We start from the raw sequence: 57,671 nt of genomic DNA, 5'->3' as shown, positions 1-57,671 counted from the left end.
ACTGTTTTAGGTTTGCCTAAATCAAGGATTGATGAAGTATTGCATATTGTGGAGCTAGAGAATACAAATAAGAAAAAAGCGAAGGATTTTTCTATGGGGATGAAGCAACGACTGGGGATTGCGATTGCATTGCTGAACCATCCGAAATTTTTAATATTAGATGAGCCAATGAATGGACTGGATCCTTTTGGAATTCAGGAATTAAGAAAACTCATTCTATCCTTTCCTGGAAAAGGAATTACGGTCATTTTATCGAGTCATATTTTAAGCGAAGTAAGTCAAATTGCAGATCATGTTGGGATTATATCAGGTGGTGTATTGGGGTATCAGGGGAAATTGAATAAGAATGATGACTTGGAAGATTTATTTGTACAAGTGGCTGGAAAGTATAGAAGGGAGGCATAAGAAATGAATCTATATATTGCATCTGAAAAAATTAAAATTAGACATACTTTTTTGAATAAACTTATATGGCTAGTTCCATTTGCTACAATACTAATTGCCTTTTTATTATCGGCGGATTATTTTCAATTATCTAGTTACAACTGGTGGTACATTACGATGCTTCCGGGAATGGTTTCTTTAAGTTGTGTACTTCTTGCGGAGAAAGATAAAAAAATGAATAATCGTTCCATTTTATCGTTACCAGTTTCATTAAAACGAGTGTGGATTTCTAAAGTATTACTAATTTTAGGAATTTTGAGTTTTTCATGCATACTGTTTTTCTGTGGAATCGAGTTATCTAGTTTACTAGTAAATAAAGAGAATTTCCGCATCATTCCTACGGTAAATGCACTATTAGGAATCGTTCTTTTAATCGTTACTTTTATGTGGCAAATTCCAATCTGCTTGTTTTTAGGTAACAAAATAGGTCTATTTCCGACGCTTCTGTTGAATGTAGGGGCAAATGGAATTTTTGGAGTTGTATTGGCAACAAAAAATATTTGGATGATTAGTCCATACACATATCCAAGTAGACTGATGATCCCTATTTTGAAAATACTACCAAATGGTTTGTATGCAGAAACCGGAAGTGTAACGTTTAAACCAGAACTACTTTCCTACGATGTGATTTTGCCAGGCATAGTAATTTCTGTTGTGTTGTTCCTGTTATTCACTTATGTGACGGCAAAGTGGTTTGAAAAGCAGGAGGCAAAATAATATGGCGGTTTTGTCGAGGATATTAAGAGCTGATTTTATAAAAATGAAACACACGATTTTTTTCTGGATACATGTAGCGATGCCAATCATCGGTATTGCTCTTTTTTTTAGTTATTATTCCTTTTCAAAATTTGATTCTATAAATAAAGTTTCAGGCTATATACAAGTATTATCGATATCTTTTCCGTTGCTAATTAGCATAGTGTGTTCTTCTGTCGTGGAACAGGAAGCTTTGGCAGGAAATTTTAAAGAACTTTTATCAACGGAATACGGAAGACGTAAAGCGTTAATTAGTAAAGTATGTTTACTTTTAATATGTGGGTTTTGTTCCACTATGTTGGCAGTCGTTGGGTTTGCGACAGGTTTTCATTTTCTGTTAGGACAAAATGAAATTCCATTTGCTTTGTATGTTGAAATTTCATTCATTCTTTTTAGTTGTCAAATCTTTATGTATATATGGCATCTGTTCTTAAATTTTCGCTTTAGTAAAGGTGTTTCCATTGGGATTGGAATTATAGAAAGCTTGTTGGCAGCTTTAATGCTTACAGGGATGGGGGATATAATTTGGAAATACATACCATGTGCATGGGGCGCGAGATTATGCAATTATTTTTTGGGATACAAATTAAGTTCTAGTTCTATTCGTGTCTTAGCAGTAGAGGCAGCAACTGGAGCAGTGATTTGTGTTTGTTTCACGATCATTGCATTTGTTATTTCTCTTATGTGGTTTTCCTTTTATGAAGGACGCAAAGAAATGTAAGTGTAATTGTATTATAATGGAAGAGTGGGGAGGGATTCTATATGGCAAGAATATTAGCAATTGATGATGAAGACGGCATCCTTTACATTATAAAAAGTGCTCTAGAGAAAGAAGGTCATGAGGTAACAGCCGTTAGTAATCCTCTTACTATACCAAAGGAAAAATTTTGTCATTTTGATTTAATTCTGTTAGATGTCATGATGCCAGAAATAGATGGTTTTACACTTTGTAAGGAAATACGAGATTTGGTTGATAGTCCAATTATATTTCTAACAGCCAAAACAATGGAGAAGGATCTAATCACAGGGCTTAGTCTCGGTGGAGATGACTATATTACAAAACCTTTTGGAATTGGAGAACTGCGTGCGAGGGTATCCGCGCATGTAAGGCGTGAGCATAGAGAAAAGCAAAATGCATTTTTCCTGTCAGGTCTTACATTTCATCTGTCATGTAAAGAAATATGGTATGACGATACATCTATCGCATTTACGAAAAGTGAGTATGGAATTTGCGAATATCTAGCTTTGAATCATGGACAAGTATTTTCAAGAGAAAAGATTTACGAAAATGTTTTTGGTTATGAGGGAGAAAGTGATAACCAAGTAATTGTGGAACATATTAAAAATATCCGTCATAAATTATCTAAGTATGGCATGAATCCAATAGAAACAGTATGGGGAATTGGTTATAAATGGAGAAAATGAAAAAGCAAGTCAACCTTAGTAAGATTTTAATACAGTATATTTTTGCATTTTCAATAGGGACGATTGCTTTAGTGACTTTTTTTATGATTCTATTCCAAGTTGGAGTTAACGCAGAAATAATCTTACCAGCAAATTATTATGAAAAACAGATTGAGTCGCAAAGAGATGCTATAGTTAAAGCGGAACAGGAAGATGATCAAATTTTAAAACAATATAAATATGCTCTGTATGATTTTTCAGGAAACGTTATACAAGGGAGTATTAATAAAGATTATGCAGGACAAATATGGAATAACATACATAATGATGAAAAAGGTGACAGTACGTACTACTATGCAATTATAGAACGCGATAAAGATATTTGTGTCATTCTATATACGTTACACGCTACTTTTAAAAATCCTATTTTGCAGAAGTATTTACCGAGTCCGGAAGTTTGTGAAATTGTTCTTTTTATTCTACTATTTGTTGCCGAAGTGATATTTCTATCTCGCTCTTTTGGTAAATCATTGTCAAAGGAAATGATGATTTTGAGAAAGGTAACAGATAAAATTCAAAAGGAAGATTTAGATTTTCAAGTGGAACAATCTAAAATAAAAGAAGTGAATGAAGTATTAACTTCTTTAGTAAAAATGAAAGATGAATTAAATCATTCGTTACGTACACAGTGGAATATGGAAACAAATAGAAGAGAGCAGATTGCTGCTTTGGCACATGACATTAAAACGCCGTTAACGATATTGAGAGGGAATGCAGAGCTATTAAATGAATCAATGCTAGATTCAAATCAGAAGAAATGTAATGAGCATCTTTTGAAAAGTATTGATGAGATGGAAATATATATGAAATCTTTACTCGATATTACGAAATGTGAGGAAGGCGCTCCACTTCAATTCAAGCAAACAGATCTCCGAGACTTTATTCATAATATTATAGAAGAAAGTGCAATTTGTGTTTTAGGCAAACAGTTAAATCTAATTGAAAATGTTCAGGACATACCAAATTTTATTCCTATTGACGAGACCGCTTTGAAAAGAGCAATTATGAATATAATGATGAATGCAATTGAATATTCTCCGACAAAGGGTGACTTGATGTTCTCAGTGGAAATGATTAGTGAAAAACTGCAATTTATTGTAGAGGACTCGGGAAGAGGGTTTACAGAAGAGGAAATGCATTCAGCTACAGAGCAGTTTTATAGGGGAGATAAAAGTAGAAACTCCAAAGATCATCATGGAATGGGGTTATACATTGCTAAAAGCTTTGCAAAGCAACACGGTGGAAATCTTTACTTAAGTAATTCGAAAAAGCTGCACGGTGCAAAAGTTGTTTTGGAAATATCAGCGAAGTAGAGGGAGGGGGGCAGATTATAACAATTCGCTCCTTTTTAATATACTTCTTTTACAACTATATGTTAAAAATTCATTTATAAACTAGAGATAACCTCAACCTATTTGTAATTTATATGTACGTTCTTAATTTGTTTGTAAGGAAAGAGGTTTTTAATTTACAGACTTATCGGAATTATGTAAAGTGTAGATAAAACCATAAAATGGGGTGTTCTTTATGTGTACTAGTTTGACATTAGAGACAAAAAACGGTCAGCATCTTTTTGCAAGAACGATGGACTTCACATTAGATATGAATCAAGAAGTAATAATCATTCCTCGACATTACCAGTGGAATAATATAACTGGTGAAATCATTAATACGAAACATGCTACGGTCGGAATGGGAATTAATCATCAAGGAAGGATCATTATGGCGGACGGAGTAAATGAAGCAGGTATGACATGTGCAACACTCTATTTTCCAGGATTCGCTACGTATAGTCAAAGCATAGATGACAATAAAACGAATTTAGCTCCATTTGATTTTGTGACTTGGAGTCTTACACAATTCAATTCTGTCAAAGAGTTAAAGAAATCTGTAGATAGCCTTACCTTTTTGGATATACCGTTACCGGATTTAGGACTTACGCCACCACTACATTGGATTTTGGCAGATAAATGGGGAGATTGTATTGTACTGGAGCCGACAAATGAAGGATTAAAAATGTATGACAACCCACTAGGAGTGATGACGAATAGTCCGGAGTTTAATTGGCATTTGCAAAATTTAAGACAATACATAGGTCTTAAATCGCAGCCATTCGCGCCAACAGAGTGGAGTAACTTACCATTAAGTGCTTTTGGTCAGGGATCGGGCTCAATGGGACTTCCAGGGGATTTCACTCCACCCTCAAGATTTGTGCGGGCAGCATATGGCAAACAAAACATTCAAGGTATAGATAGCGAAGAAGAGGGAGTATCAGCCCTTTTTCATATCTTATCAAATTGTGAGGTTCCTAAAGGTGGAGTAATAACAGAAGAAGGTGCATTAGATAATACCATATATACAAGCGTAATGTGTATGGAATCCGGAACATATTATTATCATACTTACGATTGTAGACAAATTATAGCTGTTCATTTATTTCATGAAAATTTAGATACAGATGAGATTAAAGCCTATCCGTTCCAACGGAAACAAAAAATATTTTATGAAAATTAAGTAGCTTTGAAGCAACATTTGGTAAATTTTTGAATATATATAATAGGGCAATAATGACCTATATCATTCTTGGCTACTTCTTTAACTTTGGGATTTATCATAAATCTACTCCTTTCTTCAATGACTCCAACGAGTAGAAATTTGCTGCTAGGAGCATTAGCTAAGGAGCAGTGAAGGTGGAATTTATTTATAAATAGTAAAGAACCAAAAAGGTGTGGAAAATATCCATACCTTTTTGGTTCTTCTATTATCTATGTATAAAAAAGCGCTGTATATCAGCACTTTTTAAAAGTACATGAGTTGTATAAGAAAAACTTATATATTACCTATAACTATACAAGGTCTAATATAGATTCTTATTTGATTAATTGTTATAAGAGCCTATACGCTTATTTATTTTTATTATTATTAATTTTTTCCGTATATAGCACCTGCTCTTTATAATGCTTCTTAATTGGGAAAGTATGTGTACCAGAGCCGTTTTTGAAATTTTTATTGATAGGGTTTTTTAGCGGGATTGTTGTAGTTTCGGTAAATTCATATGGGTAGTTTATTTTAGATTTATCTTCAAACATGAAAATGCCTCCTTTTAGGATTTCCTGAATTCTTTACTATAACATGATATGCATATAGATTTTTTTTGGACTAGTTATTTATAGAGGTTAATGGAATTTAATTACGAAACTACTGAAATATTTTAAAGGAAAATAATTTGTGAAATATATGATATTGATTTTTGTTATTTGTTTGGGGAGGTGTTTTTGCATATATATTCGTTATAAATTGTTTTTATAATATGATTCATATAGGTTTTTCCTGATAATATAATGCGGAATATTATAGTGTTATTATGTTATTAGGAACATTTAATGCTGTTTCATAACTGAAAGGGAATTGAAAAAAAACTGAAACTTTTCTCATAAAAATTCAATCTAACTTGAAAAATGAAAGGAAAATGAAATTTTCCAAAAGATATTCTTTGTTAAGATAAAAAGCATACATAAATAAAGTGTTGACATATCTTAAAAATGTATTTTCAAGATATAGTGGGGGAAAAGATGAGAATAGAAAAACAATTAATAAAAAAGATGTATTATGAAACATTCCTAATGGAGAATGTAACAAAACCACCTCTTGACGTACTTGGAGAAGCTTATGTAAACGAAGAAAAAAATGAGATTTCTGATGGATCTTATATTCGTTTTGCGCAAGGTGAATTTTATTATCAGCATCAAGATTTTGAAGCAGCTATTTTTAAATGGGAGAAGGTTAGTAATGAATTAGCACCATGGGCACAAAAAAATATTGCGGATGCTTATTTCGAACTGAATCAATTAGCAGTTGCTGAAAATGTTTATACTTCCATTGCTACTGATAATATAATATTGATGACAGAAATTAGATTACAATTACTTTCTCTTTACATAGAGCAAAATAATTTTGAAGCAGCTTTCGCTGTTATTAAAGAAGCGGTTTCTTTAAATCCGGATTATCCGAATGTCACAAAAATTGCCCGTTCCTTTTATGAGGAACAACAAGATTTTGATAGTGCAGTAGAGCTTGCTGTGAATGAGTTAATTCGAATAGAATCTTATCCTTGGTTTGAGGTGTTAAAAGGATATATCGATAAAGGATTTACTAAACATATTTCACCAGATTATTTTTATGATGCATTAGTTACATTAAATAATGTAGATCAAGTACAATTTACGCAAATGGTTTCATCACTTTGGAACAGTTATAAAAATGAACAAAATTACTTATTGTGGCTTAACACAATAAATGAATTTTTCTTACATATTGAAATAGAGTCGTCCGATATATGGGACAAAATTTCTTCTCTTTACGAAGAAACATACTTTGCATTAATTCAAGGGCAATATATGCTTAAACAATTACACGATATCATTCCAAGTCTTTTAACAAATTGGTTAAAAGTAGTCAATCCGTCTTATGCTGTATTGCCATCAGCAGCTGTATTGGCATGGGATGAAATTTTTCCTACCCAAATAGATTCATCAAATATAAAACATGCGGAAAACCTACTGTCATATTCTATGAATCATGTGAATGCTTTAGAGTACAGTCTACATCTTTTTGAATCTATTACACAGTGGGCACAAAAGCACAATATAGAAATAGGTCAACGATTTAGATGGTTAGTTGACGAACTTGCAGATTTAAGAACAAATCGTATTTTAGTAACAGGAACTTCAGGGAACGGAAAAACTACATTTATCAACTCTATATTAGGAGAAAATATATTAGAAAAATCAATTTCAAATGTAGTAGTTTTAAAAAATGATGCTCATACAGAAATTAACGTCATAACAGATGCTGCAATTACAACAACGGAAGATATCTCTGATTATCATAATATGGTGTCTCAGCACCAGCAAACGTATAGAGATAGAGCATGTGTTGAATTTAAATTACCATGTAGATTTTTAAATGAAAATAAACTTACATTTGTAGTTACACCTGGATTTAATAGGAATAATGACACTAGGGATGAAACATTTGAATATCTAAATTCTGTGGATGAATTATTGTTTGTATTGAATGCGGATTCACCGTTTACTGATAAAGAGCGTGATATTCTATTAAGCATTCAAGAACATACACCAAATTTACAAATTCATTTCTTATTAAATAAAATCGATAACATTTACAGTGAAGCAGAAGTGAAAAGAGTATTACAAGATACGGCAGCGAGAATAAACACATATTTCCCGCAAGCGAGAATTTTTCCTTATTCTTCGTTATATACAAGTAGTCAACAATTAAATGAGTTAACTGAGTTTATTCATTATAACTTTAATCATAAAAATATTGGTGCAGAACGTACTGAAAAGCTATTGTTCTTCATCCGAAAAACAATTACATATCTTTTAAATAAACGCGTTGAGAAAGAAAACAATCTCGTGGATGCTATTAAGTGGAATGAAGATATGATAGTGAAACTAAACGGTAGCATGAATAATCTTACTGCATTTGAGAGGGAGAAAATTCATTTCATTACACAGTCATATCGTACAATGAAAACGGAAATTATAAATGATCTTACTGAAAATATACCGAAGATATTACAGAGCTGTTCTGATTTAATGAGTGAAGAAAGTGATTTCGGTCACATGGATACGCAACTAAATAAAGCAATGAATGAAAGAGTGCATAAATATTTAGAACAAACGGTATTACCTTATCTTGCTCTTTCTATGCAAAATTGGATTGCAACTTCTCATAATGAGCTCCTTCAAAGTCAGTCTTACTTAGAAGAACTTAGTGAAGGACTTAATTCTTTATTTGGAGAAAATCGAATTCAGTTAGAATGTGACTTTAAAGTGCTTGACGATTGGCGCAGAGATACTGACAGAATGACGACTAGCATACAAATGGATGAAGTAAATATTTTACGTCGATTTACGCCAGCGCAATTTTTACTGAAAAGTGCCGGTAAATTATTTGGAGTTCTTCCTAAAAATAAAACTATGTTATATAACAAATACAAACAGTATGTAGAAAATGAAGATTATACCGAGGTAACGGATTCTATTATGAAGAAATTTTTCTTGCAATTTGAGCTATTTGAAAACACACAAGAGCGAGATATTCATATATTCTTTAGGAATCCATTTAACTGTTTGAAACAAACTGTAGAAAATATGCAACTAGAAATACAAGAAAAACAAGAGATGTTACATAAAATGAAATCAAATCCTGAAGTCTATCATGATTCTATCATGCTCTTTGAATTGAGATTACGTCAATGTGAAGTGATTTTACATATAAGTGATGATCATACTTATACAGATGTAAGTTTAGAGACAAGCGTAGAATAAAAGTGAAATATATGAAACTGCATCATGTATTAGAAGAGAATAAAAGGGAGCAACTGTAATGAGTTGCTCCCTTTTCATATTTACATTATTTTTCAGTTTCTTTAATTTTAGTTTGTACTTCACCAGTTTTAATTTGATTACTTTCTGAGAAACGTAATAAATCGCCTTCAATAATTTTGTCAGACATTCGTAATTCATTTTGTGCACGGTTAATGAGTGCTTGAGCTTCTTTTTTTGGTAAATCTACAATTTCACCTGTTATGCGGTCATAGAAAGTGTTGTTTTTGTATGCGTATTTGTCTGTAATGAAGCTACCATCACGTAAAACGACAAAACCGGTATATTCATCTGAAAACATATCATGACCAAAACGAATATCGTTCGTAGTATCAATCCCTAATAAATTGAGAATAGTAGGTTTCATATCGATTTGTCCCGTAGGCTTTGAAATCGTTTCACCTTCTGTTTGTCCAGGAACATGAATATATAAAGGTGTACGTTGTAAATTTAAAGTATCAAATTCTGTTATTTGATCTTTTTCTAAAAATTGTGCCATTGCACGATTATGTTTTTCAGAAATACCATAATGATCACCGTATAATACAATAATAGAATCATCATACATTCCCTCAGCTTTTAAACGCTCAATAAATTTTTTAATGGATTCGTCTAAGTAACGTGCTGTTACGATATAACGATCAAATACGCCATTACCAGAGTTATATGGTTCAATGAATTTTGTATCTTCATCATACGTAAATGGATAATGATTCGTTAAAGTAAGGAAACGAGCATAAAATGGTTGATCAACAGTTTTTAATATATCTACTGATTGATCGAAGTATTCGATATCTTTTAATCCCCAATTTAAATTTGTTTCGGGCGTAATTTTGTAATCAAGTTCATTATAGTAACGGTCATAACCGAGAGCAGAATACATAATGTTACGATTCCAAAATGTTGCATTATTCGCATGGAATACAGAAGTGAAATAACCTTGCTGACGTAAAATTTCTGGCGTCGCAGTATAATCATTGTTACCGTGTGTGAAAAATACAGCTCCTCGATTTAATGGATATAACGACGTATCGATTAGAAATTCAGAATCGGATGTTTTTCCTTGCCCAGTTTGGTGGAAAAAGTTATCAAAGTAATAGCTTTCATTTATGAATTCATTCAAAAATGGTGTAACTTCTTGTCCGTTAACTGTTGCGCCGATTAAAAAGGTTTGCAGGGATTCAAGAGTGACAACAATTACGTTTTTTCCTTTCGCTACACCAAACATGTGAGGATTTGGCTCACTTTCGTTTGCCTTCACGTAGTTTTCTGTTTCTTGTAATTTGCTACTATCAGCAAGTGCCTTTTGTGATCCTGCTTTTACTTGCAGTGTTAAATCATAAACTTGATGCGTGTATAGTCCTAAATTTTTAACAAGCATGACCCGGTCAAACGATCTCGTTAATAGTTCAGGTCGTTCTTTTTCTGCAAGATGTAGATTTGCAAAAAATACACCAACCGTTAAGAGAAAATATACGAAGCGTGCCGGATGCGTTACACGTCCTGTTTGAAAGACTAGTGCCTTCTTCTTTAATAAAATAAAGAAGAAAATAATGTCTACGAATGCGAGAATAATTTTGTAGTTCAATATTTCTATAATACTGCCGCCTAATTGGCCGAAGTTTGATGTTTGTCCAAGTACTGGTAACGTAACAAAATCGCTATAAAAATCATAGAACATTACATTTCCAACGAGTACGATTGTTAATAAGAAGTTAATACATAGTGCGATATAATTTCGCTTTTCACCGGTTGCAAATAATGCGAATCCGACAAAAGCTAATGATGCAGCGAGTGGGCTAATAAATAAAATCAGCTCTTGTGTAGAAGACTCAATTTTTAAATCAAAACTGAACCTTGTAATAAGATATGTTTTTAACCATACTGCTAAAGCAATTATTAAAACAAAGCTTATATTTTGCATTTGTAAATTGATTTTATTTTTCATTTTGACTCCTTCTTTATACAATTTATTTAACTTGTGTTATATATTATATTTTTATAACTATTAGAGTGTAATGAATCAATTAGCTAAAGGTTTCTAAAGGTAATAATATAAAGTATTCACATACGTACAATGAGGAATTTTAAAGCGTAAATCTATTTTTTAGAACAGAGCAGAAAAAGTCATAGTTGTAGTAAAAAATACTTATAGACATCCTAACATATTAAACACTATGATGATGTTACAAAATATCGAACAAATGAAAGTAGAAATGAATAGAGGCTTGTAAAACGATTGACATTCAATTCTAATAAATTGAATGTCAATCGTTTTATATACACGTTTATATTACATATGTATCTCATGAAATCTCGATTCCTTGTGGGATAATCGTTAGCGGAAGGAGGATAGTGATTTATGCTATTACTACATAAATAAAGCGTTGTGAAACTTAAAATATTTGATTGGTATCTTAATTATGCAATTAGATGTCAGATAAATATTTTCCAACATACAATCCACTTGCAGCAGCTTGAGATAATGAATGAGTGACGCCTGAACAATCCCCAACTAAAAATAGTCCATGTATACTTGTTTCAAAATGATTATTGAGTTTTATCGTAGGAGCATAAAACTTTCCGTCAATTCCATATAATAAAGTATCTTTATCGATCGGTTCTTGGATAAATTGTTCTAAGCGTAATAAAAATTCTTTAAGTCCTTCAATATATAATGGAGGAATTTCTGTATGCAAATCTCCATAATCTCCTTGTAGTGTAGGTTGTATACGGTTATGTTTCATATCGTTCGCTATTGTAGGTTCTTTTTTTAATAAGTCCTCTAAGCGCTGTATAACAATCCGATCTCGTCCTTGGTTAATGCCTTTAATAATTGAGCTTGCATACAGATTTGCTTCTTTGAGAGTTGGAAAATAAAGCGGGATAAATAAAGTGAAGTTTAAGTTAGGTGTACCAGTTCCTTTCTCCCGAAAATTTTGACCGTCAGGCATAACTAGACCTTCTTCGTACTTTCTAATAATGCGTCCTTTTGGATTCATACAGTACGTAGTTGCTGTGAAACCTTTATGCTCATACGAAAGTTTTGTCTCAAATGTATCTTTTAATATAGAACGTAATTGGTGTTCTTTCATCTCTACCCTGATACCTAAATCTACACGAGTTTGTTCCTGAAAAATATGTAGAGAAGTGCACATCTCCTTTAACCAATCCGCTCCGGAACGCCCAGTTGCAAATACTAGTTGTCTAGATTGAAATGTTCCTTCATTTGTATCTATAGTAAAATGATCTTTCTGTTTCATAATATGTTGTACATCTATATGAAATTGTATATTTATTTTCGTAAGTAAAAATTCATAGAGTTGCTGAAAAATGTCACTTGAAAGGGTAGTACCAAGATGCCGTACTTCTGTTGTTAGCATTTGTAAACCACACGATTCAGCTCTCTTATTGAGATTTGGATTTTCTGTAGAATATTTTGAAACTGAATTTCCTCCGAACTGACATAGAATTTCATCTACTTCAGCCATAAGTTGTATAAAACCCTCTTTCCCAACTTTTTGCTCAAGTTCTCCACCAAATCCGTTTGTATAATTAAATTTCCCTTCAGATTTTCCTAAACCAGCAAATCCGAAATATTTATCACATGTAGTACAATTACACGCTTTTCCTTCCTCAAAAGGACAATGGCGATTTTCTAGCGCTTTACCTTTATCAAGAATTAAAACCTTTTTGTTACTTTTAGCTAGTGAATAAGCCATAAAAATGCTACTTACTCCAGCGCCGATAATTGTAACATCATACATATTCTTCCACCTGCTAACGAATAGTTTGTTTTTTATTTTTCTAGTGTATAACAATTTTATGAAGTTAAGAAATAGCTTTTATTAATAAAGAGAGTTTTTGAACTTGATTCTTTTTTAATTTTTCAGAGTGGTGGAGTAAATACAAATTTTTCATTTGAAATAAGAGATAGTTTTAAAAGATCACTATGTCATATGATTAATAAAATCTTACATATAAAAAAACAGACCTTTTAAGTGAAGAGGTCTGTTAATGATTTTAAATGTTATTTAGCGAAGACGTGGTTACCGATTACTGCTACTGTTTGACGTGTCGTAATCCACTTGTCTGTTGATGTTTTCGGGTTATAGAAATAAAGCCAATCAGAATGTATTCCATTTGTGGAGATAGCCTCTTCTACTGCCATTTTTGCTTCTGCGCTTGCAGGTTGATTAATTCTTCCATCTGTAACAGGAGTAAATGCATATCCGTATGTAATAGGTTCATAAATAACGCCTGTTATTGTATTTGGAAACCCGTTTGCATTTACACGGTTTAGGATAACTTTTGCTACAGCCACTTTTCCTTTATATGATTCTCCACCTGCTTCAGCGGTAACTAAGCGTGCCATTAAGTCTTTTTCTTTTTCTGAAATGCTTGAGTTGATTTTCAAATGTTGTCCTGCATAGAGCTTGTTTCCCACTGTATTGTTAATTTGTTTTATAGATTGAACGGTAACATTGTAACGCTTTGCTATCGTTTCTAATGAATCTCCTGGTTGTACTTGATAAATAATTTGCTCAGAAATGTTCGCAGGTTTGGCGTTTTGGTGAACAGTGATTTCATTTGAGTTGACGGAACCTGGAATATGTAACTGTTCGCCAATGAAAGTTTGATCGTTTCCTTTATGGTTAGCCTGTTTAATGGATTGTATTGAAACGTCGTATTGTTTACTAATGCCCCAAAGTGTATCATTCTTTTTTACTGTATGAATGGTAGAAGCCTCAGCTGTACTTTGACTACATACGAATGTAATTGCAGCCGCAGATAAAGGGATTATATGTTTTATTTTTAATAATTTCATTGTAAATCCTCCTAAGAAAAAATTAAGGTGAAGCTGTTCAGTAATCTAGTTTCGGATATTTATACACTTAATATATTAATGTAAGTATATTAGCACATATAAAATAAATAATCATTATAAGTTTCTTATTCATGTATTGTAGAGTTCTAATATGAAATATTGCATATGAAAATACATTGAAGTTCATATTGCTGATTACTATAATCTATTTAGTAGAAAGGGAATATGTTATATAAATAAAATCACTATAAATTAATATAATGATTAATTGTTGTTAATAGGAGGATTGAAGTAATGAAAATATTTCAAAAAATGTGTGCGTCAACTGTAATCATTACAACACTTTTAGGAACAGGAGGCACTATCAATAGTGTACATGCTGATTCTATAGAACAGCAGAGTAAATTAGGAATAGAACAAGAAACAGATAAGCAAATCATAGTAAAATTTAAAGCGGATTTGAAATTTCCATATGAAGATGGTATTGAAAAACAAATACAATCTCAAACGAACGACAAAGTACTAGAAGATCTTTTGGTAGAATATCCAGATGTAACATTCACGCGTTTATTCACATCTGTAAGTCCAGAGGAAATAGAAGACCTTGAAGTGAAAGCACCCAATAATGTATCTACAAATTTATTAAACTACTATATTCTTCAAACTCAAAATGGTGAGCAGAAAGAAGAACTAGTAGATAGGTTAAAGAAATCTTCTTTAATAGAAGATGTGTATATGAAGAAGCAAGAAAAAATAACGCCACCAGAAGTGCGACCATCAAGTGTATCTCTTAATCCTAATAACAATCCTAGATTTAAAAAACAAGGTTATCTTGAAGCAGCACCATACGGTATTAATGCGCCCTTCGCCTGGGAAGTTCAAGGCGGTAAAGGAAATGTTATAACTTTTGTTGATATGGAATATGGATGGTTATTAAATCATGAGGATTTAGTACATCAAAATATTGAATTAATGTCTGGAATAAATATAGATCAACATGTCGGTCATGGGACGTCTGTACTAGGAATTGTATCCTCTGAGGACAATGAAGTTGGGAATATTGGGATTGCGCCAAAAGCGAAAGCAAAGGTGATTTCTCAAATAAGAGATAACGGACAGTATAATACAGCTGATGCAATATTAAGTGCTGTAAATCAGTTAGAAGCTGGGGATGTTTTATTGTTAGAGGCACAAGCATCTTTCGATGGATATGGTGATAAATATTTACCTGTTGAAGTACAACCAGATATCTTTGATGCGATCCGTGCTGGTACAGATAAAGGTGTTGTCATTATAGAAGCTGGAGCAAATGGTTGGAATGATTTAGATCAATTTAAAGATAGAAATGGTAAACAAATTTTAAATCGTAATAGTAAAGATTTTAAAGATTCAGGTGCAATTATGGTAGGAGCGGGCTCTTCATCTCTCCCTCATGAGCGTATGTGGTTTTCGAATTATGGAAGCCGTATTGATGTCTATGGTTGGGGAGAAAACGTAGATACAACTACAGCTGAGCAAAGTCGAAGTGCTATAAATCTTTATACACCTAGCTTTAGTGGAACGTCGAGTGCGTCACCTATTATTGCCGGAGCAGCGACTTTAGTACAAAGCATTGCGAAAGAAAATTTAGGACAACCATATAGACCGAGTGAACTAAGAGCAATATTAAGCAACAAGAACACAGGAACAAAATCTAAAGATCCATATGTAGATAAAATAGGTGTTTTACCAGATTTGAAGTCTATACTAGTTAACTTAGGTTATGAACAAAGAAAACCAAACGGTGGGAATGAGTTACAAGTAATAGAAAATGAACCAAATAATGAGCCTAGACAGGCAAATAAAGTTAACTTTCATACACCGGTGAAAGGAACGCTACATAATAGTGATAGAGTAGATGTATTTACTTTCCAAATTGACTCACCGGAAAATATTAACATATCCCTACTAAATGAACAAAATATCGGAATGACATGGGTACTTCATCATGAATCAGATTTAAATAACTATGTAGCATATGGTGAAAATGAAGGAAATGTAGTGAAAGGAACTTATAATGCAAAGCCAGGTAAATATTATTTATACGTCTATAAGTATGAGAATAAAGATGGTTCATATGTATTGAATATAAAGTAAACGAAAGGAGCTTCAGATGAAGTTCCTTTAAATTTTTCTAATTCAGGATATATGAATGTTTTTTAACTTTATTTCTATGCAATATTTCATACTTATGAAATGATATTTATTTTTTACTCACTAGATTATATTATATTCAATAAGTTTGATATAAAACAAAAAAGGAGGAATAATAATGAGCAGTAAGAAATTTATTTTGAAATTATTCATATGTAGTACGATATTTATCACATTTGTATTTGCTTTACATGAGAAGAGAGTCGTTGCGGCTAGCTCTGTTAATGAGCTTGAAAATTGGTCAAAATGGATGCAACCTATACCTGATAATATCCCGTTAGCACGAATTTCAATTCCAGGAACACATGATAGTGGAACGTTTAAGTTGCAAAATCCGATTAAGCAAGTATGGGGAATGACGCAAGAATATGATTTTCGTTACCAAATGGATCATGGAGCTAGAATTTTTGATATAAGAGGACGTTTAACAGCTGATAATACGATAGTTCTTCATCATGGGCCATTATATCTTTATGTAACCCTACACGAATTCATAAACGAAGCGAAACAATTTTTAAAAGATAACCCGAGTGAAACAATTATTATGTCTTTAAAAAAAGAGTATGAGGATATGAAAGGAGCAGAAGGTTCCTTTAGTAATACGTTTGAAAAAAATTATTTTGTTGATCCTATCTTTTTAAAAACAGAAGGAAATATAAAACTTGGAGATGCTCGTGGGAAAATTGTACTACTAAAAAGATATGGCGGTAGTAATGAATCTGGAGGATATAATAATTTTTATTGGCCAGATAATGAGACGTTTACGACAACTGTAAATCACAACGTAAATGTAACGGTACAAGATAAATATAAAGTGGGTTATGATGAGAAAGTAAAATCTATTAAAGATACAATCAACGAAACGATGAATAATAGTGAGTATTTACATCATCTATATATTAATTTTGCAAGCTTGTCTTCTGGTGGTACAGCATGGAATAGTCCATATTACTATGCCTCTTATATAAATCCTGAAATTGCAAACTATATAAAACAAAAGAGTCCTACAAGAGTAGGTTGGATCATTCAAGACTACATAAATGAAAAGTGGTCACCATTGCTGTATCAAGAAGTTATAAGAGCGAATAAGTCATTAATAAGAGATTAAAGATGAGGAGAGTAAGAAGCGATAAAATACGTCGCTTCTTATTAAAAATACAGTGTATCTTGTAAATGGAACAATTTTCGAGTTATCTCAATCGATGTTTCATTATGAAAAGACTAAACTTTTAAATCAAATTAATTTCAAATGAAAATTAGCATAAATAATCCTGCAAAAAAGCAACTGATCATAAGTGTTCAGTTGCTTTTTATTTTTAAAGTGGATGAGCAAAAAAACATAAAAGTGGTTGGTCCGTTTTTGGCAAACATCCATTATGATAAGAGAAGAAAGGTAGTATGTTATTAACATTTTAAAGAGGAAATTCTTTATTAAAATAGATTGTCTTTAGAGAGGTGAAAATACAATGATTTTTGCAATTTCACTAGTCGTTATTATTGTAATTGGATCACTGTTTGGAACCGTGCTAGTTGCACGGAATGTGGAGGAGAATTACGGCAAGTCTACAAAGAGAAATGTGAAAAACTTATCAACTATTTATATTATCCTTCTTTTCGTACTACTTGTTGGGGTAACGTGGTATGCGGTAATAATTTGATAGTTTGTAACAGAACTGCAACGAGAGTATGAAGCTGGAATTTCAGAAGCTATCGAGTAATCAGAAACGGAGCTATTTTAATATATCCATTTTAGGATGAGAAAATGTGACTAATTAATACTATTTTTACGGTAAATACTGTTAGTAATAAATTGAGGATAGTTAGCTTTGAAAGGAGGCAACTATATGGAATGGAAACCAAATCGTGCAGATAAGACGCCTGTATATAAACAAATCGCAGATTATATTGAAAGGGGTATTTCTTCGGGTGAGTTTCCTTCTGATAGCAAGTTACCTTCTGAGCGTATGTTAGCAAAAGAATTACAAGTGAACCGGAGTACGATAGTTGCTGCATATGAAGAATTAAAATCACTTGGAGTAGTAGAACGGCAAAAAGGAAGCGGAACACGGGTGAATACAGACATATGGGGTGTGTCACATAAACGAATACCGAACTGGGGTAGGTACGTTGAGGATGGATCGTTCTTACCTAACGTACCACTCGTTCAACAAATTCGAACGGAAACGCAAAAAGACGACTTAATTAATTTAGCGAGTGGTGAATTATCACCAGAATTAATTCCAAGTGATAGATTCCGAACGATCTTGTCGGAGAAAACATTTATGGAAAACCTCGGTTATGACCATCCACTTGGAAATGAAATGTTGAGAAAAACAATTGCAGCACATGTTCAGCAATATAAACAAATTGAAGCAGATTCGAATTCTATTCTTATTACATCTGGAGCACAACAAGCACTTAATCTTATCGTTCAGTGCTTATTAAAACCTGGTGATGCGATTGCAATTGAGGACCCTTCGTATTGTTTCTCATTGCCGATGTTTAAATCTGCTGGTTTAAAAATATTTCATTTACCTATTGATCAGCATGGAATGAATCCAGATGACTTAATTGATTTGCATAAAAAGCATCGTATTCGCATGGTATTTTTAAATCCAGATTATCAAAATCCAACGGGAACTGTGCTGTCATTAGCAAGACGTAAAAAGATTTTAGAACTGTCTTCTGAATTTGGTATACCGATTGTAGAAGATGATCCGTATAGTTTAACGTCCTTTAATGGAGAAGTGAATCCAACATTAAAATCAATGGATCAAAACGGGAATGTTCTTTATGTAAGTTCATTATCAAAAATTGTTGCATCGGGATTACGTATTGGCTGGGTAATTGGTCCTACGCGTGTAATAGAACGTTTAGCGGATGCGAAGCAGCAAGTTGATTTTGGGCACAGTGTATTTACCCAGTGGGTAGCAAATCAATTTTTAGAATCAGACGATTTTCATGCGCATATTACAATGCTTCGTAGACAATTGAAAGAAAGAAGAGATGTATTAATTAGAAAGCTTGAAGAAATATTAGGAGACCAGGTTGAATTTTTTGTTCCAGAGGGTGGAATACATTTATGGTGCAAAGTGCAAGGAACGTTTGATGAGTATCATTTATTAGGTGAATCTATACGAAATGGTGTAGCGTTTGTCCCTGGTAGTGTTTTAGGTACTAAAAGTGAATATATTCGTTTTACTTTTGGGAGAGTAAATGCCGAACAAATTCAGCTGGGAATGACGAGGTTTGCTGAAACGTTAAATGAGATTTCATAATAGAGAGGCGTAATATTGGAATGAGGGAAAGAAATGAAGTACGTGACGCTTTTACTTCAAGTAGGCGTGCTGTATGTATTTAGTTTAGTTGGTACGTGGATGGAGTATTCCATTTATCAATGCCAGGAAGTTTAATAGGGATGTTAATGCTGTTTCTGCTCCTTTCCACTCGTATTTTACCATTAAAGTGGTTTGAAGAAGCGACAATCGGTTCGGTGACTATGATTGTAACAGGAATACTCATCAGTATATTTATACCATATGGAACGAAATTTATATTTTAAATTGTAATGGAGATGATGAAAGTGACAACATGGTTTATAGTTACATTATTTATTTTTGGTGCCCTTAAAGTACTCGTTTCTAGTATGCCAACTTCAGTTGTAGAATCTATTATTAGTAGATTTGAATTACATCAAAAACTTGATGAGGAGAATACCTCTATATCGATAGATGGAAAAAATATAGAGGGGGAAATGAAACTACAAGTTATTCATGAATTTAATGAAGCTTTATTTTTAGATAAACATTATTTTCCACCGCGCGGGGAAGGAATACCAATCGTCATTGATACGAAAAAAGGGAATAAAGAGATTAGATTTTCTCTATACAGCTATGAGGAACACGTTGACGTAATAAAGCAATATAAGAAGAAAGTCGTTGCCTATCGTTTACGATCTAAAAGCCTTCAAACCCGTGCACCATTAGCAATAACTAAAGATTATGCTTAAGAAGAGATCTATAATGATCTCTTTATTTTTTTATGCAATGATATACTTTCCAAATAAAAAAAAAGAATATCATATAGCCAAATAAAGAGTATGTATGATTCCAATCTACACTATGAGTAAAGAAACCTAATCTTTCAGCAATCTGTTCAAAAATGCTAGCACAAATACCTATTGTAAGAATAAATAGAATCCTAGAAAATACAGATAGGTTTTTTGAAATGTGTATGAAAATTGTTGTTAAAATCGGTAGTACAAACAAAGTAAAGCCTATGTTAACTGAAAATATGGATGAGAATGGTCTAACCGGAAAGGAATATATTTGTTTCGCAACAAAGAAAGCATCTAAGCAAGTGCCGATAATAGAAGAGAGTAAGATTGTAACGACTAATGCGAAAAGGTTATTCTTCTTCTCGAAGGAGAACATTTTTCTTTGCAAGAATGGCCAGTTCAATCTTTTCGAGTGTTTTACAGTAGTCTTCTGTGATTTGTCCATGTATCCTTTCCTCCTTATCAGTTAAATAATGTATGACTTGCCAGTCGTTAAACCAATCTTCATATTCTGCTTCTTCATGTTTCATATTTTTCCATGCATACATAAGTGCAGGGCTATATATACGGTAGGCATCACTTTTTAATTGGCATTTCTTTATTCTTCGTTTATAAAACTCTCTTGAAAAGGATTCATTTACGCTTGAAAATAAATGTGGCCAATAATCTTTTCGTGATCCAGTGTGTGGATGAGTGTCAGCCCATTGTAGTATACGAGCTAAAACATGCTCATCATGAAATAATAGTGCATATAATCTTTTTCCGAGCAAAATTCGTTCGTGTAAGGAAGTGAAGTGTTTCATTGTATCACCAATTAATTTTGTTTTCTGTATAGGCTTTTCTTCGCAGAAAGGGAAGAGGATATGATTAAATTGAAAGAAATCAAAAAGTTTGAATCCAATACTATTTAGTACATTTTTTTTGAAGTGTTTATTTTGAATTACTCTTTTTTCTAAGTAGTTTTGTTCATTAATAATAGTGGAAATAGCTAATATTTGTTTGTTTCCGGTTTTCCAAAAAAAGTTCCACATCGTTTCCATAAATGTTGACACATTGAGATGAGGGAGGAGATAAAAAAGATTTTTGGATTTTTTTACACTCTGTTCATATAACAAAAATTGTGGATACACATCTTGAAAGATAAGCCAATTCCCCCGTTCTAAAAAAGAAAAGAAAGTAAATTGATCTTTCTCAGATAACAACTTCGTATATAAATCCCCCTTTAAATCTGTCATGTTCCAACCGCCGTTACGCGAAACCATATGTCCAAGTAATGCCCAATGTATTTCAGGATACCTTTTGTAAAATTGATAGTAAGCGCGAGTTCTTGTCACATTATTTTGATTTAATAATTTTGTTCTTTCTTTAATTGTATGTATTAATATTTCTTCTTCTTTCGAAAAGGGGTAAAGAAAGTTATTTGCGTTGGTGCATTTTTGTTTTAGCTCATTTTTTATTGAGAAGAGGGATAGGGGAATGTTTTTGTAAAGTTTATGATTTGGATTGTCGTACTGCATGTAATTCCCTCCAATTCAAGTCTGTTATCATAAATATATTAGTAACTACTTACATAAATGATATGTGAAGGAAATGAAAAGTTGCAAAGCACAAAAAAAGAAAGAGGAGACGGGCTCTTCTTCCTTTTTCTTGTATGTATTTGCGCTAATGGTTATAACGAACACCTTTTTTGAGAAGAGTAGAAAATGAATCAGCATGAATAGGCTTGCTGTAGTAGTAGCCTTGAATCAATTGACAATTATTTTTTTGAAGGAAACTCACGTGTTTTTTCGTTTCTACACCTTCAGCGATAACTGACATTCCTAATGTATTTGCTAATGTGATGATTGTTTTAATAATTTCCATTCCATCGTCACATGTTTCAGACATTGTAATAAATTCTCGTGGGATTTTTAACGTATCGATTGGATATAAAGGTAAGTAAGCTAGCGAAGAATAGCCTGTACCAAAGTCATCGATTGAAATATGAATCCCTAAACTTTTTAGTGTACGTAGTTTTATTAATGTTTCTCGCTCATCCATCATTGCAATTCGCTCTGTTAATTCAAGATCGAGAGAACTTGCTGGTAAACCAGTATTTGTTAATGTAGCAGAAATAGACTTTACAAAATCTTCTTGTTCAAATTCTTTAGCAGATAAATTTACACCTATTTTCAAATGTGAATATCCGCTTGTGTGCCAACGTTTCATTTGTTCACAAGCTTGTTGTAGTGTCCATTTTCCTATTGGAATGATTTGTAGCGTTTCTTCTGCAATCGGAATAAACTCGTATGGAGAAATAACACCTAATTCAGGATGATTCCACCTAATTAAAGCTTCAGCACCGATAATTTTGTTAGATTTGCTATCAACTTGAGGTTGATATAAAAGGAACAATTCTTCATTTTGAATTGCATTTGGTAAATCTTTTTCTAATCGTAATCGTCTTTCAATTTTTTTTGCAATTACGTCATCATAAATAGAGACAGAATTAAGTTCTTTTGCTTTCGCATCATACATTGCAACATTAGCGTTTTTCAGAAGTGTAGCGGTATCGATTCCAGAATGTGGATAAATAGCGATGCCGATACTTATTGATAGAGTTAATGTATGTTCATATATGACAAACGATTTTTCCATGCATTTAAATAACTGGTTGCATAACTGGAATAAGGAATCTTCATCAGTATAGTTTTCAATTAAGATTGTAAATTCATCGCCACCGATTCTTGATAGATGAGTATGTGATGGAAGACAGGATTGGAATCGCTTCGCTACTTCTTCTAATATGTAGTCTCCTGCCGAATGTCCAAGTGTATCGTTAACTGCTTTAAAGCGATCTAAGTCCAAATATAATAATGCAAACTCGCTTTCTGTCGTTTTAGCATTTTTTATAATTCTTTTTAATTTCTTATGAAAAAAGGCACGGTTCCCAATTTTCGTTACAGTATCATGGAATGCTAAATATTTTATTTCTTCTTGCTGTTTTTTTAGCGCAGTAATATCTTTCATCATAATATAGCTTCCTGAAATTTGCCCGTCTATCATAATAGGGACGATGGTAACGTATAAAGAATAAGTAAATCCATCTTTATATTGAGAACTAAGTTGTAAGGATGCTGATTCTTGTTGTTTCACTTTTTCTAATGCAGATGCTAGTTTATATTTGTCTTCATCTAAAATAATCGAAAAACAAGTTTCACCAAGTAACTCATCCGTTGGTGCACTGAGTAGTATACTTCCAGCTTTATTTACATTTAAGAATACGCCATTTAAATCAATTGTAAAAATAGGGTCAGGATGATATTCATATAATGATTTGAATTTTTGTTGCTTTTGAGATAGAGCCTCTGATTTATGAACTAAATCTGAAGTTCGTAATCTAACTTTTTCTTCCAATTGGGCATTGAATACTTGTAAACGTTTGGTTAGAGAATTGTTTTGCATACGTACAATAGAATGACGAATGAGTACGAAAATAAAAGCAATACAATTTCCCGTAATGAGAATGGAAGATGCTGTTTGTTCTTTTAACGTAAACCCGATTAGTATTGCAACGGCAAGATAGGGAAATACAACTAAAGCCTTTTTTTCTATTATAGGGTTTACAATGAAATAATTTTTATGACTATTACGATCTTCTGAAATAGATCCAGCTATTGCAATAAGTAATATAGGTATTCTATATAAAAGACGTAATAATGTTATCGTTTCAGTTGATAAATGGTTATGTAAGTAAAAATAAATATAGTTAAAAGTTGCAGAACTTATTAATACAAAAATAAAGATATAAATTTTCCGTTTAGAATTAAAAATTGTTGGACGGAAAAAGAGACTAACACCTAGTAGAAGAAATAATAAATCTGCAATTGGATATAGAAATGAAAGGAAAACATCTCCTAGTGAAAGAGAGAATATATTTAAATTTGGTTGATTAAATAAATACCACTCCAATGTGAATATGGAAGTAAGTACTATGCATATATCACAAATAAAGAACGATTTTTCCCATTTATCGCATTCTTTTAGGATTTTATAGCAGAAAGCGATAAGACAGAAGAGTAGAAAAAGCATATAAAACACATCAGAAATAGTAAAACGATGTATTGGAATTTTGAAGAAGCTCTCTTGATATGTATATACTATTTTTCCTAACAAAAAACTACCAATTGCTATCGTGATACATATCCAAAACGGATTTGAACTAACTTTTTTAGAATATATAGAATAAATGAGTGATACAAATGTAATGGCTTCAACAATAAGGGAAGCGAAGCGTACATCCGAATTTGAAAAATGAGTGGGGAACAGATAGAAAAACATAAAATAGATTGAATAACACATTAATGTTCCAATTAATATACATAGCTGTAAATTTTTATTTAATTTCAATAAAATCACCTTCTTTAATTATGCACTATATTCGTAATATCTATACATAATAATATTATTTAAGAATTGTATCAGATTTCCTTATAAAAATCATGTTTATAAGGAAGTTTTGAAAAGTGTAATTGCTCTAAAAAATGAAAAATATTGCATTTGATAGTATATACTGTATAAAGATTTTAAATAGAAATTGTATATTTAGTCATCTTTTGAATTGTAAAGGTTTTTTAGTGATTTGAAAGTAGAGATGCAAAATTGCATATAAAATGATAAAGGCTTTTTTGAATTTTAATTTTTGACTGATAGAGGTTATTTTAAGTAAGACCTTTGTATGTATTTATTCTTAAGATTTTCACCGTAAGAAATATGAGAAACCTGTTCTGTTATTAGCCGGAAGACAAGATATATCGGTAGGTTATCAAGATATTATAGAAATTATTGATGATTACCCAAGAGCGACATTAGCGGTGTTAGATATGGCAGGGCATAATTTGCAAATTGAACGGCCTGAATTATTTGAGAGTTTAGTAGGAGAATGGATTAGACGAACAAATCAGCAAAGTTTATAAAAAACGAATGAATATTTTCAAGGAGGAAGTATGAATACATATATTTATATGGTTAGGCATGGTGAATCACCAAAATTAGAAGGGAGTGAAAGAACACGGGGATTAACTGAAAAGGGAAGTTTAGACGCTCATAGAGTAACGGACATATTAAAAGCAGAGGCAATTGATACTTTTATTTCAAGTCCGTATAAAAGGGCTGTGTTAACGATAGAAAAAGCAGCCAATTTCTATGAAAAAGAAGTATTAATATATGAAAATCTCAAAGAGTGTATGTTTTTAAGTGAGGATCAGGTTATATCAGATAAAGAAGTGTATCCACTTGTAAAGAAGATGTTCTCTAATCCGGACTTTGCACGAACGGAAGGAGAGTCATATACGGATTGCCAGAGAAGAGTAGTGAAAGTATTAAGAGAAATCTTAATGGATTTTCAAGGACAAAAAATTGTAATTGGTACACATGGGCTTGTCATGACATTAATGATGAACTATTTTGATGAACAATATGATTTTGAATTTTTAATGAATACGTCAAAACCAGATATATATAAGATGGAATTTAATGAAGAACAATTAATGAATGTAGAGAGATTATGGAAAGCGGAATAAAGTTGGTTGTATGGATTTTGTTGTAAAAGTTACTTTTATAGCAAAATCTTTTTTATTTCAATAGAAAGCATTTTTATCAACTATTTTTAGAATGTTAAATCAATAAGTAATTATTCAGTTTCTGAATAATATAATTGAAAGTTGGTTTAAGTAAACAATTTTAAATGTGACAAAACTCCAAACGTTGGATTTATATTCAATAGGAGAAAAAGATGTAGAAGTTTGTCTTACTGTCCTCGTTTACTTTTTATTTCATTACATATAGGCTTTGTGGTGTAAGGGAGGACATCACCTTTACGCAAAATCTATAAGGAGGTCATTGTAATGAAACAAATTAAAAAGTTTGCGGGAGTTGCTTTAGCGGGGACGATTGGATTAAGTGGACTACTGTTTTTAGAACCAAGTATAAGCGCTGCGGAATCACAGCAAGTGAAAGAGGAGAATTTCAATGCAATTGATGTATCGATGAATCTAAATGAATTATATGTATTAAGTGGCAGAAGCATTGATATTCTTTCTGGAGATAAAGAAGCAATTCAGCTAAATAAATACACAATTCGTTTTAGTAAACCCGGGAAGTACGTTATTAGGGTAAATGGTTGTATTTATAACGATGTATATACTTTTATTGTGAATGGTTAGTATATCTTCTTAAATTATGGAATAAAAAAGAAACACCCTATTTGCGGTGAGAATCGTAAATAGGGTGAATTTATTTGTATTAAATTGTACTTTAAACATGTTCACTAATTTTCTTTTTGTTATGTAGAGTATGTAAAAGTGTTTGAAATACCTTAAATGATTGCTGAAAGATTGGACTTTGAATAAAGGTATACAGAAAAGTTACGATAAAAACAGGACCACCTAGCATAAATCCAATAACTAGTACAATGCATTCTACAATGATTCGAGCACGGCTAATAGATAGACCTGTTTTGTCGGAAATAGTAAGCATGAATCCATCACGAGGTCCAGCACCAATTCCAGCCGCAACATACATACCTCCACCGATACCTGTAATGGCAATACCAGAAAATAAAATGAGTAAGTTTATCCATAAATAATCACTAGCGTTTGGAAGAATATTTGATTGTAAGAAAAAGTCCATAATGGGACCGATAAGTAGTGCATTTAAAAATGTTCCCACATTTATATATTTTCGATCTACTAGTAAAGAAATGAGAACGAGACATAACCCACATATGACACTCCACGTACCAATCGTCCATCCAAACCTTTGGTAGAGAGCCATATTTAAAACTTCCCAAGGATGTAAACCGAGAAATTTTACTTTGACTGCAAGAGCATTTCCAAGCCCAAAGAAGATTAACCCTAAGAAAAAAAGAAAATAGCGAAAGAGAGTTAGCCTCATTTTTAAAACCTCCCATATTGTATAATTATGTATATTACATGTAAGGGTTTTAATGTACAAATTTTACGACTTTTCAGCCGGTATTTAAAATAGCTAAAATACAAATGAAATATATGTATTCACAGTCAAAAAAGTTAAAATATTTCGTCTCAAGGATTATAATAGAGAAAGAAGTATAAAAGGGAGTGAATGAATTTGAAACAAGAACTTATTGAAAGATTTACGAGATATGTAAAGATTGATACGCAATCAAATGAAGACAGTCATACAGTGCCAACAACACCAGGACAAATTGAGTTTGGTAAGTTATTAGTTGAAGAGTTAAAAGAAATTGGGTTAACAGAAGTAACGATGGACGATAACGGATATGTAATGGCAACACTTCCGGCTAATACGGATAAGGATGTTCCTGTAATCGGCTTTTTAGCACATTTAGATACAGCAACAGACTTTACTGGAAAAAATGTAAAACCACAAATTCATGAAAACTTTGACGGGAACGCAATTACATTAAATGAAGAGCTTAATGTTGTATTAACGCCAGAACAGTTCCCAGAATTACCGTCTTATAAAGGACATACGATTATTACAACGGACGGTACAACACTGTTAGGAGCAGATGATAAAGCTGGTCTTACAGAAATTATGGTTGCAATGAATTATTTAATACATAATCCGCAAATTAAACATGGGAAAATTAGAGTTGCGTTTACGCCGGATGAAGAAATTGGCCGCGGCCCAGCGCATTTTGATGTAGAAGCGTTTGGCGCTTCATTTGCTTATACGATGGATGGAGGTCCATTAGGTGGTTTAGAGTATGAAAGCTTTAATGCTGCAGGTGCTAAGTTAACGTTTAACGGAACGAATACACATCCTGGAACAGCGAAAAATAAAATGCGTAACGCAACTAAACTTGCTATGGAGTTTAATAGCTATTTACCAGTAGAAGAGGCACCAGAATATACAGAGGGGTATGAAGGATTCTATCATTTACTTTCTTTAAATGGTGATGTTGAGCAAAGTAAAGCGTATTATATTATTCGAGATTTTGATCGTGAAAATTTTGAAGCGCGTAAACATAACGTTGAAAATATTGTGAAGCAAATGCAAGAGAAGTATGGACGAGATGCAGTCGTTTTAGAAATGAATGATCAATACTATAACATGCTTGAAAAGATTGAACCAGTGAGAGAAATTGTTGATATTGCATATGAGGCAATGAAAAGTTTAAATATCGAACCAAATATTCATCCGATTCGTGGTGGAACAGATGGATCACAATTATCGTATATGGGATTACCAACCCCAAACATTTTCACAGGTGGTGAAAACTATCACGGTAAATTTGAGTATGTTTCGGTAGATGTTATGGAAAAAGCTGTTCAAGTTATTATAGAAATTGCAAGACGATTTGAAGAACAAGCTTAAAAAAGAACCAAGTAGTGCAAAAACGCTACTTGGTTTTTTAGTATAATACTCGCCACAAATAAAAAGTTGCGTAAGACTCCCAGTTGATCCAATTTGCCGCAAAATCTTTTATTTCCTGTTTAGTCGGTTTACTTTTAGAACCTGTTATATATTTAATTGCATTGTGCAAACCAACATCGTCAATTGGAAAAGCAGAAGGAAATCGTAAACAACGCATTAAAACATAGTTGGCCGTCCACGGTCCTATACCATGTATAGCAGTTAATCTTTTTTCAGCTTGTTTCACGTCTTGTATTTGCAGTAAAGATTCTTTTGATAATTTTCCTTCTGTAATAAGCTTTGCAATACCGATTAAATATTCACATTTTCTAGTCGTCATTTTTAAATTTTTGAGATCCTCTACGTGTAAATTGGCAATTGTTTCATGTGATGGGAATATCCAATGCTTTCTATCGTTCCATTCTACATAACTTCCAAATGTCTCGACTAATCTTCTTTTTAGTGTATAAGCATAAGTGAGGTTAATTTGCTGCCCGATAATTCCCCAGGAAAGTGCCTCAAATAAGTCTGGAATACCTAAAGTACGAAGGCCATAATATTGTTCAATTGGTCTTTGAAGGAGTACATCATGTTTAGCTAATGTATAAAAGGGAGCTAAATCAGTAGTTAAATCAAACCATTCAGTTACATAGTTAGCTACAGCATCGCGTATCGGTTTTGCAGAGATATAGGTTTCTCCTAAAAAACGTATTTGAATAGTATCATCCGCATTCATACTAATTTCAACTAAAGGATTTACATCGTGAACAGGGATAACTTTATAAATTTTGTTATCTTCAATGTGGAACATACATTCATTGTTAGAACGGGATAGATAGCGTAAATTTTCTTGAAAACTAAATTCTGTTGGAACTGTTAAAGTTAATGCGTTACTATATTCGGCTGTCATATGAATTCCACCTGTAATTTTTCTAATGCAAGCAATTCTTTCTTCATTTCTAATCCCCCTCTAAAACCAGTTAGTTTACCATTCTTTCCAATAACACGGTGGCAAGGAATCATAATGAGAATTGGGTTGGCAGCAATAGCAGACGCAACGGCACGTACCGCTGTAGGTTTTTGAATTTTATCTGCAATTTCTGTATAAGAATATGTTTTTCCATAAGGAATTTCACGTACCGTACTCCAAACAGATAATTGAAATGCAGTTCCGTAAGCAGCGATAGGGGATGTAAAGGTTTCTCTCTTGTTTTCTAAATACTCGATAATTTCTTTTGTATATACTTGTAAGTAATCTGGACTATGGATCAATATATGTTGAGGCAGTTTTTTTCTAGCCCATATATTTACTTCTTCAAAGGTTTCGTTTTGTGATCCAATGAAACATAGTCCAGTTTCAGTTGCAGCAATATGAAACTTCCAATTTGCATGTGTCAGTAGCGTCCAATATATATAATTATTTTTGTAAGAATTCATTATTGTATCCCTCTTTTATTTCATTCTTTTTTCGATATTCAGTAGGGGTAAATCCAGTTTTCTTTTTAAATAAAGTTGCGAAATATTCTGGGTTTTCTATCCCGACGGCAGTACTAATTTCTTTAATGGGTTGATTTGTGTGTAAAAGGTGTTCTGCTGCTTTAACAATTCTGAACTGCTGTATATATTCTATCGGACTTATTCCTGTCATTTTTTTGAAAGTGCGTTGTAAATGAAAGGGGCTACCATGGCACATTTCCGCAAGTATGTCTAGAGTTAATAATTCATCAAAGTGTTTTTCGATATACTCTTTAATTTGTTCTACCCACTCTTCATTAGGTAAAGTGAGCCCATTTGGTTTACAACGTTTGCACGGGCGAAAGTTTTCACTTAATGCTTGCTCTGCATGATGAAAAATTCGTACATTGTTTTTATTCGGTATTCTTGATTTGCATGACGGTCGGCAAAAAACCCCGGTTGATTTCACGGCATAAAAGAATTTGCTATCATAGGAAGAATCATTATGAATAATTGCTTGCCAATGCTCATTTGTTAACGTAACTCCTTCATTGTGCAAAGAACATCACCTCTGAAATTAGTATAACCTGAATAAAGTGTGTATGTATGTATTCATAAATGTAAGAGCAAGATTACAAAGGTGAAAATATTGGATGGCGTTTAGATTATTTTGTTGTTTCCGAGAGAATGAAAGACCAAATAACAGCGGCGAAAATTAATAGTGAAGTAATGGGGTCAGACCATTGCCCAGTTGAATTACATATAAATTTCTAAAAAAAGAAGTATCTACCTAACATGAGGCGGATACTTCTTTTTTAATTCAGTTTGTTAAAATTTTTCAAATCTTTCTTGAAATAATTGCATATTAAATATATAATTAGTAACGATAATCATTATCAATGAAAAAGATTATCAATGGGTGAGGTATAAAAGAATTATAGCTTAGGGGAAGTGAACGAGAATGAGTTCTGGATAGAATTATTAATCTAATAAAATATATATGTAGGACAAGTTTCATATAGTTAAATTTTATTGAGAATATAGTTTGGAAATTCGAGAGGAGATATTTAAAGATGAATAAGAAGTTATTTACATTAGGTATGGTAACAGTTTTAAGTGTAGGACTAGCAGCATGTAATAGTGCGGATAAAACTTCAGGAGAAAAAACTCAACAGACAAAGGCTAGTGAGACGAAAAAAGACGAAAAACGAAAAATTACATATTTAGGTAAAGAATATACAGTGCCAGCAAAAGTAGATAAAATTGCAACAGCTAGTTTAGAGTCAATGGAAGATGCAGCAGTACTTGGAATTAAACCAGTTGGTGCAATTACGGTTGGTGGTAAATTACCAAAGTATCTGGAGAAAGATTTAGAAGGTGCAAAATCTGTTGGTGAGAAAATGCAACCAAATTTCGAAACATTACTTCAATTAAAACCAGACGTTATTACATCTAGTACGAAATTCCCAGCAGAAACAGCTGAAAAGTTTACGAAAGTAGCTCCTACATTCCCGGTATCACATGTTTCAACAAATTGGGAGGATAACTTAAAGTTAATGGGAGAATTAACTGGCAAAAAAGATAAAGCAGAAAAAATTATTAAAGATTACAATGCGGACGCTGAAAAAGCAAAAGCAAAACTAGGTGATAAGTTAAAAGACAAAAAAGTCCTTGTAATCAGACTAAGAGCAAACGAATTATTCCTATACCCAGAAGGAGTATACTTCAACCCTGTAATTTATAAAGATCTTGGATTAACTGTTCCAGAACAATTGAAAACTGTAAAAGCACAAGAGAAAATTTCATTTGAAAAACTTGCTGAACTAAACCCAGATTATATTTTCTTACAATATGAAACAACTGAAAATAAAAACCCGAAAGTGCTAGAAGAAATTGAAAATAATCCAATTTGGCAAAGTATGAATGCTGCGAAAGAAAAGAAAGTATTTGTAAACGTTGTTGATCCAATGGCACAAGGTGGTACTGCTTGGAGTAAAACAGCGTTCTTAAAAGAAGCAGTGAAAAATTTATCTAAATAATACAATAAGTAAGGTGCGTTGAATGATATGCAGAAAACAAATGCAGTACCAGTAACTATATTATGTATAGCACCCATACTCATCTTATTTACAGTTATACTTTCTATTTTGTATGGGGCGAAAAGTATTGATGCTGAAACGGTGTGGAACGCGTTATTTCATTTTGATTCAAGTGATGTAAATCATAATATCATTATTACTTCACGTTTACCAAGGGTAGTTGCAGCTCTTTTAGTTGGAGCATTTCTAGCCATATCAGGAGCACTTATGCAGGGGATGACAAGAAACTATCTTGCATCCCCTTCTATTATGGGTGTGACGGATGGGGCAGCTTTTGTTATTACACTTTGTATGATTTTTCTTCCGGGAATGTCATCGATTGGTATGGTTGTATGTTCAATGATTGGTTCTGCATTAGGAGCCGGTATCGTATTTGGTTTTGGTTCGCTCCTTCAAAATGGTTTATCGCCAGTTCGGTTAGCGATTATTGGGACAGTTATTGGAACATTTTTAAGCAGTGTGTCTGCTGCAATGGCTTCATACTTCCAAATTTCTCAAAATGTTAGTTTTTGGTTTAATGCAAAATTAGACCAAGTAGACCCTAATATCATTAAAATTACGATACCGTTTGGGATAATTGGAATAGTTTTAGCGCTGTTAATATCAAAATCTATTACGATTCTTTCTTTAGGAGAAGAAGTTTCTATTAACCTAGGGCAGCGTACAAAACTAGTTAAAGCGATGGCTATTTTATCAGTTATCTTTTTAACAGGAACGGCAGTTGCTTTAGTGGGGAAAGTTGGTTTTGTAGGTTTAATTATTCCGCACATTACTCGCTTTATAATTGGGGTAGATTATAAGTGGATTTTGCCATGCGCAGGCGTTATTGGCGGCGTTTTTCTAGCGTTATGTGATATTTTAAGTAGGTTTGTAAACTATCCATTTGAAACACCGATTGGAGTCGTTACCTCCTTAATTGGAATTCCTTTCTTCCTTTATTTAATCCGTACAAGAGGAGGAGAGAGACATGCTTAAAAGTTCAAGTCAACGTTTTGGAATGACGATGGGGATTAGTATATTTTTAATACTATGTGCTATTTATATTAGTTTAACGAATGGTACGTTTGATATTACGATTACAGATGTATGTAAAACACTCCTTAGAATAAATCCAGTACCAGACCATGATTTGGTTATTTTTGAGTTTCGTCTCCCGCGCATCATAATTGCGGGATTAGTAGGGGTAGGTCTCGGTGTTGCAGGTGCTGTTATTCAAGGAATTACGAGAAATGGATTGGCAGACCCAGGTATTTTAGGAGTTAATGCAGGAGCAGGAACAGCAATCGTCATTTTTATGTTTTTCTTCCAAGGGCAATTAAAAAGCACAGACTGGGTTTCTATTATGATGATGCCAATGTTTGGTTTAGTAGGCGGATTAGGTGCAGCTATCATCATTTATCTGTTTTCTTGGAAAAATGGTAAGTTAGATTCGCAGCGTCTTTTATTAACAGGGATTGCGATTGGATCAGGATTTGGAGCCTTTTCTATGTATTTATCACTCAAAATGAAGTCAACCGATTTCGAGATGGCTGCAGTTTGGGTGTCAGGCAGTATATATAGTGCAAACTGGAAGTATATTATTGCAATGTTACCGTGGCTTATCATACTGATTCCACTTATACAAAAGAAAGCTTATTTATTAGATTTATTTCAATTGGAAGAAACGAGTATTACAAGTTTAGGTGTTTCAGTAGAAAGAGAGAAATCAATTTTACTACTAAGTAGTATCGGACTTGTAAGCGCATGTGTTGCAGTTTCAGGAAGTATTGGTTTCATCGGATTAATGGCACCGCATATAGCGAAAAGACTTGTCGGTATTCAGCATAAGCATATCATTCCTACGTGCGGAGTAATTGGAATGTTTCTTGTAATTGCTTCAGACTTTATCGCAAAAACAGTTTTCACACCTGTAGAGTTACCAGTTGGAATCGTTATTTCTATTGTCGGTGTACCTTATTTCTTATATTTACTTTATAAGGCGAAAGCGTAAGAGGAGGAATAAAAGTGAGTATTTTAAGTGCGAAAAATTTAGAAACAAGTTATGAAAAGCTTACAGTGTTTCGCGATTTAAATGTGGAAATACAAGAAGGAAAAGTAACGACAATTATAGGACCAAATGGGTGCGGTAAATCGACACTGTTAAAAACGATGGGAAGAATTTTAAAGCAAAAGAGTGGTAAAGTATATTTGCAAGGACAGGATTTACATACAATTCCAACGAAAGAAATTGCGAAGCAGTTAGCTCTACTTCCGCAAACTCCAATTGCACCAGGAGAGCTTAAAGTAGAAGAATTAATTTCTTATGGACGTTATCCACATCGAAATAATGTAAATAAGTTAACTTCAAAAGATAAAGAGATGATTGACTGGGCATTAGATATAACGAAAACTTCTGCATTTCGAACGAGACAAATCGCAAATTTATCAGGTGGTCAACGACAAAAGGTATGGCTAGCGATGGCTTTGGCACAAGAGACAGAAGTGTTGTTATTAGATGAGCCAACTACATATCTTGATATGTCTCATCAATTAGATGTATTACAAATTGTGGAGAAATTAAATAAAGACCATAATTGTACGGTCGTTATGGTATTACATGATATTAACCATGCAGCAAGGTTTTCAGATGAAATTATTGCAATGAAGGAAGGAGAAATCGTTACAACTGGTAGCCCAGAAGAAATCATTACAAATGAAGTGTTAAAAGAAGTATTTCATATTGATGCACGTGTCATGATTGATCCGTATAATGGGTCTCCTGTTTGCTTCGGTTATGATAGCGTTGTATTTCAAGAAGAAAAAGTAGAAATATATGTAACGAGTTAAGAAGGGGGGATATAAGATGAACACTACGATTGAAAAACAGCAGATTGTAACATCTAATACTGAACAGTGGAACATGTATTCAAAATTAGATGGTAAGGAATATCAAATTCATATTTCAAAGCCGAGGCAACCAGCACTGGATTCAGGATATCCTGTCATTTACGTATTAGATGGTAATGCCTTTTTTCAGACATTCCATGAAGCGGTTAAAATACAATCAGTTAGAGCGGAAAAAACAGGTGTTTCACCAGCCATTATAGTAGGTATTGGTTATCCAATCGAAGGGGCATTTTCAGGTGAAGAAAGATGTTATGATTTTACGCCTAGCGTAATTTCAAAAGATGCGGCTTTAAAACCAGATGGTAAACCTTGGCCTAAAACAGGAGGAGCACATCATTTCTTTACTTTTATTGAAGAAGAATTAAAGCCGCAAATTGAAAAGAATTTTGAAATTGATAAAGGAAAGCAAACACTATTTGGGCATTCACTAGGTGGACTATTTGCTTTACATATATTATTTACAAACATAAATGCCTTTCAAAATTATTTTATTAGTAGTCCATCTATTTGGTGGAATAACCAATCTGTGCTTGAAAAAGAAGGGAATCTGATAAATGAATTAAACAAGGCAAAGGTTAAAACAGGAGTATTTCTTACAGTTGGTTCACTTGAACGAGAGCATATGGTTGTAGGGGCAAACGAATTATCAGAGCGCCTTTTCAAAGTAAAACACGATCAGTTTCGATTTACGTTTTATGAGGCGGAAGGGGAGAACCATGCATCTGTTGTACCGACTTCTTTAAGTAAAGGATTGAGGTTTGTTAGTCACATATAGAAGAGGGAAAAGGTGAGCGATTGCTTACCTTTTTTCATTATTGTTTAAAAGCAACGTATCCATCAATTAAAAAGCTAGTGAGAAAGCGAGTAATTTAATATAAACGAGAAACATTCAAATAAACATTTGAATGTTTCTCGTTTATAAGGTATACTACATACATAATCAAATATATATTTGAATAAGAGGTGTTACATATGAGTGAAGAGTATTGTGAACTTTGTTATCATGATGAGCAAAAAGTAAAACATGCAAGTGATATGCTAGAGAAAGAGAAGATAAGTAGTGTAGCGAAGATGTTTAAGGCACTTGCAGATGAAACACGTTTAAAAATTGCTTATGCGTTGTATACAGAAAAGGAACTTTGCGTACGTGATGTCGCAAGTATTATTCATAGTAGTATTGCAACAGCTTCACATCACTTAAGACTATTACAAACGATAGGATTGGCGAAAAAGCGTAAAGAGGGGAAACTTGTTTTTTATTCATTAGATGACTCTCACGTAAATGGATTAATTGAATTAGCGTTTAGTCATAGTAGTGAAATAAAGAAAAAAGAACTAAATATGTAACAATGCATTTTCATAAAGATACTTCTTTATGAAAATGCAACTTTCAAAGGAGAGGAGATAATAAGTATGGTTAAACTTGTATTAATAAGACATGGACAAAGTGAATGGAATGTTGAAAATCGGTTTACAGGTTGGACAGATGTTGATTTATCAATGAAAGGTATGAAAGAAGCAAGAGAAGCTGGAATAATGCTGAAAGCTAATGGTTTCTCGTTTGATATCGCATATACATCTGTTTTGAGAAGAGCGATGCGTACTTTATGGATTACTCTCGAAGAAATGGATTTGATGTGGATACCTGTTCATAAAACATGGAAATTAAATGAGCGACATTACGGTGCGCTTCAAGGATTAAATAAGGAAGAAACAGCGAGAAAATATGGCGATGAACAAGTAACATTATGGAGACGTTCAACAAATGTACGCCCACCAGCACTTACAAAAGATGACGAAAGATATGAAGCAGCACATCCGAAATATAGAGATGTAAAAGATTATGAGTTTCCTCTTACAGAAGATCTAGAAGATACAGAAAAACGAGTTGTTTCCTATTGGAATGAAGAGATAGCTCCTAACGTAAAAGCTGGTAAACAAGTAATTATAGCAGCACACGGCAATACAATACGTGCTTTAGTAAAACATTTAGATCAAATTTCAGATAAAGATATAGAAAATGTGAACATTCCAACAGGAACACCATTGGTTTATGAATTAGATAGCGATTTAAAACCGATATGCTATTATTATTTAACTAGAGAAATAGAAACTTTAGAAGGAAGTTTGGTATAAATATACCCTACCTACGTATTGTATATTTATATCGGAGGTGATTTATAGTGTTATATTATACGGTTGTAAATAAAAAGAATTGTGAGGCATGTGGACTATGTATTTCTATAGCACCTGATATATATCAGGTAGACGGAAGAGGAAAATCATTTGGTGTATTAGATAATAACCAAGGAATAATGGGTATTCCAAAAACTTTCTTGCAAGCAATGTTGGCGGCAAGTGACGGCTGTCCAACAAGTTCGATTCAAATAAGAAAAGAGCCATTTGTAAATAAAATAAAAATTTAATAGTGGAATTATGAAAGACAAACAAAATTAAAAGGAGGTATTTATATGGGACATCATCACGGTCACCAACATCATGGGCATGCTCACGGGCATTCCCATGGCCATCATCATTTTGAGGAAAGTAGGAAAGGTAACAGAAAAGGATTAATTACAGCCTTAGTGATTACAGCAACTATCATGTTCCTTGAATTTTTCGGGGGACTAGTTACAAATAGTTTGGCTTTATTATCTGATTCAGGACATATGTTAAGCGATACAAGTTCCTTATTATTAAGTTTAATTGCTATTGGATTAGCAGCTAGAACGGTTACTTCTAAAAAAACGTATGGATATTATCGTTTTGAGATTTTGGCGGCATTAATTAATGGAATTACGTTATTTGTTGTAGCAGGGCTTATCGTATGGGAAGCAATTGGTCGGTTTTTTGAACCACCAACTGTTTCAAGTGGTCCAATGATGTTAATCGCATCAATTGGTTTACTAGCAAATTTAATTAGTGCATGGGCACTGATGAGACAAGGTGATGTGAAAAATAATGTAAATTTACGTAGCGCGTATTTACATGTTCTTGGAGATGCTTTAGGGTCAGTGGGAGCATTAGTAGCTGGGGTACTTATGTCGTTATTCTCATGGTATATAGCAGATCCAATTATTTCAGTAGTTGTTGCTTTATTAATTTTAAAGAGCGCGTGGGGAGTAACAAAACATTCCATTCATATACTTATGGAGGGTACACCCGTTGCAATTGAACTAGAGAAAGTGAAGCAAGCGATTAAAGGAGTAGAAGGTGTACGTGATTTACATGATCTTCATATTTGGACAATTACATCTGGACTAGACGCATTAAGCGTCCATGTAATGATTGATAAAAAACAGGATGATCAAGAAGTACTTCAAAATATTATTGATATGTTAAAACAAGAGTTTCATATTGAACATGCTACCATTCAAATTGAAACACTTACTATTAAACATAATGAAATGATCGTCTAATTAAATGTAAGCAAAAGGCTATGGGGAAATTCTCCATAGCCTTTTGTTTGCGTAAGTAGAATTGTCCTTTTTGAAAGTTTTGTTTCAATTTTTCGTCTAAAGAGACAAAAAGTTGTCACAATTCGTTCACAATTAGCATAAACATAAAATAGACGAAATGAACTTATTTCCGAAAAGGCTTGGTTCATTCCAATTATGATTCGTAGAGCTGAAAAAGCACGGATGAAAAGTTCACTATATTCTCAAGGAGGTAGATCGTATGAAAACTATTCTCGCTATCGCTGGACTTATTTGGGTTTTATCGCATGGTATCCCAATTTATGAAGGAGAACAAATTCGCAGTGCTCTAAATAAAAATTTTAATGAATATCATATCATTGATCGGCAAGATAATGTTGTGACAGTTCGTGTAAATGACTGTTTTCATACGGTAACCGTTGAAGGAACTTCAGTAGTGAATGATACAAAAGTATGTGATCAGCAATAATTATATATAGGAAGAAAAAGTCTCAATTTACATGTGTGAAGATTGAGGCTTTTATATTTGGGAATGAATAATAAGCGGGGATGGACAACCCTCGCTTATTATTGTTTTTTGAAAAAAGGAAAGGGTATAATGAAAATTAAGACTGAGAAGCTAACAATGTGTTAAGAATAATCATAAAGTGGAAATATACTCATATGGGGTATCATGCATAGATATTTAATGCTATAATTGGTATACTCGTAAAAGTAATTGTTTTATTGGATGAAGAGAAACTTTAAGAAGGTGATAATATGGGGCATAAAGAGCATGAAGCAGTAACACATAGATCAGAAAAAGAAAAAGAGCAAATTATAAATAGATTGAAGAGAATTGAAGGGCAAGTTCGGGGTATTCAAAATATGATTGAAAATGATCGGTATTGCGTGGATATTTTAGTGCAAATTTCAGCGATTAATGCAGCGATGAAAAAAGTAGGAATGGGTGTATTAAAAAACCATACGAGTCATTGTGTTTCAGGTGCTATTAAAGATGGCAATGGTGACGAAGCAATCGAAGAATTAATGACAGTATTTGAACGTTTTTCAAAAGCGTAAAAACAAGCTAGTGTGTAACTAGCTTGTTTTTTGTTTATCCTTGTATTGGTGTGAAAAAGTGTGTGTAAAATAAACTTTTAGAAAATAATTGAAAAATCATGATAAAAAATCATTGATTACCTTAGGGGGGTATGGTAAGATGTAACTGTGATTAACAAACAATGAATAAACAAGAGGAGGATTTTAAATGGAACAGTTAACATTACAAGTTGAAGGTATGTCTTGTGGACATTGTGTAAATGCTATCGAAAGCAGTGTGAAAGAGCTAAACGGTGTTGAACAAGTGAAAGTTCAATTAGCAGAAGGAACTGTTGAAGTTACTATCGACTCGTCAGTTGTAACATTAAAAGATATCGTTGCTGTAATTGAAGATCAAGGATACGATGTTCAATAATTATTTTTAGATATGGAAATAAATCGTACTTTATAGGAAGTACGATTTATTTTGCTAATAATTATACCTCATAAGGGTATATAGAGGTGAGAGACATGAATGAACAAAAAGAGGCCAATCTTCAAATATCAGGAATGACATGTGCAGCATGTGCAAATAGAATTGAAAAAGGCCTAAAAAAAGTAGAAGGTGTTCATGATGCAAATGTAAATTTTGCACTTGAAAAAACGAAAATAATATATGATCCCCAAAAAACAAATCCGCAACAATTTAAGGAAAAAGTTGAATCGTTAGGATATGGAATTGTAAGTGATAAAGCTGAATTTACTGTTTCAGGAATGACATGCGCAGCATGTGCCAATAGAGTAGAAAAGCGTTTAAATAAGTTAGAAGGTGTGAACGGGGCGACAGTAAATTTCGCTTTGGAATCAGCTACAGTAGATTTTAATCCTGATGAAATTAATGTAAATGAAATGAAGAGTGCAATTACGAAATTAGGATATAAATTGGAAGTGAAATCAGATGAGCAAGATGGATCAACTGATCATCGCTTACAAGAAATTAAGCGACAAAAGAAGAAGTTTATTATTTCGTTTATTTTATCATTCCCGTTACTGTGGGCAATGGTAAGTCACTTCTCATTTACATCGTTTATTTATTTACCTGATATGCTTATGAACCCTTGGGTGCAGCTAGCTCTTGCAACGCCAGTTCAATTTATCATTGGTGGACAGTTTTATGTTGGGGCTTATAAAGCGTTACGTAATAAAAGTGCTAACATGGATGTTCTTGTGGCACTTGGAACGTCGGCCGCCTATTTCTATAGTGTATATTTAAGCATTCAATCTATCGGTTCTTCGGAACACATGACAGATTTATATTTTGAAACGAGCGCGGTACTTATTACACTAATTATTTTAGGTAAATTATTTGAAGCAAAAGCAAAGGGACGTTCATCAGAAGCAATTAAAAAGTTGATGGGTTTACAAGCAAAGACAGCTACAGTTGTGCGAGATGGAACAGAAATGAAAATTTTAATCGAAGAAGTAGTAGCTGGTGATATCGTTTATGTAAAGCCTGGTGAAAAAATTCCGGTAGATGGTGAGATTGTAGAAGGAAAGTCAGCAATAGATGAATCGATGTTAACAGGTGAAAGTATTCCAGTTGATAAAACAATTGGGGATGTAGTAATCGGTTCTACAATGAATAAAAATGGATTTTTAAAAGTGAAAGCAACTAAGGTAGGAAGAGATACTGCATTAGCTCAAATTATTAAAGTAGTAGAAGAGGCTCAAGGTTCAAAAGCTCCTATTCAAAGGGTAGCAGATCAAATTTCAGGTATTTTCGTACCGGTTGTAGTTGTGATTGCTATTATTACATTTGCAGTGTGGATGATATTTGTTACACCAGGTGATTTTGGCGGAGCACTTGAGAAAATGATAGCAGTACTTGTTATCGCTTGTCCATGTGCATTAGGTCTTGCGACACCTACATCTATTATGGCTGGATCAGGAAGATCAGCTGAGTATGGTATTTTATTTAAAGGCGGAGAGCATTTAGAAGCAACGCATCGATTGGATACAGTTATTCTAGATAAAACAGGTACTGTGACAAATGGAAAGCCAGTGTTAACGGATGTAATTGTCGCAGATGGATTCAATGAAGAAGAAATATTACGTTTAGTAGGTGCGGCAGAAAAAAATTCTGAACACCCACTTGCAGAAGCGATTGTAGAAGGAATTAAAGAAAAGAAAATTGATATTCCAAGTTCAGAAACGTTTGAAGCGATTCCTGGATTCGGTATTGAATCAGTCGTAGAAGGGAAACAATTATTAATTGGTACACGCCGATTAATGAAGAAATTCAATATTGATATTGAAGAAGTTTCTAAATCGATGGAAGAGTTAGAACGAGAAGGCAAAACAGCAATGCTTATTGCAATTAATAAAGAATATGCTGGTATAGTGGCTGTTGCAGATACTGTAAAAGATACTTCAAAAGCAGCTATTACAAGGCTTAAGAAAATGGGTCTAGACGTTGTGATGATTACAGGAGATAATACGCAAACTGCTCAGGCGATTGCGGGGCAAGTTGGTATTGAACACGTAATTGCAGAAGTATTACCAGAAGGAAAAGCAGAAGAAGTGAAAAAACTTCAAGCGCAAGGTAAGAAAGTAGCAATGGTTGGAGACGGAATAAATGATGCTCCAGCACTTGCAACGGCGGATATCGGTATGGCAATTGGAACAGGAACGGATGTAGCGATGGAAGCGGCAGATATTACGTTAATTCGTGGCGATTTAAATAGTATTGCTGATGCAATCTTTATGAGTAAGATGACGATAAGAAATATTAAGCAAAATTTATTCTGGGCACTAGCTTATAACGGCTTAGGAATCCCAATTGCAGCGCTTGGTTTCTTAGCGCCTTGGGTTGCAGGAGCAGCGATGGCATTTAGTTCTGTATCGGTCGTATTAAATGCATTACGATTGCAAAGAGTGAAGTTAAAATAATAAAAATGTAAATTTATAGAGTAATTTCATAGGCTTTTAAACAAAAAACAATACTTTGAAATAAGTATTGTTTTTTGTTAATATAGAAAGAAAAAAGATATAATAAAGCAGAAATATTGAATCATAAATGGTAGAAAAGTTAAATGATAGTGTAGTAAGGAGATTCAAATATGTTAAAAGATACAATCATTAGGGCCTTTCATAAAGATGATTTAGAACAAGTATTACAGTTGTTCTATGAAACAGTTCATACAATTAATGCAAAAGATTATAACGTATTACAGCTACAGGCATGGGCACCAGATCAGCTAGATAGAGAAAGCTGGTTACAGTCTTTAGAGAAGAATATTAGTTATGTAGCGGATCATAACGGTGTGATAGTCGGATTTGGGGATTATAATGATGAGTATTACGTAGATCGTCTATTTACGCATAAAGATTATCAAGGGAAAAGAATAGCATCATACATACTACAGAAGTTAGAAAAAGAAGCAGTGAACTTGGGGCATAGGGAGATATATACAGAAGCGAGTATTACAGCAAAACCTTTTTTTGAAAGTAAAGGCTTTATTTGCATAAAGGAACAAAAGAAAGAGCATAATGGTCAGATTTTTATTAATTATGTAATGAAAAAATAGCCCTCTCGTAAAAGAGAAGGCTATTTTTCATTATTTTACAGCTTCTTTTAGTTCTTTACCAGCTTTGAAAGCAGGTACTTTAGAAGCTGCGATTTGCATTTCTTCACCAGTTTGTGGGTTACGGCCTGTACGAGCAGCTCTTTCGCGAACTTCGAATGTACCGAATCCGATAAGTTGTACTTTTTCACCAGCAGCTAAAGTGTTAGTGATTGATTCTACTACAGTTTGTACAACTACAGTAGCTTCTTTTTGAGAAATCTCAGCATTTTGTGCTACGTTTTTGATTAATTCTGTTTTGTTCATGTTTTTCACCTCATATGTAAATAATGCTATTTAAGTTGTTATTATAACGTATAAAACATTCAAGAACAAGTGTACGCACATATATTCATAAAAAAAATGGAATTTGTAATATTTTTCAGGATTACTGTATAGTCGTTCCATTTAAGCAGATACAGATTTTTTCTTTAATTCCGTTTGTTCTTTAGTAGAAGGTAGTTTCTTATTATAAGATATGAAATAAGGTAATGCCACAAATAACATACCTCCTACTAAGTTTCCGAAGAAAACAAAAATGAAGTTTGGAAAATATTCAAACCAAGTTAAATGACCAGCAAAAATTGCAGCTGGGATGACAAACATATTGGCTACAACGTGTTGAAATCCAATTGCAACAAAAGTCATAACTGGGAACCAAATACCGATAATCTTTCCGATAAATTCTTTACTTCCCATACTGAGCCAAACAGCTAAACAAACAAGCCAATTACATCCGATTGCAGAAATGAAAGCTTGTAGTGGTGTATCTTGTAGTTTAGCTTGCGCAACAGAAACTGTTTTCGCTAAAAAAGCGCCCTCTGCTAATCCGACGATATGACCGAAAAAATAAGCAACGAATACAGCACCTATGAAGTTGCTAAACGTAACAATGAATAAATTTCGAATGAAGTGAAATAAGTCGATTTTTTTATGAAGCCACGCCATTGAAACGGTCATCATATTGCCAGTTACTAACTCACCGCCTGCAAGAATAACGAGTATAAGACCGATAGGGAATACAGCAGCGCCTAGAAAACTAGTAAATGATCCCCAAGCCTTTGGCATTGTTCCAATAACATGAATATCGAGTAAATACCCTAATGCTATGAAAGCACCGCCAAAAAAACCGAGAATTAGCATAGGGAGTAATGATAAATGAGCTTTTTTTCTTCCGGAATTAGCAGCAAGTTCCGTAATTTCTTCTGGTGTAAATACAGACATGAATAATCTCTCCTTAATAAAATGATAAAAGAATAGATGGAACATTTTTAAGAATCTATGTATTATAAAAATATGTTATGACTTCTGTATAAATTTGTCAAAGTGAGCAGGACTGGAATTGAATATAACTAACATTGTTCGTGTTGTCACATTCATGTAACAATAAGGTTTTAAAGTACTTCTAGAGGTGAGAACATGAATACGTATCACGTAAAAGAAGAACAAAAAAAATCAATCGTCAAGGTATCTATAATCAGTTTTGTAAGTGTAGTAATGATTTCTATAAGTTTGTATTTCTATGCGACAGAAATAGAACGAAAACTAGTAACAGTTACGTGGAATGAAATAGAAGTTTCTACAATTCCTAAAGAGTTTCATAATAAAAAAATATTGCAGTTCTCAGATGTACATTTAGGACCAGAATTCACACTGAAACAACTAGAAAATTTGGTGGAGAAGATGAATGCGTTACGTCCGGATGTAGTAGTTTTTACAGGGGATTTAATAGATAAATTTGGATCGTATCAAGCCGAAAAAGAAGAAGCAAAAGGCATATTACAGCAAATACATGCGCCCTTAGGGAAATATGCAGTGTTTGGGAATCATGATAGAGGCGGGGGAGGTAGTTTATTTTATAAAAAATATATGGAGGAAGCTGGTTTCGCTGTGTTAGTAAATGAAGTGCAGAAAATTAAAGCGGAAAACGGAAAATATATTACAATATCAGGTTTGGATGATTTCTTATTAGGAAAGCCGCAAATAGACTCGACTTTAAAACATGTGAGGCAACAAGATTTCAATATGCTCTTAGTACATGAGCCGGATGTTGTAGACAAAGTAGCTCGTTACCCAGTTGATTTTCAAATGTCAGGCCATAGTCACGGAGGACAAGTTCAAATTCCTTTTATCGGTCCATTCATTACGACAAAACTAGCTGAGATTCATGTTGAAGGTATGTATGAATTAGAAGGGAAGAATAAGCCGTTACATTTATACGTAAATCGTGGTATTGGGACAACACGAATGCCTGTTAGATTTTGTAGTGTACCTGAACTTTCAGTATTTGTATTGAAGCAAAATAGTAACTAATGTATTCAATTCCACATCATCATTCTCAATTTGTTTTTGATGAACGAGCGATGTTAATTGGTGGTAAATAAAAAACAACAATAGGTCATATAAAACCTATTGTTGTTTTTTATTATTTTTGCAAGGGAATAGCATCGAAATATGTTCTATAGCTACTAGAGAATTCAAAGTTATTTTTTGCATCCCAATTAATAGACCAAGACATTAGACCGCGGAATGCAGGATAGCCACTCGCATTTGAAAGTTTATACTTTCCTCCGAAAGGAATTCCCTTAATGATATAATCTAAAGCTTTTTTCATTTCAGTTGGAGAAATATACCCACCACTTGGAGCGGCCGCTGGTGCTGCAGGAAGTCCAATCATTACTTGATCCGAACGAAGAGCTGGGAACATGTTATTTGCATTACCACCTACAGGAAAACCATGTAAGAGCATATCTGCCATAGCGACCTCGTAGTCTGCAGTACCTTGATTGTAGTTATTACCGTCCATTCCAACCCCGCTGCCAGCGTTGTAGTGTTGAACGTGAATGTATGTCAGTTTGTCTTTCACTCCGTAAATAATCGGTAAATATGCACCCCAGATGCTTCCGTATGCACTATAACCGCCTTGAACATAAGCTGTTTCAGGAGCCATGCTTAATAGAAAGTCGGGACCGTAATGATCTGAGATTGTTCGAATAGCCGAAATAAGATTTACGATTTGAGGAGTAGTTGGGTTTTTGAAATTAGTGTCATTTCCGTTTAAGTAAATACCTGATTCAAGGTCAATATCTATTCCATCAAAACCGTATTTATCAATGAGAGATTGTATGGAATTAATAAAGCGTTGCTTAGCGGCATTGTCAGGAAGTAAAACGACTCCATTTTGTCCACCAATTGAAAGAACTACTTTTTTTCCTTTACTCTTTAAATAAGAAATATCTGATTTGAATTCTGCATCTGTACCATACACAGGAGAAAATTCAACAGTAGAACGATCACCACCAGTTTCCCCGAAAGATACATTAATTACATCCCATTTTGGTGAAACGTCTCTTAATTTAATAATGCCAGTACCGTTATCAAAGTTATGCCAGTATCCAACGAGTAGTTTTGATCCTAAATTGTTTGCTGCTTGTGCTTGAAAGGGGGCTAGTGGTAGCAGTAAAAAAATTACTAACGTACAACAAATGAATTTGAACTTGTTTAACATATCAACACTCCTATACAAAAAGTTGTCTAGATGTATAATCTTGTTTATTTAATAATATCTGAAAATTCGTTCTTTTGTAAGGTGACTATAATTTTCTCAACAATTGTATATGGAAAATTATTAAACCTAATGTAATAATTTTTATGGGAGCTTGCATTACAATTGTTAAATTCAGAATATTTTGATATATTTTAAAGTGTAGGCAAAGTTTTCACATAATACTCTTACATAAATTTCAAAATTACGTTTGGAAGGGGATGTATAAGAGTTGGATAAAAATCTTAAGAAAGACCTCAAAATACGCCACATTACAATGATCTCAATTGGCGGCGTAATAGGAGCTGGTTTGTTTGTTGGAAGTGGGGCGGTTGTACATTCAGCCGGACCAGGTTCTATCGTTTCATATGCATTAGCAGGACTTCTAGTTATTTTCGTTATGAGAATGCTTGGAGAAATGGCAGCTATTAACCCGACAAGTGGGTCATTTGCAACATATGCACGAGAAGCAATTGGTCCATGGGCGGGTTATACAATTGGGTGGCTATATTGGTTTTTCTGGGTAATTGTTATTGCAATAGAAGCCACAGCAGGTGCTGGTATTATTCAATACTGGATTCCAGAAATCCCTCTTTGGTTATTAAGCCTAATATTAACGATTTTATTAACATTGACGAATGTTTTTTCGGTGAAATCATTTGGAGAGTTTGAATATTGGTTTTCTTTTATTAAAGTAATAAGTATCGTTTTGTTCCTTTGTCTTGGACTAGCTGTTATTTTAGGATTTGTACCAGGAACGGAAGCACCTGGCACTTCCAATTTAGTAGGACAAGGAGGATTTATGCCAAACGGTATAAGTTCGGTGCTACTTGGAATTACTGTCGTTATATTTTCATTTATGGGATCTGAGATTGTTGCAGTAGCTGCTGGAGAATCTGCTGAACCTGTAAAAGCAGTAAAAACAGCAACAAATAGTGTAATTTGGCGTATTCTCGTATTTTTCATTGGATCTATCGCTGTAGTTGTTACACTTCTTCCGTGGAATTCAGCGAACATACTAAAAAGTCCGTTTGTAGCAGTACTGGAACATATAGGAATACCAGCGGCAGCACAAATTATGAATTTTATCGTTTTAACAGCTGTACTTTCTTGTTTAAATTCTGGTTTATATACGAACTCAAGAATGCTTTTTTCAATGGCAGAAAGAGGAGATGCTCCAAAGGCATTTTTGAAATTGAATAGTAGTGGTGTTCCAGTTCGGGCCGTTTTATTCGGAACGTTCTTCGCTTATATTGGAGTTGTTTTTAGTTACATATCTCCAGATAAAGTCTTTTTATTTTTAGTCAATGCATCTGGCGGAATTGCGTTACTCGTTTATCTCGTTATAGCAGTTTCACATTTAAAGATCCGTAAAAAAATGGGGAAAGTAGAACAACAAAATTTGAAAGTGAAAATGTGGTTTTTCCCGTATGTGACGTATGTTACAATTGCAGCTATTATAGCAGTTTTAATTGCGATGCTTGCAATTGAATCTTTACGTTCACAAGCACTTTTGACGATGCTTGTTACTGTTCTTATAATACTTTCTTATTTTATTTTTAATAGAAATAAAAATAGTACGGTGTTGAATACTAAAAGTAAGAATGAGGAATCTATTCGATTCTAATTTCTTGTTTTCTAAGAAATGCTACATCCAATCATTGGTAGAAAAGATTCATATATAAGTAAAGAAAAGAGTAATTACTATTGTCATAGTGAATATAAACTTTTTTCTTGACTTTTTATACGAAGGCGAGCAGAATGGTAAAAAAGGAAGGGGGGATGACGATGGAAGAGTATGTATTAGAGCTGTATAACCTGTTATATACGACAGAATGGCAAGATATTGTTTCGTTTCTAGGAATCGTATTTTGTATGAAAATTGTAATTGTATATATGGAAGAGCAAGGTATGTTCTATTCCTTCTCATCCCCGTTCGATGTGCAACGCGAGCCGTTGCTGAACTATGCCAAGGTAAATTACGAACAATTTCCTTTTGTATTTTTCTTTATGATTCGATTTATAACAGCAATTGTAAAGAAAAAGGAAAGTGACGATGAAGAGTGCCACTCAACTTGTAATATAGCGAATGTTTTTTAAGCTAAATACAAGGAGGAGATTTATATGTGGTTTCGATTTCTTATGATTGGTTTCTTTTCATTAACAGCAATTTCTTTAATGGGATATCAAGTGTCTGAAATTTTTCAAGCATATAGCGATACATTTTTTAACAAAAACTAATCGCATTGCTATTTGAATAATAAAGCGATAAAATCCTTCTTAAGAAGTTTTATTAAGAAGGATTTTTTCTTTGTTTTGTCTTGCTGTGTCAAACTATTGTCACATTTACACTGTGAATAGTATGTTAAAATAGTGAGGTTACGTATACATATTTGAAGGAAGAGGGAGTGACCATTTTGGTGGATCAATCAACAAATCAGAAAAGCTATGCTCCTATTGTGATAACGCTTTCTGTAATTGTAAATGCGATTATTTTATTTTTGTTCTTTGGACCTGTTGGCTATGAAGGAGAAGTACATTTTGATGTAACGATTTTACCAATGTTAAACGCAATTTTTAATAGCTTTACGTTTGTATTTTTATTAGCAGCGTTATTCTCTATTATTAAGAAGAATGTGAAAATGCATCGTGGCTTCATCCTAGCAGCATTTACAACGACGTTGCTATTTTGTGTTTCTTATTTATCGTATCATTACTTGGCGCCAGCAACACATTTTGGTGGCGAAGGATTCATTAAATATGTGTATTTCATCATTTTAATTACACATATTATCCTAGCAGCAATTATCGTACCACTTGCATTGTTTGCACTTGTATTTGGTTTTACAAATCAATTAACACGTCATCGTAAAATTGTACGTTGGACGATGCCGATTTGGTTATATGTAAGTTTATCTGGTGTTATTGTTTACTTAATGATCTCACCTTATTATCAATAAAAAATCTCAGCCTATAGGCTGAGATTTTTTTGTTAGGCAAATGTTTTTGTAAAATGAAAAAAATATGGTATACAAAAGTATAGTTGCTTTTCATATAGAAGGGATGGTAAAGGGATATGCAAAATTTTGTATTTCGTAATCCAACGAAACTTATTTTCGGTAAAGGTCAATTAGAGCAATTGAAAACTGAAATTCCACAGTTCGGTAAAAAAGTTCTTCTCGTATACGGGGGAGGCAGCATTAAAAGAAACGGTATTTATGATAATGTAATTTCTATTTTAAAGGAAATAAATGCAGAAGTATTTGAATTGACAGGTGTTGAACCGAATCCACGTGTATCAACTGTAAAGAAAGGGATTCAAATTTGTAAAGATAATGGTGTTGAATTTATTTTAGCAGTTGGTGGAGGTAGTGTAATCGACTGTACGAAGGCAATTGCAGCTGGTAGTAAGTACGATGGAGATGTGTGGGATATTGTAACGAAAAAAACATTTGCCAGTGAGGCATTACCATTTGGTACTGTGCTTACTCTTGCGGCAACAGGATCTGAAATGAATGCTGGTTCTGTCATTACAAACTGGGAAACGAATGAAAAATATGGCTGGGGTAGCCCAGTTACCTTCCCTCAGTTTTCAATTTTAGATCCAGCTCATACTGCGTCTGTACCGAGGGATCAAACAATTTACGGTATGGTAGATATTATGTCACACGTATTAGAACAATATTTCCATCATGGAACAAATACAGAATTACAAGATCGTTATTGTGAATCTGTTTTAAAAACAGTCATTGAGACAGCTCCTAAGCTTTTAAATGATCTAGAAAATTATGAGCATAGAGAAACGATTTTATACTGCGGTACTATGGCGCTAAACGGTATTTTAGCGATGGGAGTAAAAGGAGACTGGGCAACACACAATATTGAGCACGCGGTTTCAGCGGTTCATGATATACCACACGGAGGTGGCCTTGCGATTTTATTCCCGAACTGGATGAAGCATGTTGTAGATGAAAATGTAAGTCGTTTTAAACAATTTGCTATTCGTGTATTCGATGTAGAAACAGATGGAAAGACTGATCGAGAAATTGCGTTAGAAGGAATTGAGGCGTTACGTCAATTTTGGACTTCAATTGAAGCACCAGTAACTTTATCTGATTATGCTATTGGAGAAAATGAAATTGATGTAATGGCGGATAAAGCGATGGCTTATGGCGAATTTGGTAACTTTAAAAAATTAAATAAAGACGATGTTTTAAGCATATATAAAGCTTCCTTATAAGTGAAGCGAGTAAAGGAACCCATTTGATATAACAATCCAATGGGTTTCTTTTTTGTTGTTTATAACTGTTTGTGATTGTTTTTGGTTATTTATGAATGTTTATGGTTGATTTTTGTGATCGTTTTCATTATACTGTAATCAAAGAAGAGGTGAATAAAATGTTAACTCCTGAACGTCATCAAATGATATTGCAACTTGTAAAAGAGCAGAAGGTTGTTAAATTACAACAATTAGTGGAAAGAACAGAAAGCTCTGAATCAACAATTCGTCGTGATTTAGCGCAATTGGAAAAACAACGGTTATTAAAAAGAGTTCACGGTGGTGCAGCTGTTTTAACAGGAAAAGGACAGGAGCCGACGATGGTTGAAAAATCATCCAAAAACATTCAAATAAAACAACAAATTGCGAAGTATGCGGCTAACGTTGTGGAACAAGGTGATTGCATTTATTTAGATGCAGGAAGTACAACATTTGAAATGATTCCATTTTTAATAAATAAGGATGTTACCGTTGTTACGAATGGACTTATGCATATTGAAGCTTTAGTTGAAAATCATATTCGTGCATATTTACTAGGCGGAATGATGAAGAGTAGGACGAAAGCTTTAATCGGTGCTATGGCACAGGAAAGCATGCAGAAGTATCGTTTTGATAAATGTTTTTTAGGAGCGAATGGTGTACATGAACAGCTTGGTTTTACAACACCAGATCCAGAAGAGGCACTTTTAAAGCAAATGGCATTAACATTAGCAAATGAAGGATATTTCTTAATTGATGAAAGTAAGTTTTCGGAAGTTGCGTTTGCGAAAATTGCCAATGTGGAAGAGGCGAATATTATTACAAACCATTTAGAAATTGATTTAGAAAAATATAAAAGACAAACCAATGTAATTGAGGCTGATAAACAATGATCTATACAGTAACTTTAAACCCATCTATTGATTATATAGTACAAGTTAATTCCTTAGAGTTAGGCGCAGTAAATCGAGCGGAAAAAGATATGAAGTTTCCTGGAGGGAAAGGGATTAATGTTTCTCGTGTTCTTCATCGTTTAGGTGTGGAAAATGTAGCGCTAGGATTTACTGGTGGATTTACCGGTCGATTTATTAAAGATGTATTACAGACGGAAGGTGTAATAACAAACTTCGTCCAAGTAGATGGAGATTCTCGAATTAATGTGAAAATAAAAGGGCAAGAAGAAACAGAATTAAATGGGCAAGGACCTAGTGTGACTAAGGAACAATTTGAACAATTAATGAAACAAATTGAAAGTATGCAAAAGGGAGATTGTGTTGTACTAGCTGGAAGTGTACCAGCGTCTATCCCAACTACCTTTTATGAATCAATCGCAGCGTTCGGAGCTGAAAAAGGCATTCGTGTAGTAGTAGATGCAAGTGGTAGTGCCTTGCAGCATGTAGTTAAAAATAAACCATTTTTAATAAAGCCTAATCATCATGAACTTGGTGAGTTATTCGGAGTAGAGATTTCCACAGTAGAAGATGTTTTACCATATGGAAGAAAATTAGTTGAACAAGGTGTAGAGCACGTTATCGTATCAATGGCCGGAGATGGAGCTTTATTATTTACGGCAGAAGGTATATATGAAGCAACTATTCCAAAAGGCGTTGTAATTAATTCGGTTGGGGCTGGAGATTCTCTCGTTGCGGGATTTGTAGGAAGATATGAACAGACAAAAGATATTGAAAAGGCATTTCAATATGGCGTTGCAACAGGGAGTGCAACAGCATTTTCAGCCGATTTATGTGAAAAGGAAAAAGTAGAAGAATTATTGTCGCAAGTAATTGTAACTAAGCGATAGGGGGAAGCAACATATGAAAATTACAGAACTATTAAAAAGGGATACAGTTATTATGAATTTGACAGCTTCAAATAAAGAAGCTGTCATAGATGAGTTAGTTGAGAAATTAAACGGGGCAAATCGTTTAAATAGCAAAGCTGAATTTAAAGAAGCTATTTTAAAGCGGGAGTCACAAAGTACAACCGGCATTGGTGAAGGGATTGCTATACCTCATGCGAAAACAAAAGCTGTTAAGCAACCAGCGATTTGTTTTGGTAGAAGTGTAAGCGGTATCAACTATGAATCGCTTGACGGACAACCTGCGCATTTATTTTTTATGATTGCTGCAAGTGAAGGGGCGAATAATACGCATTTGGAAACGTTATCACGCCTATCTACACTATTAATGGATGAAGGGTTTCGTAAGCAATTGTTAGAAGCGAAGGATGAAGAAGAACTTCTTCGTTTATTTGATGAAAAAGAAAATGAAAAAGAAGAAGAAGAGGTTGAAGTTGCAAAACCAGAAGGGAATGAACCGTACGTATTAGCTGTTACAGCTTGCCCGACTGGAATCGCTCACACATATATGGCTGCAGATAGCTTGAAAGCAAAAGCAGCAGAGCTAGGAATTGCAATTAAAGTTGAAACGAATGGATCAACAGGTATAAAAAACGGTTTAACGAAAGAGGATATTGAACGCGCAACGGCTATAATTGTTGCGGCAGATAAACAAGTAGAAATGAACCGTTTTGCTGGTAAACATGTTATTCAAGTGCCAGTCGCTGACGGGATTAGAAAAACTGAAAAACTTCTTAATCGTGCTGTAAAACAGGATGCACCAATCTTTAAAGGTGTAAAAGAGGATGGAAAGGCAGAAAATACGGAGAAAGAAAATGGATTAGGAATTTATAAGCATTTAATGAACGGCGTAAGTAATATGCTTCCATTCGTTGTTGGTGGCGGGATTTTAATTGCGCTAGCGTTTTCGTTTGGTGGTATAAAAGCAGAAGGTCCTTTAGCTGAATTGTTCATGTCTATTGGAGGAGGGGGAACAGGGGCATTTTTATTCCTTGTACCAATTTTAGCAGGATTTATTGCTAGTTCTATTGCTGATCGTCCTGGTTTTATGCCTGGTGTTGTCGGAGGATTTTTAGCGGCACATGCGAATGCTGGATTTTTAGGTGGATTAATTGCTGGTTTCTTAGCCGGATATGTTGTTTTAGGATTGAAAAAATTATTTTCAGGGTTACCAGTACAGTTAGAAGGAATTAAGCCTGTTTTGTTATATCCAGTCTTCGGACTATTGATTACAGGAGTTGTTATGCAAAAAGTAGTAATTCCGCCTGTAGTAGCATTGAATGAAATGTTAACAGGATGGTTAAATGGTTTGAACGGTACAAATGCTATATTACTAGGTCTTATTTTAGGTGCGATGATGGCAATTGATATGGGTGGTCCAATTAATAAAGCAGCATTTACGTTTGGTATTGCTGCGATAGAAGCGAAGAACTTTGGGGTGCATTCAGCGGTTATGGCTGGTGGTATGGTGCCACCGCTTGCAATTGCGTTAGCAACTACCTTCTTTAAATCGAAGTTTACAGAAGCGGAACGTAAGTCTGGTTTAACAAATTATATTATGGGGGCATCGTTTATTACAGAAGGTGCGATTCCATTTGCAGCAGCAGATCCGGTTCGGGTAATTGTCAGTTGTGTTGTCGGTTCAAGTATTGCAGGTGCATTATCAATGTTATTCCAAATTACATTACCAGCACCGCATGGTGGATTGTTTGTTATCGCTTTAGTAAATAAACCAGTGTTATATATTTTCTCGATATTGATAGGGGCAGTTGTTTCTGCTCTTATGATGGGAATTTGGAAAAAGAAAGTTAAATAATACGTGTAAAGGGAGTAGCTTTTATTAGCTGCTCCTTTTTATTACAAAAAAGGAGGTTGATAATTGGAGAATGATGAATTTTGGTAAAAGATGTAATGAAATATGATTTTTTTGTAACAAAAAAGTAATACTGTAATTTTTTCTGGAAAAAAATTCTGATGCTTGTATGTGGAAAATATATGAAAACTATTGGGAATTCTATTGGAAATGTAATTCATTAATATGGAAATTTATGTTACAGCTCATTAATCGTATATTACGAATGGTTTGTAATTGTGTGTTTTCTAAAAATCTTAAAAATCCGTTGCTATAATAAAAATACGAAAACAAAGCAAATGGAGGCTATTCATGAAAAAATTATTAGGTATAGCAACGGCGGCAGTTTTTGGTCTTGGGATTTTTGCAGGTTCTGCGAAAGCGGAAACGATTGTAACAACAGACGTATTAAATGTTAGAGAAAACCCAACTGTAGAGTCTAAGCTTGTAGGTAAAATGTTAAGTGGAAATAAATTAGATGTTGTAAATACAGAAAACGGATGGACAAAAATTAAATTAAATGGTCAAGAAGCGTTTGTAAGTGCTGAATTTACAAAAAGTACATATTATGTAACGGCGGGTGTGTTAAATGTTCGCGCTGGAGCGAATACTGATTCAGAAATTCTTGGAAAACTGAATAAAAATGATGTAATTGAAACGACAAATCAAGTTCAAAATGAATGGTTGCAATTTGACTATAATGGAAAAACAGGATATGTTCATGTGCCATTTTTAACAGGAACGGCACCAGTGATTGAAAAGAAAGAAGTTGCAACGAAAGAAGAAGCGCCGGAAAGAGTAAATACGCCGGTTAAAAGTAATAAAGTAGTTAAGAGTAAAGAATCTGTTAAGAATGTAGAATCAAGTAAACCTGTGGCAAAACAGCAGTCAACTACGAAACAAGTTGCGAAATCTAATGAAACAAGTGCACCGACTAGTGGACGTGAAATAACGGTAGAAGCGACAGCATATACAGCAGATCCGAGTGAGAATGGTTCGTATGGTGGTCGTGTATTAACTGCAATGGGGCATGACTTAACAGCAAATCCAAATATGAAAGTAATTGCTGTTGATCCTAAAGTAATTCCACTTGGATCAAAAGTATGGGTAGAAGGATATGGAGAAGCGATTGCTGGAGATACTGGTGGTGCGATTAAAGGAAATCGTATTGATGTTTTAGTTGGCTCAGATGGTAGTGCGAATAGCTGGGGGCGCAAATCTGTAAAAGTGAAAGTTATAGAGTAGTATATATGTATTAATATAAAAGGCGGTTGCTTGAAAGTATGTAAGCAATCGCCTTTTATGGATTATTGAAAAGGATAAATAGTTTTACCTGTAATAATTTTATATGCGCTGCAAAATTGGTTTTGTATATACTCTGTATCTTTATTTTCTAGATGGAATGTTGTTTCTTGGAGAGCAGAATGAAAAGAACGTAATAAACAATTTAAGGCGAAGTATAATTCTTCTTGTGAACAATTGTGTTCTTTTGTAGCAGTAGCTAAAATGAGGTCTTTTGTCAAAGATGAAAAATTGATAGTGGATTGTTTCATAGTTAACTCATCCTCTCGAAGGTATTTTTAATCATGTATATGTGGAATTGGACAAACTATGTTCTTTTTTATTTATAATTTCATGTACCGTAATGAAAGAACTTGCAATCATGCCGTTAAAATTGGTAAGATTGGATATAATCAATAGATGGAGTACATTACATAAAGAGAGTTGAATGATATGGGAGAAGTGCAACGTGAAAAAGTTGCTGTCATCATTGGACCAACTGCTGTTGGGAAGACGAAGTTAAGTATTGATCTTGCCAAAGCGTTAAATGGTGAAATTATAAGTGGAGATTCCATGCAGATTTATCGTACGATGGATATTGGAACCGCAAAGGTGACGAAAGAAGAGATGGACGGAATTCCACATTATATGGTTGATATAAAAAATCCGGAAGAATCATTTTCGGTTGCCGAATTTCAAGAACGTGTTCGTAAGCATATTCGCGAGATTACAGAGCGTGGTAAATTGCCGATTATCGTTGGTGGAACTGGTCTGTATATACAATCTGTTTTATTCGATTATCAGTTTACGGATGATGCTGGTGATGCTATATACCGAGAACAAATGGAAAAGTTAGCATTAGAACGTGGTGTGGAATATGTACATAAGAAATTACAGGAAATAGACCCAGAAAGCGCTGAGCGTATTCATGCAAATAATGTACGCCGTGTCATTAGGGCGTTAGAAATTTTCCACACGACGGGTGAAAAAATGAGTGATCAACTTGAAAAACAAGAAAACGAGTTATTATACGATGTTTCCTTAATTGGCTTGACAATGGATCGTGAAATGCTATACGATCGCATTAACTTACGAGTTGATATAATGATGGACCAAGGTTTATTAGAAGAAGTAGAAGGGTTGTATAATCGAGGGATACGAGATTGTCAATCTATTCAAGCGATTGGGTATAAAGAGATATATGATTATTTTGAGGATCGTGTCTCTTTAGAAGAAGCGGTATCACAATTAAAGACGAATTCACGTCGTTATGCAAAACGTCAATTAACGTGGTTCCGTAATAAGATGGATGTCACATGGTTTGATGTTACAGACGGTGAAAAAACGTCAGAAATTTTACGATACATAGAAGGAAAGCTACAACTAAAGTCGAATAATAGTAAGTAGAGAAAAAGAGGAGGATTCGACATGAAGCAATCAATCAATATTCAAGATCAGTTTTTAAATCAACTCCGTAAAGAGAATACGTTTGTTACGCTGTACTTATTAAATGGTTTCCAGCTTCGTGGATTAATTAAAGGATTTGATAATTTTACAGTCCTACTGGAAACAGAAGGTAAGCAACAGCTTATTTATAAACATGCAATTTCTACATTTGTACCACAAAAAAATGTTTCAATTGAATTAGAATAGTAATGAATTATTGTACATAACAAAAAAAGAGCGAGTTTTTCTGAAGTGACCCCTAAAAGTTAGACACAGTTATTTCATTAGGCAGCTTGATAAAAGTGAGTCCGGTATTGTACCGGGCTCATTTTTAATTTTGCCTTAATCCGTTTCGTA

Annotated in this window: 55 protein-coding genes and 4 pseudogenes (1 of these 59 running past the window's edge); 44 read left to right on the top strand and 15 right to left on the bottom strand. The window is 33.6% G+C overall.

The window, feature by feature from the left end:
- From ACTFNE_RS00295 to ACTFNE_RS00270, 6 genes are all read left to right on the top strand, one after another.
- A protein-coding gene (locus ACTFNE_RS00295) for a lantibiotic protection ABC transporter ATP-binding protein (RefSeq protein WP_270705088.1) crosses the window boundary here: on the top strand, positions 1–405 show its 3' portion. Its footprint begins 300 nt before the window's first position; 405 of the gene's 705 nt are visible here — the last part of the coding sequence; its start codon lies beyond the left edge, outside the window; its stop codon occupies positions 403–405.
- A 3-nt stretch (positions 406–408) separates the two neighbouring features.
- On the top strand, positions 409–1,161 hold the full coding sequence (locus ACTFNE_RS00290; protein WP_270705087.1) for a lantibiotic immunity ABC transporter MutE/EpiE family permease subunit: 753 nt from the start codon (positions 409–411) through the stop codon (positions 1,159–1,161).
- A gap of 1 nt (position 1,162) precedes the next feature.
- The gene (locus ACTFNE_RS00285) at positions 1,163–1,921 is read left to right on the top strand and encodes a lantibiotic immunity ABC transporter MutG family permease subunit (protein WP_270705086.1); all 759 of its coding nucleotides are present in this window, start codon (positions 1,163–1,165) and stop codon (positions 1,919–1,921) included.
- Positions 1,922–1,962: 41 nt separating this feature from the next.
- Positions 1,963–2,625 (top strand): response regulator transcription factor, encoded by a 663-nt coding sequence (locus ACTFNE_RS00280; protein WP_270705084.1) that lies wholly within the window; start codon positions 1,963–1,965, stop codon positions 2,623–2,625.
- A complete protein-coding gene (locus ACTFNE_RS00275; RefSeq protein ID WP_270705083.1) occupies positions 2,613–3,977 on the top strand; it encodes a sensor histidine kinase in 1,365 nt (454 codons plus the stop codon). The genes ACTFNE_RS00280 and ACTFNE_RS00275 overlap by 13 nt, the downstream gene beginning before the upstream one ends.
- 214 nt (positions 3,978–4,191) lie before the next feature.
- Entirely contained in the window at positions 4,192–5,178 is a 987-nt protein-coding gene (locus ACTFNE_RS00270) for a choloylglycine hydrolase family protein (RefSeq protein WP_061131611.1), read from the top strand.
- Between the two features lie 389 nt (positions 5,179–5,567).
- On the opposite strand, the gene ACTFNE_RS00265 is transcribed toward ACTFNE_RS00270, so the two are convergent.
- Complete coding sequence (locus ACTFNE_RS00265) at positions 5,568–5,753, bottom strand: hypothetical protein (RefSeq protein WP_000461128.1); 186 nt, start codon at positions 5,751–5,753, stop codon at positions 5,568–5,570.
- Positions 5,754–6,206: 453 nt separating this feature from the next.
- On the opposite strand from ACTFNE_RS00265, the gene ACTFNE_RS00260 reads away from it, so the two are divergent.
- A complete protein-coding gene (locus ACTFNE_RS00260) occupies positions 6,207–9,020 on the top strand; it encodes a dynamin family protein (protein ID WP_270705082.1) in 2,814 nt (937 codons plus the stop codon).
- 85 nt (positions 9,021–9,105) lie between these two features.
- Here ACTFNE_RS00260 and ACTFNE_RS00255 read toward each other — a convergent pair whose 3' ends face one another.
- The 3 genes from ACTFNE_RS00255 to ACTFNE_RS00245 form a co-directional block, all read right to left on the bottom strand.
- Entirely contained in the window at positions 9,106–11,025 is a 1,920-nt protein-coding gene (locus ACTFNE_RS00255) for an LTA synthase family protein (protein ID WP_270705081.1), read from the bottom strand.
- Between the two features lie 481 nt (positions 11,026–11,506).
- Positions 11,507–12,844 (bottom strand): NAD(P)/FAD-dependent oxidoreductase, encoded by a 1,338-nt coding sequence (locus ACTFNE_RS00250; RefSeq protein WP_270705080.1) that lies wholly within the window; start codon positions 12,842–12,844, stop codon positions 11,507–11,509.
- 263 nt (positions 12,845–13,107) lie between these two features.
- The gene (locus ACTFNE_RS00245) at positions 13,108–13,905 is read right to left on the bottom strand and encodes a cell wall hydrolase (RefSeq protein WP_046198520.1); all 798 of its coding nucleotides are present in this window, start codon (positions 13,903–13,905) and stop codon (positions 13,108–13,110) included.
- 294 nt (positions 13,906–14,199) lie between these two features.
- Between ACTFNE_RS00245 and ACTFNE_RS00240 the strand changes: the two genes are divergently transcribed.
- The 7 genes and pseudogenes from ACTFNE_RS00240 to ACTFNE_RS00210 all read left to right on the top strand — a co-directional run bounded on the left by ACTFNE_RS00240 (position 14,200) and on the right by ACTFNE_RS00210 (position 20,107).
- Positions 14,200–16,041: a S8 family peptidase gene (locus tag ACTFNE_RS00240; RefSeq protein WP_046198521.1), complete on the top strand. Its 1,842-nt coding sequence runs from the start codon at positions 14,200–14,202 to the stop codon at positions 16,039–16,041.
- 175 nt (positions 16,042–16,216) lie between these two features.
- Positions 16,217–17,206 (top strand): phosphatidylinositol diacylglycerol-lyase, encoded by a 990-nt coding sequence (plcA, locus tag ACTFNE_RS00235; RefSeq protein ID WP_046198522.1) that lies wholly within the window; start codon positions 16,217–16,219, stop codon positions 17,204–17,206.
- 31 nt (positions 17,207–17,237) lie between these two features.
- Positions 17,238–17,351, top strand: a pseudogene (locus ACTFNE_RS00230) (GntR family transcriptional regulator); the annotation flags it as partial.
- 213 nt (positions 17,352–17,564) lie between these two features.
- Positions 17,565–17,756, top strand: coding sequence for a hypothetical protein (locus ACTFNE_RS00225; protein WP_046198523.1), 192 nt, complete (start codon positions 17,565–17,567; stop codon positions 17,754–17,756).
- Positions 17,757–17,942: 186 nt separating this feature from the next.
- Positions 17,943–19,376 (top strand): MocR-like pyridoxine biosynthesis transcription factor PdxR, encoded by a 1,434-nt coding sequence (pdxR, locus tag ACTFNE_RS00220; RefSeq protein WP_046198524.1) that lies wholly within the window; start codon positions 17,943–17,945, stop codon positions 19,374–19,376.
- A gap of 33 nt (positions 19,377–19,409) precedes the next feature.
- Positions 19,410–19,606: pseudogene (locus tag ACTFNE_RS00215) on the top strand (CidA/LrgA family protein); the annotation flags it as partial.
- Between the two features lie 75 nt (positions 19,607–19,681).
- Entirely contained in the window at positions 19,682–20,107 is a 426-nt protein-coding gene (locus ACTFNE_RS00210; protein WP_000214617.1) for a YfmQ family protein, read from the top strand.
- A 22-nt stretch (positions 20,108–20,129) separates the two neighbouring features.
- On the opposite strand, the gene ACTFNE_RS00205 is transcribed toward ACTFNE_RS00210, so the two are convergent.
- From ACTFNE_RS00205 to ACTFNE_RS00195, 3 genes are all read right to left on the bottom strand, one after another.
- On the bottom strand, positions 20,130–20,600 hold the full coding sequence (locus tag ACTFNE_RS00205; protein WP_014297950.1) for a CBO0543 family protein: 471 nt from the start codon (positions 20,598–20,600) through the stop codon (positions 20,130–20,132).
- A complete protein-coding gene (locus ACTFNE_RS00200; protein WP_046198525.1) occupies positions 20,506–21,672 on the bottom strand; it encodes a DUF2515 domain-containing protein in 1,167 nt (388 codons plus the stop codon). Before ACTFNE_RS00200 ends, ACTFNE_RS00205 begins: the two co-directional genes overlap by 95 nt.
- A gap of 145 nt (positions 21,673–21,817) precedes the next feature.
- The gene (locus tag ACTFNE_RS00195) at positions 21,818–24,544 is read right to left on the bottom strand and encodes an EAL domain-containing protein (RefSeq protein WP_439997953.1); all 2,727 of its coding nucleotides are present in this window, start codon (positions 24,542–24,544) and stop codon (positions 21,818–21,820) included.
- A 344-nt stretch (positions 24,545–24,888) separates the two neighbouring features.
- Here ACTFNE_RS00195 and ACTFNE_RS00190 point away from each other — a divergent pair.
- The 3 genes and pseudogenes from ACTFNE_RS00190 to ACTFNE_RS00180 all read left to right on the top strand — a co-directional run.
- Positions 24,889–25,110: pseudogene (locus ACTFNE_RS00190) on the top strand (alpha/beta fold hydrolase); the annotation flags it as partial.
- 30 nt (positions 25,111–25,140) lie between these two features.
- Positions 25,141–25,716 (top strand): histidine phosphatase family protein, encoded by a 576-nt coding sequence (locus ACTFNE_RS00185; protein WP_001099569.1) that lies wholly within the window; start codon positions 25,141–25,143, stop codon positions 25,714–25,716.
- Between the two features lie 324 nt (positions 25,717–26,040).
- Positions 26,041–26,358: a hypothetical protein gene (locus ACTFNE_RS00180; RefSeq protein ID WP_000809488.1), complete on the top strand. Its 318-nt coding sequence runs from the start codon at positions 26,041–26,043 to the stop codon at positions 26,356–26,358.
- Positions 26,359–26,449: 91 nt separating this feature from the next.
- Here the strand turns inward: ACTFNE_RS00180 and ACTFNE_RS00175 are convergent, their stop codons facing one another.
- Positions 26,450–27,088: a YczE/YyaS/YitT family protein gene (locus tag ACTFNE_RS00175; RefSeq protein ID WP_001241263.1), complete on the bottom strand. Its 639-nt coding sequence runs from the start codon at positions 27,086–27,088 to the stop codon at positions 26,450–26,452.
- 195 nt (positions 27,089–27,283) lie between these two features.
- Here ACTFNE_RS00175 and pepT point away from each other — a divergent pair, with 195 nt between their 5' ends.
- Positions 27,284–28,516: a peptidase T gene (gene pepT / locus ACTFNE_RS00170; RefSeq protein ID WP_000806991.1), complete on the top strand. Its 1,233-nt coding sequence runs from the start codon at positions 27,284–27,286 to the stop codon at positions 28,514–28,516.
- A 37-nt stretch (positions 28,517–28,553) separates the two neighbouring features.
- Here the strand turns inward: pepT and alkA are convergent, their stop codons facing one another.
- The 3 genes from alkA to adaA are packed head-to-tail and all read right to left on the bottom strand — an operon-like array spanning position 28,554 to position 30,569.
- Positions 28,554–29,465, bottom strand: coding sequence for a DNA-3-methyladenine glycosidase II (alkA, locus tag ACTFNE_RS00165; RefSeq protein WP_046198527.1), 912 nt, complete (start codon positions 29,463–29,465; stop codon positions 28,554–28,556).
- Complete coding sequence (locus ACTFNE_RS00160; protein WP_046198528.1) at positions 29,462–29,992, bottom strand: methylated-DNA--[protein]-cysteine S-methyltransferase; 531 nt, start codon at positions 29,990–29,992, stop codon at positions 29,462–29,464. The genes alkA and ACTFNE_RS00160 overlap by 4 nt, the downstream gene beginning before the upstream one ends.
- The gene (gene adaA / locus ACTFNE_RS00155; protein ID WP_046198529.1) at positions 29,973–30,569 is read right to left on the bottom strand and encodes a bifunctional transcriptional activator/DNA repair enzyme AdaA; all 597 of its coding nucleotides are present in this window, start codon (positions 30,567–30,569) and stop codon (positions 29,973–29,975) included. Before adaA ends, ACTFNE_RS00160 begins: the two co-directional genes overlap by 20 nt.
- Before the next feature lie 77 nt (positions 30,570–30,646).
- Between adaA and ACTFNE_RS00150 the strand changes: the two are divergent.
- The 15 genes and pseudogenes from ACTFNE_RS00150 to ACTFNE_RS00080 all read left to right on the top strand — a co-directional run.
- Positions 30,647–30,784: pseudogene (locus tag ACTFNE_RS00150) on the top strand (exodeoxyribonuclease III); the annotation flags it as partial.
- Between the two features lie 299 nt (positions 30,785–31,083).
- Entirely contained in the window at positions 31,084–32,049 is a 966-nt protein-coding gene (locus ACTFNE_RS00145) for an iron-hydroxamate ABC transporter substrate-binding protein (protein WP_046198530.1), read from the top strand.
- 27 nt (positions 32,050–32,076) lie between these two features.
- Positions 32,077–33,084, top strand: coding sequence for a FecCD family ABC transporter permease (locus tag ACTFNE_RS00140; protein WP_001173060.1), 1,008 nt, complete (start codon positions 32,077–32,079; stop codon positions 33,082–33,084).
- Positions 33,077–34,099: a FecCD family ABC transporter permease gene (locus tag ACTFNE_RS00135; RefSeq protein ID WP_046198531.1), complete on the top strand. Its 1,023-nt coding sequence runs from the start codon at positions 33,077–33,079 to the stop codon at positions 34,097–34,099. The genes ACTFNE_RS00140 and ACTFNE_RS00135 overlap by 8 nt, the downstream gene beginning before the upstream one ends.
- Before the next feature lie 14 nt (positions 34,100–34,113).
- Entirely contained in the window at positions 34,114–34,935 is an 822-nt protein-coding gene (locus ACTFNE_RS00130; protein WP_000025757.1) for an ABC transporter ATP-binding protein, read from the top strand.
- A 16-nt stretch (positions 34,936–34,951) separates the two neighbouring features.
- On the top strand, positions 34,952–35,770 hold the full coding sequence (locus tag ACTFNE_RS00125) for an alpha/beta hydrolase (RefSeq protein WP_001098336.1): 819 nt from the start codon (positions 34,952–34,954) through the stop codon (positions 35,768–35,770).
- Between the two features lie 197 nt (positions 35,771–35,967).
- Positions 35,968–36,342 carry an ArsR/SmtB family transcription factor gene (locus ACTFNE_RS00120; RefSeq protein WP_001288310.1) on the top strand — a complete coding sequence of 125 codons (375 nt, stop codon included), beginning with the start codon at positions 35,968–35,970 and terminating at the stop codon, positions 36,340–36,342.
- Between the two features lie 66 nt (positions 36,343–36,408).
- Entirely contained in the window at positions 36,409–37,131 is a 723-nt protein-coding gene (gene gpmA / locus ACTFNE_RS00115) for a 2,3-diphosphoglycerate-dependent phosphoglycerate mutase (RefSeq protein ID WP_000240140.1), read from the top strand.
- A 47-nt stretch (positions 37,132–37,178) separates the two neighbouring features.
- Entirely contained in the window at positions 37,179–37,421 is a 243-nt protein-coding gene (locus ACTFNE_RS00110) for a ferredoxin (protein ID WP_000967685.1), read from the top strand.
- 45 nt (positions 37,422–37,466) lie between these two features.
- Positions 37,467–38,414: a cation diffusion facilitator family transporter gene (locus ACTFNE_RS00105; protein ID WP_000509822.1), complete on the top strand. Its 948-nt coding sequence runs from the start codon at positions 37,467–37,469 to the stop codon at positions 38,412–38,414.
- 259 nt (positions 38,415–38,673) lie between these two features.
- Positions 38,674–38,901, top strand: a complete 228-nt coding sequence (locus ACTFNE_RS00100; RefSeq protein WP_000849103.1) for a hypothetical protein — start codon at positions 38,674–38,676, stop codon at positions 38,899–38,901.
- A 290-nt stretch (positions 38,902–39,191) separates the two neighbouring features.
- A complete protein-coding gene (locus tag ACTFNE_RS00095; RefSeq protein WP_000509876.1) occupies positions 39,192–39,494 on the top strand; it encodes a metal-sensing transcriptional repressor in 303 nt (100 codons plus the stop codon).
- Positions 39,495–39,681: 187 nt separating this feature from the next.
- On the top strand, positions 39,682–39,888 hold the full coding sequence (gene copZ, locus ACTFNE_RS00090) for a copper chaperone CopZ (RefSeq protein ID WP_000436976.1): 207 nt from the start codon (positions 39,682–39,684) through the stop codon (positions 39,886–39,888).
- Between the two features lie 95 nt (positions 39,889–39,983).
- Positions 39,984–42,401, top strand: a complete 2,418-nt coding sequence (locus ACTFNE_RS00085) for a heavy metal translocating P-type ATPase (RefSeq protein ID WP_046198532.1) — start codon at positions 39,984–39,986, stop codon at positions 42,399–42,401.
- A gap of 170 nt (positions 42,402–42,571) precedes the next feature.
- A complete protein-coding gene (locus ACTFNE_RS00080; RefSeq protein ID WP_046198533.1) occupies positions 42,572–43,039 on the top strand; it encodes a GNAT family N-acetyltransferase in 468 nt (155 codons plus the stop codon).
- Positions 43,040–43,069: 30 nt separating this feature from the next.
- Here ACTFNE_RS00080 and ACTFNE_RS00075 read toward each other — a convergent pair whose 3' ends face one another.
- Together ACTFNE_RS00075 and ACTFNE_RS00070 are read right to left on the bottom strand one after the other, a co-directional pair.
- The gene (locus tag ACTFNE_RS00075; protein ID WP_001043904.1) at positions 43,070–43,342 is read right to left on the bottom strand and encodes an HU family DNA-binding protein; all 273 of its coding nucleotides are present in this window, start codon (positions 43,340–43,342) and stop codon (positions 43,070–43,072) included.
- A 141-nt stretch (positions 43,343–43,483) separates the two neighbouring features.
- A complete protein-coding gene (locus tag ACTFNE_RS00070) occupies positions 43,484–44,299 on the bottom strand; it encodes a formate/nitrite transporter family protein (RefSeq protein WP_046198534.1) in 816 nt (271 codons plus the stop codon).
- Positions 44,300–44,494: 195 nt separating this feature from the next.
- On the opposite strand from ACTFNE_RS00070, the gene ACTFNE_RS00065 reads away from it, so the two are divergent.
- Positions 44,495–45,388 carry a metallophosphoesterase gene (locus ACTFNE_RS00065; RefSeq protein WP_046198535.1) on the top strand — a complete coding sequence of 298 codons (894 nt, stop codon included), beginning with the start codon at positions 44,495–44,497 and terminating at the stop codon, positions 45,386–45,388.
- Positions 45,389–45,500: 112 nt separating this feature from the next.
- Here the strand turns inward: ACTFNE_RS00065 and ACTFNE_RS00060 are convergent, their stop codons facing one another.
- The gene (locus ACTFNE_RS00060) at positions 45,501–46,583 is read right to left on the bottom strand and encodes a chitinase (RefSeq protein WP_270705077.1); all 1,083 of its coding nucleotides are present in this window, start codon (positions 46,581–46,583) and stop codon (positions 45,501–45,503) included.
- A 268-nt stretch (positions 46,584–46,851) separates the two neighbouring features.
- On the opposite strand from ACTFNE_RS00060, the gene gabP reads away from it, so the two are divergent.
- The 8 genes from gabP to entD all read left to right on the top strand — a co-directional run bounded on the left by gabP (position 46,852) and on the right by entD (position 55,832).
- On the top strand, positions 46,852–48,246 hold the full coding sequence (gene gabP, locus ACTFNE_RS00055) for a GABA permease (protein WP_046198537.1): 1,395 nt from the start codon (positions 46,852–46,854) through the stop codon (positions 48,244–48,246).
- Positions 48,247–48,380: 134 nt separating this feature from the next.
- Entirely contained in the window at positions 48,381–48,719 is a 339-nt protein-coding gene (locus tag ACTFNE_RS00050) for a hypothetical protein (RefSeq protein WP_002022209.1), read from the top strand.
- Positions 48,720–49,036: 317 nt separating this feature from the next.
- On the top strand, positions 49,037–49,579 hold the full coding sequence (locus tag ACTFNE_RS00045; RefSeq protein WP_000228315.1) for a DUF420 domain-containing protein: 543 nt from the start codon (positions 49,037–49,039) through the stop codon (positions 49,577–49,579).
- A 116-nt stretch (positions 49,580–49,695) separates the two neighbouring features.
- Positions 49,696–50,859: an iron-containing alcohol dehydrogenase gene (locus ACTFNE_RS00040; RefSeq protein ID WP_001179105.1), complete on the top strand. Its 1,164-nt coding sequence runs from the start codon at positions 49,696–49,698 to the stop codon at positions 50,857–50,859.
- Between the two features lie 158 nt (positions 50,860–51,017).
- Positions 51,018–51,770 (top strand): DeoR/GlpR family DNA-binding transcription regulator, encoded by a 753-nt coding sequence (locus ACTFNE_RS00035; RefSeq protein WP_000957275.1) that lies wholly within the window; start codon positions 51,018–51,020, stop codon positions 51,768–51,770.
- Positions 51,767–52,678 (top strand): 1-phosphofructokinase, encoded by a 912-nt coding sequence (gene pfkB / locus ACTFNE_RS00030; RefSeq protein ID WP_270705076.1) that lies wholly within the window; start codon positions 51,767–51,769, stop codon positions 52,676–52,678. Before ACTFNE_RS00035 ends, pfkB begins: the two co-directional genes overlap by 4 nt.
- A gap of 13 nt (positions 52,679–52,691) precedes the next feature.
- Entirely contained in the window at positions 52,692–54,551 is a 1,860-nt protein-coding gene (locus ACTFNE_RS00025; protein ID WP_000704628.1) for a PTS fructose transporter subunit IIABC, read from the top strand.
- A 348-nt stretch (positions 54,552–54,899) separates the two neighbouring features.
- Positions 54,900–55,832 carry a cell wall-binding protein EntD gene (entD, locus tag ACTFNE_RS00020; protein WP_000734633.1) on the top strand — a complete coding sequence of 311 codons (933 nt, stop codon included), beginning with the start codon at positions 54,900–54,902 and terminating at the stop codon, positions 55,830–55,832.
- Between the two features lie 62 nt (positions 55,833–55,894).
- On the opposite strand, the gene ACTFNE_RS00015 is transcribed toward entD, so the two are convergent.
- Complete coding sequence (locus ACTFNE_RS00015; protein ID WP_046198539.1) at positions 55,895–56,140, bottom strand: hypothetical protein; 246 nt, start codon at positions 56,138–56,140, stop codon at positions 55,895–55,897.
- A gap of 181 nt (positions 56,141–56,321) precedes the next feature.
- Here ACTFNE_RS00015 and miaA point away from each other — a divergent pair, with 181 nt between their 5' ends.
- Entirely contained in the window at positions 56,322–57,275 is a 954-nt protein-coding gene (gene miaA / locus ACTFNE_RS00010) for a tRNA (adenosine(37)-N6)-dimethylallyltransferase MiaA (RefSeq protein WP_046198540.1), read from the top strand.
- A 21-nt stretch (positions 57,276–57,296) separates the two neighbouring features.
- Positions 57,297–57,521 carry an RNA chaperone Hfq gene (gene hfq / locus ACTFNE_RS00005; RefSeq protein ID WP_000813896.1) on the top strand — a complete coding sequence of 75 codons (225 nt, stop codon included), beginning with the start codon at positions 57,297–57,299 and terminating at the stop codon, positions 57,519–57,521.
- Positions 57,522–57,671: the final 150 nt, after the last annotated feature.

Source organism: Bacillus cereus group sp. MYBKT111-2 (assembly GCF_051915205.1).
Classification (GTDB): domain Bacteria; phylum Bacillota; class Bacilli; order Bacillales; family Bacillaceae_G; genus Bacillus_A; species Bacillus_A paranthracis.
This window is presented reverse-complemented; position numbering and strand designations above follow the sequence as displayed.

Excerpts from the sequence above, each read along its gene's own strand:
- ACTFNE_RS00250 (WP_270705080.1), bottom strand. The coding sequence starts at position 12,844 with ATGTATGATGTTACAATTATCGGCGCTGGAGTAAGTAGCATTTTTATG.
- ACTFNE_RS00080 (WP_046198533.1), top strand. The coding sequence starts at position 42,572 with ATGTTAAAAGATACAATCATTAGGGCCTTTCATAAAGATGATTTAGAA.
- ACTFNE_RS00040 (WP_001179105.1), top strand. The coding sequence starts at position 49,696 with ATGCAAAATTTTGTATTTCGTAATCCAACGAAACTTATTTTCGGTAAA.
- ACTFNE_RS00085 (WP_046198532.1), top strand. The coding sequence starts at position 39,984 with ATGAATGAACAAAAAGAGGCCAATCTTCAAATATCAGGAATGACATGT.
- ACTFNE_RS00075 (WP_001043904.1), bottom strand. The coding sequence starts at position 43,342 with ATGAACAAAACAGAATTAATCAAAAACGTAGCACAAAATGCTGAGATT.
- ACTFNE_RS00260 (WP_270705082.1), top strand. The coding sequence starts at position 6,207 with ATGTATTTTCAAGATATAGTGGGGGAAAAGATGAGAATAGAAAAACAA.
- ACTFNE_RS00120 (WP_001288310.1), top strand. The coding sequence starts at position 35,968 with ATGAGTGAAGAGTATTGTGAACTTTGTTATCATGATGAGCAAAAAGTA.
- ACTFNE_RS00025 (WP_000704628.1), top strand. The coding sequence starts at position 52,692 with ATGAAAATTACAGAACTATTAAAAAGGGATACAGTTATTATGAATTTG.
- ACTFNE_RS00265 (WP_000461128.1), bottom strand. The coding sequence starts at position 5,753 with ATGTTTGAAGATAAATCTAAAATAAACTACCCATATGAATTTACCGAA.
- ACTFNE_RS00185 (WP_001099569.1), top strand. The coding sequence starts at position 25,141 with ATGAATACATATATTTATATGGTTAGGCATGGTGAATCACCAAAATTA.
- hfq (WP_000813896.1), top strand. The coding sequence starts at position 57,297 with ATGAAGCAATCAATCAATATTCAAGATCAGTTTTTAAATCAACTCCGT.
- ACTFNE_RS00050 (WP_002022209.1), top strand. The coding sequence starts at position 48,381 with ATGGTAAAAAAGGAAGGGGGGATGACGATGGAAGAGTATGTATTAGAG.
- gpmA (WP_000240140.1), top strand. The coding sequence starts at position 36,409 with ATGGTTAAACTTGTATTAATAAGACATGGACAAAGTGAATGGAATGTT.
- copZ (WP_000436976.1), top strand. The coding sequence starts at position 39,682 with ATGGAACAGTTAACATTACAAGTTGAAGGTATGTCTTGTGGACATTGT.
- ACTFNE_RS00290 (WP_270705087.1), top strand. The coding sequence starts at position 409 with ATGAATCTATATATTGCATCTGAAAAAATTAAAATTAGACATACTTTT.
- ACTFNE_RS00225 (WP_046198523.1), top strand. The coding sequence starts at position 17,565 with ATGATTTTTGCAATTTCACTAGTCGTTATTATTGTAATTGGATCACTG.
- ACTFNE_RS00180 (WP_000809488.1), top strand. The coding sequence starts at position 26,041 with ATGAAACAAATTAAAAAGTTTGCGGGAGTTGCTTTAGCGGGGACGATT.
- ACTFNE_RS00275 (WP_270705083.1), top strand. The coding sequence starts at position 2,613 with ATGGAGAAAATGAAAAAGCAAGTCAACCTTAGTAAGATTTTAATACAG.
- entD (WP_000734633.1), top strand. The coding sequence starts at position 54,900 with ATGAAAAAATTATTAGGTATAGCAACGGCGGCAGTTTTTGGTCTTGGG.
- plcA (WP_046198522.1), top strand. The coding sequence starts at position 16,217 with ATGAGCAGTAAGAAATTTATTTTGAAATTATTCATATGTAGTACGATA.
- ACTFNE_RS00105 (WP_000509822.1), top strand. The coding sequence starts at position 37,467 with ATGGGACATCATCACGGTCACCAACATCATGGGCATGCTCACGGGCAT.
- pdxR (WP_046198524.1), top strand. The coding sequence starts at position 17,943 with ATGGAATGGAAACCAAATCGTGCAGATAAGACGCCTGTATATAAACAA.
- ACTFNE_RS00095 (WP_000509876.1), top strand. The coding sequence starts at position 39,192 with ATGGGGCATAAAGAGCATGAAGCAGTAACACATAGATCAGAAAAAGAA.
- ACTFNE_RS00060 (WP_270705077.1), bottom strand. The coding sequence starts at position 46,583 with ATGTTAAACAAGTTCAAATTCATTTGTTGTACGTTAGTAATTTTTTTA.
- ACTFNE_RS00245 (WP_046198520.1), bottom strand. The coding sequence starts at position 13,905 with ATGAAATTATTAAAAATAAAACATATAATCCCTTTATCTGCGGCTGCA.
- ACTFNE_RS00205 (WP_014297950.1), bottom strand. The coding sequence starts at position 20,600 with ATGGACAAATCACAGAAGACTACTGTAAAACACTCGAAAAGATTGAAC.
- ACTFNE_RS00280 (WP_270705084.1), top strand. The coding sequence starts at position 1,963 with ATGGCAAGAATATTAGCAATTGATGATGAAGACGGCATCCTTTACATT.
- pfkB (WP_270705076.1), top strand. The coding sequence starts at position 51,767 with ATGATCTATACAGTAACTTTAAACCCATCTATTGATTATATAGTACAA.
- ACTFNE_RS00255 (WP_270705081.1), bottom strand. The coding sequence starts at position 11,025 with ATGAAAAATAAAATCAATTTACAAATGCAAAATATAAGCTTTGTTTTA.
- ACTFNE_RS00240 (WP_046198521.1), top strand. The coding sequence starts at position 14,200 with ATGAAAATATTTCAAAAAATGTGTGCGTCAACTGTAATCATTACAACA.
- ACTFNE_RS00200 (WP_046198525.1), bottom strand. The coding sequence starts at position 21,672 with ATGCAGTACGACAATCCAAATCATAAACTTTACAAAAACATTCCCCTA.
- ACTFNE_RS00015 (WP_046198539.1), bottom strand. The coding sequence starts at position 56,140 with ATGAAACAATCCACTATCAATTTTTCATCTTTGACAAAAGACCTCATT.
- ACTFNE_RS00065 (WP_046198535.1), top strand. The coding sequence starts at position 44,495 with ATGAATACGTATCACGTAAAAGAAGAACAAAAAAAATCAATCGTCAAG.
- ACTFNE_RS00070 (WP_046198534.1), bottom strand. The coding sequence starts at position 44,299 with ATGTCTGTATTTACACCAGAAGAAATTACGGAACTTGCTGCTAATTCC.
- ACTFNE_RS00285 (WP_270705086.1), top strand. The coding sequence starts at position 1,163 with ATGGCGGTTTTGTCGAGGATATTAAGAGCTGATTTTATAAAAATGAAA.
- alkA (WP_046198527.1), bottom strand. The coding sequence starts at position 29,465 with ATGACAGCCGAATATAGTAACGCATTAACTTTAACAGTTCCAACAGAA.
- ACTFNE_RS00140 (WP_001173060.1), top strand. The coding sequence starts at position 32,077 with ATGCAGAAAACAAATGCAGTACCAGTAACTATATTATGTATAGCACCC.
- ACTFNE_RS00145 (WP_046198530.1), top strand. The coding sequence starts at position 31,084 with ATGAATAAGAAGTTATTTACATTAGGTATGGTAACAGTTTTAAGTGTA.
- ACTFNE_RS00100 (WP_000849103.1), top strand. The coding sequence starts at position 38,674 with ATGAAAACTATTCTCGCTATCGCTGGACTTATTTGGGTTTTATCGCAT.
- ACTFNE_RS00175 (WP_001241263.1), bottom strand. The coding sequence starts at position 27,088 with ATGAGGCTAACTCTCTTTCGCTATTTTCTTTTTTTCTTAGGGTTAATC.
- ACTFNE_RS00160 (WP_046198528.1), bottom strand. The coding sequence starts at position 29,992 with ATGAATTCTTACAAAAATAATTATATATATTGGACGCTACTGACACAT.
- ACTFNE_RS00270 (WP_061131611.1), top strand. The coding sequence starts at position 4,192 with ATGTGTACTAGTTTGACATTAGAGACAAAAAACGGTCAGCATCTTTTT.
- ACTFNE_RS00135 (WP_046198531.1), top strand. The coding sequence starts at position 33,077 with ATGCTTAAAAGTTCAAGTCAACGTTTTGGAATGACGATGGGGATTAGT.
- ACTFNE_RS00035 (WP_000957275.1), top strand. The coding sequence starts at position 51,018 with ATGTTAACTCCTGAACGTCATCAAATGATATTGCAACTTGTAAAAGAG.
- ACTFNE_RS00125 (WP_001098336.1), top strand. The coding sequence starts at position 34,952 with ATGAACACTACGATTGAAAAACAGCAGATTGTAACATCTAATACTGAA.
- miaA (WP_046198540.1), top strand. The coding sequence starts at position 56,322 with ATGGGAGAAGTGCAACGTGAAAAAGTTGCTGTCATCATTGGACCAACT.